Source organism: Jiella sp. M17.18 (assembly GCF_041027365.1).
Taxonomy (GTDB): Bacteria; Pseudomonadota; Alphaproteobacteria; order Rhizobiales; family Rhizobiaceae; genus VKMB-3413.
The window spans coordinates 169,274-224,844 of the sequence record NZ_JBFTEH010000008.1 but is presented as its reverse complement, the minus strand read 5'-3'; the positions used below and the strand labels follow the sequence as shown (position 1 = coordinate 224,844).

Genomic DNA, 55,571 nt, shown 5'->3' with positions numbered 1-55,571 from the left:
ACACGGCCTTCGCCGCGGTCGTCGACGGTTGCGCGGAGCCCGCGCCGGGCCGGTCGCAGACCTGGATCAACGGCGAGATTCGGACGCTCTATCTCCAGCTCTTTCACGCCGGGCATGCGCATTCGGTCGAAGCGTGGGAGGACGGGCAACTGGTCGGAGGCCTGTACGGCGTGTCGCTGGGCGCCGCCTTCTTCGGCGAGAGCATGTTCTCGCGGCGCACCGACGCCTCGAAGGTGTCACTCGCCTATCTGTGCGAGCGGCTGGTCCGCGGCGGCTACAGGCTCCTCGACACGCAGTTCCTGACCACCCACCTCGCCCGGTTCGGCGCCGTCGAGATCTTCCGGGACGACTATCAGGCGCTGCTCGCCGATGCGGTGGAAGCCGATGCCACCTTCTATCCCTTGGGCGCGGGAACGTCCGATTCGGTCTTACAGCTCTTCAGCCAGACATCGTAGACCGGGTGCTCGACGGCGTTGAGGCCGGGAGAATCGGCGAACATCCAGCCGGAGAAGATCCGCTGGATCTTGCGGTCGAGGGTGATCTCGTCGACCTGCACGAAGGCATCGGTGCGCTCGGGCGATCCCTTGGGGCTGGTCATACAGACCCGCGGCGTCACCCGGAGCGTCCCGAACTGCACGGTCTCGTCGATATAGACGTCGAAGACGGTGATGCGGCCGGTGATCTTGTCGAGCCCGCTGAAGGTAGCGACCGGGTTCTTCACGCGGGCGGCCGGCGCGGGCGGCGGTGCCGGGGGCTGTCCGTCGCTCGGCATGTTCGGCGTGTCCAGGGACTGGGCCGACGCCGGCGCAGCGGCGATCCCCGACGCGATCAATCCGAAGACGAGCACCGAGGCTGGAATCCATTTCATGCGCATCAATCCCGGGATCGCTTCTTCCGAATCACGAAGGCGTGTCGTGTCTCTTCGCCTAGCCCGCGATTAAGGCGCCGGTCGGTCACAACGCCAGGCAGCGGCTCTCGGGACGACAGCGCCGCGGGCCCGGCATTGCGAAGCGTCAGGGCGTCCAGGCGTCGTATTCGCCGGTGACGCGCGGGCGCTCATGCTCGGGCCGCAGCAGCGAGCCCGAGGGGCGATAGGCCTTGGCCGTTCCCGTCAGGTTCGGCTGGAACGGCTTCTCCCAGTCGTGCCGCTTGTAGTTCTCCTGCGAGGGCGGCGTGTCGACGCGGTGATGCATCCAGCCGTGCCAGCCCGTCGGGATGGCGGTCGCCTCGACGACGCCGTTGAAGATCATCCACCGGCGCGTGCCGTCGGCATTGGTGTAGTAGACGTTGCCGAACTCGTCCTCACCGACCTTCTTGCCGAAGCGCCAGGTGTAGAAGCGGGTGCCGATGGTCTGGCCGTTCCACCAGGTGAAGATCTGCAGAAGCCACTGTTTCATGGAAGTCTCGATCCGTACGAATTGCGGCTCGTTATGCTGCGCCGCCGGTAAAATGTCCACCCGCCGGGCCGGCGGCTCCTGTGCCCTCTGCCGTGACCGCCCGCGTCAGTTCGCCCAGTTCAGCCGCTTTTCGTAGACGGTGGCCGGAATGGCGAAACGCTGATCGCCGCCTGCGGCGACCGCCGTGCCGACGGGCCCGAATCCGGCACCGCGGTAGAAGGCGATCGCGGCCTCGTTGGCCTCCTCGACTTCGAGGCGAATGCGTTCGGCGCCGGGGAAGGCGCTCTCGATCTCGCCGAGAAGCTCCGCCCCGATTCCCTGTCGCTGTTGCTCCGGATGCACGTACAGCTGATGCAGGACGACGAGCTTCCGCTCCGCCTCGAAGGCGGCGAAGGCGACGCCGCCCAGCCGCTCGCCATCGTCGGCGACGAGGAACTCCGTGTTCAGCCGCGACACGCGCGGGCGCAGGGCCTCGACCGAGTGCCAGGACCCGGTGATTTCGGACACGCGCTCCGAGCCGAAGATCGGGTCGTAGGTCGCGTGCCAGGTCTCGGCGAGCAGGTCGCTGATCGCCTTCAGGTCCCTGGTGCCGGCCGTGCGGACGAAGAAGGTCATTCCACCCCGAGCTTCTCTTTGACCAGCGCGTTGACCGCCTGCGGATTGGCCTTGCCGCCGGTCGCCTTCATCACTTGGCCGACGAACCAGCCGGCGAGCGAGGGCTTCGCCTTGGCCTGCTCGACCTTCTCCGGATTGGCGGCGATCACCTCGTCCACCGCCTTCTCGATCGCGCCGGTGTCGGTGACCTGCTTCATGCCGCGTTCTTCGACGACGACCTTCGGGTCGCCGCCTTCCGACCAGACGATCTCGAACAGGTCCTTGGCGATCTTGCCGGAGATCGTGCCCTCGCGGATGAGGTCGAGGATCGCGCCCAGCTGGTCGGCCGAGACCGGCGTCACCTCGATGCCCTTGCCGGATTTGTTCAGCGCGCCGAGGAGGTCGTTGATCACCCAGTTCGCTGCCTGCTTCGCATCACGCCCTTTCGCCACATTCTCGAAGAAGTCGGCGATCGCCTTGTCGGAGACGAGGATCGACGCGTCATAGGCCGACAGGCCGGCGTCCTTGATCAGTCGCGCCTTCTTGTCGTCCGGTAGCTCGGGCAGTTCCTTCAGCAGCGCGTCGACATAGGCCTGGTCGAACTCGAGCGGCAGGAGATCCGGGTCGGGGAAGTAGCGGTAGTCGTGCGCGTCTTCCTTGGTGCGCATCGCGCGGGTCTCGCCCTTCACCGGGTCGAACAGCCGCGTCTCCTGATCGATGATGCCGCCGTCCTCGATCACCGCGATCTGGCGCCGCGCCTCCGATTCGATCGCCTGGCCGACGAAGCGGATCGAGTTGACGTTCTTGATCTCGCAGCGCGTGCCGAACGGGCCGCCCGGCCGCCGCACCGAGACGTTGACGTCGGCCCGCATCGAGCCCTCGTCCATGTTGCCGTCGCAGGTGCCGAGATAGCGCAGGATGGTCCGGAGCTTGGTGAGATAGGCCTTGGCCTCGTCCGCCGAGCGCATGTCCGGCTTCGAGACGATCTCCATCAGCGCGACGCCGGACCGGTTGAGGTCGACATAGGACATGGTCGGATGCTGGTCGTGCATCGACTTACCGGCGTCCTGCTCGAGATGCAGGCGCTCGATGCCCACTTCGATATCCTGGAACTCGCCCTTCGAGTCCGGTCCGACGGAGACGATCACGGTCCCCTCGCCGACAATCGGATCCTTGTACTGCGAGATCTGATAGCCCTGCGGCAGGTCGGGATAGAAGTAGTTCTTGCGATCGAAGACCGAGCGGTGGTTGATCTGCGCCTTCAGGCCGAGCCCCGTGCGGATCGCCTGCTTCACGCACTCCTCGTTGATCACCGGCAGCATGCCGGGCATGGCCGCATCGACGAGGCTCACATGCTCGTTCGGCGCGGCGCCGAAGTCGGTGGCGGCGCCGGAAAACAGCTTCGCCTTCGACTTCACCTGCGCATGCACCTCCATGCCGATGATGATCTCCCAGTCGCCGGTCGCGCCGGAGATGAAGGTCTTCGGGTCGGGCGTGCGGGTGTCGACGATGGTCATGGGCGGATCCGGATGCTTCTCGGGTTGCGCGTGTGGATTTTGGCTAGAGCAAAGCCGGCGGGGGTTCAAGCGCGGGCGGGCGCTGGCGGCGCCGTCCGCAGCCGGCCGAGGCCGCGGCTGGATGCTCCCGGAACTGCGACCATGTGGTAGAGTGCGTCAGTTGTTCCAAGGAGCGGCACATGAGCGCCCTCGCCGATACCCGTCAGCCCCTCGACCTGCCGAGCGACCTCAGCGTCGAGGATTTCTTCGACTGGCTGGAGCAGCAGGATCGGCGTTTCGAACTGGTGGAGGGGACGCCGCTGATGCTGCCGAACGTCAGACGATCACATGCCCGCATCGTCAGCAACATCGACCGCATGCTGCAACGGGCCCTCGATCCTGACCGGTTCCTCGTCACGCAGGGCGATTTCGCCATTCGCACCGGCCCGCGCTCGCTCCGCTACGCCGACATCCTGGTCGACGAGGCTTCCGACGATCTGGCTGCGCGCAGTACGGACCGCGCCATTCTCATCGTCGAGGTTCTCTCGGACTCGACAGCCCCGAACGATTTCGGCCCGAAGCGGCTGGAATATCAGAGACTGCCGAAGCTTCAGACTTATCTGATCGTCGATCAGGACAAGCCGTGTGTCTGGGAATGGTCTCGGAGAGGCGAAGGATGGAACGACGCCCCGGCCATCGTATCCAGCGGCGAAGTTCGGGTCGATGCGCTGCAGCTGACCTTGCCGCTCGAGGAAATCTACAGGAACATCCTGATGGTGTCGGGAGACCGCTGAGCCGTTGCCTGCGAGCAGCCTGCACCTCAGGCCACGCTCTCATAGGAAACGCTGCCGCTGTCGAGCAGCCCCTTGAGGATCTGCAGCGCCCCCGCGAGGATGTCCCGGTCGGGGACGACCGAGAGCCCGATCCGCACGCTGTGGGTCATCCGTTCGCTGCGCACCGAGCGGTACTCGTCCTCCCCGTCGATGCGGATCCTGTGGTTGCGGGCGGCGAGCTGGAAGGACGGCGAGGTCCACGGCTCCGGCAGGTTCACCCAGCGGAACGGCATCGCCGCGGCCGGTCCGCTCGTCGTCACCCCGAAGATCGCGTCGAACAGCGCGCTCCGCACTGAAATCTCCGCCTTGACGTCCTGGCGGATCGTATCGGCCTCGCCGGAGAGGACAAGCCGGGCGGCGGTCTCCATGCCGAGGAAGGAGCGGCTCCCGGACAGCATGGAGTGCGCGACATTGGTGCGCACCACCTGGCCGCGCGGACAGGCGACCCAGCCTGCTCGAAGCCCCGCAGCGACGCTCTTCGACAACCCGCCGACGCAGAAGGTGCGCTCCGGCGCCAGCGCCGCGAAGGGTGGCGTCGGGTCTCCGGTCAGCGCACCGTAGACGTGGTCCTCGACGATCGTCAGATTGTGCCGCCGCGCGACAGCGACGATCGCCTCGCGCCGCTGAAGCGACATCTGGCATGCCGTCGGATTGTTCGCCGACGGCATCAGGAAGAGCAGCCGCGGGTGCTGGCGCGCGGCGCAGCGATCCAGCTCGTCGGGCAGCATCCCCTCGCCGTCCATCGGTACCGTCAGCGGCAGCCGGCCGATCATCGACGCCGCGCGCGCCACCGCCGAGTAGGACAATTCCTCCAGCACGATCCGGTCGCCGGGATGCGTGACCGCCCCGAGGATCGCCTGGATGCCGGCATCGACGCCGGTGGTCGGAACCACGTCCTCCGACCGCGGGCGCCAGCCACCGGCCGAGAGCCACGTCGCGCCCGCCTCTCGGACATGCTCCGGCACGTCGCGGACATAGTCGATGACCCGCTGCGGCTCGTCCGCGACGACGCCGGCGATGACGGCCGCGATCGCGCCGGCCTGGCCGACATCCGGCGCCGACGTCGAATCGAGCCGCAGGAAGGGCTCCTCTGCCTGCCTCCCCGGTAGCTTCTCCGGTGCGCGCCCGCGTATCGGCATGTCGCGCAGAGCCGCAGCACCATCGCGGACATAGGTGCCGCGACCGACCTCGCCGGCGGTGAGGCCCCGCTCGCGCGCGACCTGGTAGGCGCGGCTTATCGTGCCGAGCGTGACGCCGAGATCGTAGGCAATGTCGCGCTGCGGCGGCAGCTTGTCCCCCGGTTTCAGCACGCCTTCGACGATCGCGCGTTCGATCGCGTCGGCGAGGCGGAGGTAGAAGGGCGCGTCGCCGTTCTCCGGAACGTCGAACCTGATTGTCACCCTGACACCTCTCTTTGTCTCCATGACGTCTTTTGGATTGTACCCACCCGATCCGGCGATACAAGAGCACGCAGACAAATTGTTCTGGTAAAGAGAGGATTGTTCCTATGACATTCGGATCCCCGAGACCCGGCGCAGCATCCGAGCGTCCGGATGATGTCGTGGATGTGCTGGCGCGGTTCCTCGGCCAGACGCTGGCGCGCGCCGTTGCGCGGCTCCTCTGGCTCGACCGGCGCTACCGGGCCCGGCTGGAGCTCCTGGAGCTCAGCGACACGCAGCTGCGCGACGTCGGCATCACGCGGGATCAGGCGCTGCGGGAGGCGGAGCGGCTCGGCTGGCGCGGCGACTGGACCTGACCCGGACGCCTCAGCCGCGCGTCATGGGCGACCGCGACAGTTCCCGCATGATCGCGGCGCGTTCGTCGTCGAGATCGTCCGACGGCATGCTACGGCCGGCGCGCCGGTACCAGTAGGCGGCGTTGCCGAGATCGCCTTCGATGCGGTGCAGATGCGCGTGGATCCAGGCGGCTTCCTCCGAAGGATCGTCCTGGACGATCGCATGTGCGCCGTCCCAGTCGCCGGCGGCGAGCCGGTCCAGCGCCCGGCTCAGATCGCCTTCCATGGCTCGCCTCCCTTGCCCGCCATGCTCCGGCCTCAGGCGCCCCCGCACATGTGCTGGGAGTCCGGCAGGATCCAGCTGTCGCCGGTCCGCTTGTTGGTGCCGATGTAGAAGCGGCCGCGATCGTCGCCCGGCGGGCAGTCGTGGGGGACCGAGACGAGGCACATGACCACCGGGTCCCCCGGCTTCGAGTGGATCAGCGCAGGAATCCGGTCGTAGGACACGCCATAGCCGCCGTTCTTGTACTCGACGCCGGTGCCGGAATCGTAGTCCTCGTCCTTGATCGGCCCGCCGTCGCCGAGGCGGGGATGGACCGCGTCGATCTCCGTCGCCACACACTGCCCGATCTTCTGCGGCAGCTTTCCGGTCGCGCGGGCGTCGCCGCCGGCGATCGTCATCGCCGTCACGCCGGCGGGACGGCCGACGGGCGCACCCAGCGCCTTGTACTGGTCGAGAACCGCGAGATAGGTCGACAGGATGCAGGCCTTGTCCGAGCCGCAGGAGGCGCGGTCGGCGAGGAAGCTCCGAGAAATGTCCTTCACCGCGCTGGCGAGATCGCTCTTCTTCTTCAGAGCGGTGTAGTCCTTGCCGAGGCGGCTATCGAGATCGGACAACAGGAGATCGCCGCAGACCGCCTTCTCGTCGGGCGTTGCGGCCTTGGCGCAGTTGAAGCTCGCGGCATGGGCGCTGCCGGCAACGACGAGGCCGGCGGCAAAAAGCGACACCTGAACCAATGAGCGCATGCAACGACTCTACCCTCGCCCGGCTCTGCCGGCCAGGCGGGGATCATAGCCGCATACGGATCGTAAGCCGAGTCTACCACCACTTCTTCGGCGTGAACCGGCCCGCGGCCTTCTCCAGCACCGAACCGAGGGCGAACAGCGTCTCCTCGTCGAACGGGCGGCCGATCAGCTGCAGGCCGAGCGGCAGCCCGCCGCCGTCGAGACCCGCGGGCACGGCGATGCCCGGAAGCCCCGCCATGTTCACCGTCACCGTGAAGATGTCGTTGAGATACATCTTCACCGGATCGGCGGCCATGTCCTGGTCGCCGATGCCGAAGGCGGCCGACGGCGTCGCCGGCGTCAGCAGCGCGTCGATGCCGTCGGCATAGACCGTCTCGAAGTCGCGCTTGATCAGCGTGCGGACCTTCTGCGCCTGCAGGTAATAGGCGTCGTAGTAGCCGGCCGACAGCACATAGGTGCCGATCATGATGCGGCGCTTGACCTCGCGGCCAAAGCCCTCGGCGCGGGTCTTCTCGTACATGTCGGCAATGTCCTTGCCGGGCACGCGCAGGCCGTAGCGCACGCCGTCGTAGCGCGCGAGATTGGACGAAGCCTCTGCGGGCGCGACGATGTAATAGGCCGGCAGGGCATATTTCGTATGCGGCAGCGAGACGTCGACGATCTCGGCGCCCGCCTCCTTCAGCCAGGCGATGCCCTTCTGCCAGAGCGTCTCGATCTCGCTCGGCATCCCGTCCATGCGGTACTCCTTCGGAATCCCGATGCGGAGGCCCTTCACCGAGCGGCCGACCGCCGCCTCGTAGTCCGGCACGTCGCGGTCGACCGAGGTCGTGTCCTTCGGATCGACCGAGGCCATCGACTTCAGGAGGATCGCCGCGTCGCGAACGTCGCGGGCGATCGGACCGGCCTGGTCGAGCGAGGAGGCGAAGGCGGCGATGCCCCAGCGCGAGCAGCGCCCGTAGGTCGGCTTGATGCCGACGGTTCCGGTGAGGGCCGCCGGCTGGCGGATCGAGCCGCCGGTATCGGTCGCCGTCGCGCCGGCACACAGGTGCGCCGCGACCGAGGCGGCCGAGCCGCCGGACGAGCCGCCCGGCACGAGGTCCATGTTGGAGCCGTCGCGGCGCCAGGGGTTCTTCACCGGCCCGTAATAGGACGTCTCGTTCGACGAGCCCATGGCGAACTCGTCCATGTTGAGCTTGCCGAGCATGACCGCGCCGTCGGCCCACAGATTGGCCGTGACGGTCGATTCGTAGCGCGGCTTGAAGCCGTCGAGGATGTGGGACGCCGCCTGGGTGTGGACGCCCTCGGTCGCGAACAGGTCCTTGATGCCGAGCGGGATGCCTTCCAGCGCCCCGACCTCGCCTTTCGCGCGGCGCGCGTCGGAAGCCTTCGCCATCTCCCGCGCCCTGTCGTGCGTGACGGCGACATAGGCGTTCAGCGTCTCGTTGGCCGCGTCGATCGCCCCGAGATAGGCGTCCGTCAGTTCGACCGCGCTCGTCTCTTTCGTCGCGAGCTTTTCGCGGGCCTCGGCGATGGTGAGGGCGGTAAGGTCGCTCATCAGGACAGAGTCTTCTCGTAAAAGCGGTTGTAGTCTGAGGCGGGATAGTCGAGCACGGCGCCGCAGGGGGTAAAGCCGGATGTCTCGTAGAGGCTCCAGGCCGGCTCGAAGCCTTCGGTCGATCCGGTTTCCAGCACCAGGCGGGAAAGGCCGGCCTCGCGCGCCTTCGTCTCGATGGCGGTGAGGATCAGCCGGCCGAGCCCGCTGCCGCGCACCGCCGGCTCGGTGAACATGCGTTTGACCTCGCCGACGCCGCCGGGATGGGCCTTCAAGGCGCCCATGCCGACCGCCGTTCCGGCGCCGTCACGCACGACGAAGACGGTGGTGTCGGCTCCGGCCATCTGCTCGGCGGTCATCTGGAACTGGAATTCCGGCGGCGACAGCGGCGTCAGATGCGCGTTGAGGCGCGCCACCAGGGCCCGGACTTCATCCGACAGGGGCGTCTCGACGGCGATCGCTGGCATGGCCGCTTACTCCACCACCTTCGGCACGGCGAAGAAATGATCCTCCGCGGCGGGCGCGTTGGCGACGATGTCGTCGGCCTTCTCGCCGTCGGTGACGACGTCGGCGCGCTTCTTCATCGCCATGGGCGTCACCGACGTCATCGGCTCGACGCCGGAGACGTCCACCTCGGAGAGCTGCTCGACGAAGCCGAGGATGGCATTGAGCTCGCCTTCCATCGCGGCGACGTCGGCGTCGCTGACGGCGATCCGGGCAAGCTTGGCGACGCGGCGGACGGTGGTGGCATCGACGGACATCGACGGTTCCGTTTCTCTGTCTCGGGGTTCGGCCGTGCTATAACGAGGCGGCCGGCGTCAGGCAACGCCGGCCGCACCCCCTGTTCGCACGTGCCGGCCGCAGGAGCGGCGCAGCGTCAGACCTCGAAGGCCTCGCCGACGGTCGGGTTGAACACCTTGCCGGAGTCGCCCTCCATCGCCTGCGAGAACTTGTCGGGCGTCTGATCGAGGATCGGCAGCGTGCCCCAGTGGATCGGGATGATGCGGTCGAAGTTGAAATAGCGCCGGCAGGCAAGCGCGGCGACGGCGGCGCCCATGGTCAACCGGTCGCCGACCGGCACCATCGCGATCTTCGGCTGGTGCAGTTCCTCGATCAGCGCCATGTCGCCGAAGATGTCGGTGTCGCCCATGTGGTAGACGGTGGGGCCGTCATTGCAGTGGAAGACGAGGCCGTTCGGCATGCCGAGATAGGTGACGGTGCCATCCTCCTCGACCGTGCCGGAGGAATGGAACGCCTGCGTCAGCGTCACCGAGAAATCGTCGAAGGAGATCGTGCCGCCGGTATTGCCGGGCTCGATGGTCTCGACGCCCTTCTTCGACAGCCACTGGACGAGCTCGAACGTGCCGATGACCTTCGCGCCGGTGCGCTTGGCGATGTCGACCGTGTCGCCGACATGGTCGAAATGGCCGTGGCTGAGCGCGATATGGGTCACGCCCGCGGTCGCCGCCGCGACGTCGCCCTTGAAGTGCGGGTTGCCCGACAGGAACGGGTCGATCAGGATGACCGAGGAACCGGTCTCGATGCGGAAGGCGGAATGTCCGAAATAGGTGATCTTCATGGGGCAACTCCTTGCGGGTATCGGGGCGAGTGTCGGGTCGGCGATTGCGCGGGGGAGCTGCGCAGCGCCTTCGGCCCGGTAAGTGCGCGGGATCGCCGGCCGGTCAAGGCGGCACGATGAGCGTTCTCGACATCGACCAATTTGCCGCGGCGGTACCTGAGGGCTCGGTCATCGCCGGCCTGGATCTCGGCACCAAGACGATCGGCCTCGCCGTCTCCGACCTCGGCCAGCGCTTCGCCACGCCCCGCAGCGTGATCCGCCGCGTCAAGTTCACGATCGACGCGGGCGTGTTGCGGAAAGCGCTCGATGCCGACCGCGTGGCCGCGATCGTCATCGGCCTGCCGCTGAACATGGACGGCTCGTCCGGCCCGCGGGCGCAGGCGACCCGCGCCTTCATCCGCAACTACGGGCCGCTCGACCAGCGGCCGGTTCTGTTCTGGGACGAACGGCTGTCGACGGTCGCGGCCGAGCGGGGCCTGCTGGAAGCCGACGTCTCCCGCAAGAAGCGCGCCGAGCGCATCGATTCGGCTGCGGCCGCCTTCATCCTGCAGGGCGCGCTCGACCGGCTGGCCTTGCTGCGCTGACGGGCAAAGCCGCTATTGCGGGCCGACAGCCTTCGTCCGCAGCCCCGCCACCAGGCGGCGATGGCATGGCGGCGCCGAACGGCGATGAAGGAGAACAGGATGGCGCTGTCGAGCTTGATCGCGTCTGCGATCATGCCGGGGATCGCGTCCGGATCGACATGCAGGATCGCGCCGTAGATCAGGTAGACCCGGTCGTGCAGTTCCCGCGAGAAGATGACGCCGCCGACATCGGCGAGCGAGAGATAGTGCCAGCTCCAGAAGACCACGATCGGCGCGAGCCACAGGGTCAGAAGCGTCCGCATCAGCGGAAGTCCTTCTCGTCCCGGTGCTGGGCGACCCGGTGGGGCGCGGAACCCCTTCGCCGGGCGATCGCGTCCTCCTCCGCCTCCCGAATCGCGCGCAGGACCGCCCGGAAAGACGCCTCGTCCTCCGGATCGTCCTCGTCCGACATCAGGTGATCGAAGAGCAGCGCCCCGAAGCTGACCGCTATCCACAGCGTAAAGCTCGCCCCGTCGCCGAAGAAGGCGGCGATCGGCGAGCCCGCGAGCGAGGCGGCGGCGAAGAAGGCGAAGAGCGCGCTGAGCGCGGCCGCGGCGTAGGGCTCTCCGGCCCGCGCCCGTCCCGGCGGCTGCGCCTGGATCTTCACGATGGCCTGGCCGAGTGCGATCGCGAGCGCTGCGAGAATGGCGGCGAAGGCGATCGCCTGCGGGCGGTCGAGACCGATCGCCGGCATCTGCAGCCGGTCGAGCAGATGACCGGCCCCCTGCCCCAGAAGCTCCGTCGTCAGGCCGCCCTCATGCAGCAGCCTCAAACTGCCGAAGCCGCAGAACCCGGCCCAGATGCCGAGTGCAACCGTCGTCGCCAGCCGGTTCATCCGCGTCTCCCGCCCAAAATGGTTACCAATCCGTTAACGCCAGTCTCCGGCGTTCGTTCGGCACCTGCAAACGAATCCCTCCCGCGTGGTTAATGCCGCAGCGCCGGCAGGGACTTCGACGGTCGGGGCTTCGACGGCGGGTCGAAGCGGAGGGCGCCAGCGCCAGGTTCTTTGGGATTCGGTGGCGAGCGGGCGCCTCAGCGCAGCGGCGGGTAAAGGTCGTCGACAATGCCCCGGCAGTCGTGCCTGAGGTCCATCATCCCATAGGTGTGGCGGAAGACGCCGCCGAGCCGGGTCTCGGCGAAGGCGGCGGCGATCCGGGAGAGCCCGTGCCGCTTCAAGGATGCAGCGGTTGCGGCGAGCGCCATCTGCTCGGCGAGGAGCCGGCACGCGCCCTCGTCCGACAACGCCATGGCGACGGCGGCCCGCAGGACGCCGGGCGTACCGCCGGCGAGGTCGCCGAGGTCGCGCTCGATCGCGGCAATCACCGTCTCGACCGCGTCCGGGTCGCGCCTGAGGATGCGGGCGAGGTCGAGCGCCATGACGTTGCCCGAGCCCTCCCAGATGGCATTGACGGGCGCCTCGCGATAGGCCCGCGCGAGCCGTCCCTCCTCGACGTAACCGTTGCCGCCGAGGCACTCCATCGCCTCATAGGTCAGCGCCGGCGCCAGCTTGCACACCCAGTACTTCGTCACCGGCGTCATGACCCGCGCCCAGGCCGCCTGCTCGGCATCGCCCGCCTCGGCGTCCGTGCTCCCGTTCTTCGGTGCGGTTCCGGCCCGCTTGTCGAAGCTCTCGGCCAGGCGGAAGGCGAGAACGCTGGCGCCGGCGACGTCCAGCGCCATGTCGGCGAGAACCCGCTCCATCTGCGGCTGCTCGATCAGGAACTTGCCGAACACCCGGCGCTCGCGGCAGTGATGCACGGCCTCGGACAGTGCTCCGCGCATCAGCCCGGCGGAGGCGAGCGCGCAGTCGAGCCGGGTCAGCGTCACCATCTCGATGATCGTCTGGATGCCGCGGCCGGGTTCGCCGACCAGCACCGCCTCGGCTTCGAGAAACTCCACCTCCGAAGAGGCATTGGAGCGGTTGCCGAGCTTGTCCTTGAGGCGCTGGACGTGGATGCCGTTCATCGAGCCGTCGTCGCGGCGCCGCGGCATCAGGAAGCAGGTCGGCCCCTCGTCCAGCGTGGCGAGCACCAGGAAGGCGTCCGACATCGGCGCGGACATGAACCACTTGTGCCCGGTGATGCGGTAACGCCCGTCGTCCGACGCCGCGGCACGCGTGGTGTTGGCCCGCACGTCCGTGCCGCCCTGCTTCTCGGTCATGCCCATGCCGAGCGTGACGCCGGCCTTGCGGAAATACGGCTTCACGCCGGGATCGTACTGCCGCGTCGCGATCAACGGCAACCAGGCCTCCTTCACCTCCGGCGAAGCGGCGAGCGCGGCGACCGACGCGCTGGTCATGGTGATCGGGCACAAATGCCCGCATTCCAGCCCCGCCGTCATGTAGAAGCGCGCGGCCCGCGCCCGATGGCGCCGGCCCGCCTCCTCCTCGGGACCGGACCAGATCGAGGCGTGCAGGCCGTCGGCGACAGCCCGGCGCATCAGCGCGTGATAGGCAGGATGGTAGTCGACCATCTCCAGCCGCCGGCCCTTTTCGTCGAATCGGCGAAGCTTCGGCAGCTCGGTGTTGGCGAGGCGCGCGAGATCGTGCGCCTCGTAGGAGCCGCAGAACCGCCCATGCTTTTCGAGGCCGGCGATCGTCTCTTCGGCGAGGTCGGCAGTGAGGACGCGCAGGAGCGGATCGCAGCGATAGGCGTTGAAGCCCGGATAGTCCGACGACTGGTTGAAGACGCTGTGGGTCTCGAACTCGGTTTCCGCCACTGGTCTCTCCGATCCGCGTGTTCCGGGCTGCGACGATCCTTGCCGCATTCGCACCGATTGCCTATAGGCGTCGTTCTTGATGAGCGCCTTTGACGTAAGCCCTTTCTTTAGCCAGCGACACCTTCTCTCGATCGCCGGCCTGAAGCCGCGGGAGATCGAGTATCTGCTCGATCTCGCCGAGGCGGAAGTGGCCGTCTCCCGCCGCACCGACAAGAAGAAGTCGGTGCTGAAGGGCCGCACGCAGATAAACCTCTTCTTCGAGGCGTCCACCCGCACACAGGCCTCCTTCGAGATCGCCGGCAAGCGCCTCGGCGCCGACGTGATGAACATGTCCGTCGCGACCTCCTCGGTGAAGAAGGGCGAGACGCTGATCGACACGGCGATGACGCTGAACGCCATGCAGCCGGACATCCTCGTCGTGCGCCACCATTCGGCCGGCGCCGTCGCGCTGCTTGCCCAGAAGGTCGCGTGCTCCGTCGTCAATGCCGGCGACGGCGCGCATGAGCATCCGACGCAGGCGCTGCTCGACGCGCTCACCATCCGTCGCCACAAGGGGCGAATTGCCGGCCTCAGGGTCGCGATCTGCGGCGACGTCCTGCACAGCCGCGTCGCGCGTTCCAACATCCTGCTGCTCAATGCCCTCGGCGCGGAGGTACGGGTGGTCGCCCCGTCGACGCTGTTGCCGTCCGGGATCGAGCAGATGGGGGTCACCGTCCACCGCCGCATGGTGGACGGGCTGAAGAACGCCGACGTCGTCATGATGCTCCGCCTGCAGCGCGAGCGCATGGCCGGCTCCTTCGTCCCCTCGGTGCGCGAGTATTTCCGCTATTTCGGGCTCGACGCCGCGAAGCTGTCGCACGCCAAGCCGGACGCGCTGGTCATGCATCCGGGCCCCATGAACCGCGGCGTCGAGATCGCGTCCGAGATCGCCGACGGGCCGCAGAGCGTCATCGAGGAACAGGTCGAGATGGGCGTCGCCGTGCGCATGGCCGTGCTGGAAGCGCTGGTCGGGCAGACGGGAGCATCGAATGAGTGAGGCGCCGCGTCCGCTGGTGATCGAAGGCGCCCGGATCCTCGATCCCTCCCGCGGGATCGACGAGACCGGCACTGCGATCGTCGAGAAGAGCGCCATCCGGGCCTGCGGCGCGGACGCGCTGAACCAGGGCCGGCCGGACGGTGCCGAGGTGGTGGACGCGCGCGGGCTGGTGCTGCTGCCCGGCCTCGTCGACGCCCGCGTCTTCATCGGCGAGCCCGGCGGCGAGCACCGCGAGACGATCGCCTCGGCTTCGCGGGCGGCAGCCGCCGGCGGCGTCACCTCGATCCTCACCATGCCGGACACCGACCCGGTGGTCGACGACGTCGCCATCGCCGAATTCGTCATGCGGACCGCGCGCGAGACCGCGCTCGTCAACGTCTTTCCCGCCGCCGCCCTGACCAAGGGCCTCGCCGGCGCGGAGATGACCGAGATCGGCCTTCTCTGCGACGCGGGCGTAAAGGCCTTCACCGACGGCCGCCACACCGTCGCCGACCCGGGCCTTCTGCGCCGGATCATGACCTATGCGCGCGATTTCGACGCGCTGGTGATGCACGAGACGCAGGATGCCGCGCTCGCCGGCAACGGCGTGATGAACGAGGGGCTCCTCGCCTCCTGGCTCGGCCTGCCCGGGATACCGGCCGAGGCGGAGGTCATCCCGCTGGAACGCGACCTGCGCCTCGCGGCGCTGACCGGCTGCCGCTATCACGCGGCCAAGATCTCGCTCGCCGAATCGGCCGAGGTCGTGCGGGCGTGGAAGCGGCGTCTGCCGTCGCTGTCGGCGGGCGTCTCAATCGACCACCTGTCGCTCAACGAGAACGACATCGGCGAATACCGCACCTTCTTCCGGCTCTCGCCGCCCTTGCGGCGCGAGGACGACCGCCAGGCGATGATCGCGGCGCTCGCCGACGGGACGATCGACATCATCGTCTCGTCGCACGACCCGCACGACGCCGACGAGAAGCGGCGCCCCTTCGCCGAAGCCGAGACCGGCGCCATCGGACTGGAGACCTTGCTGCCGGCAGCGCTGCGCCTCTATCACTCGGACGCCGTGGGCCTGTCCCGCATCGTCGAGACGCTGACGATCGGGCCGTCGCGCCTCCTCGGACTCGACCGCGGAACGCTGAAGCCGGGCGCCGCCGCCGACATGATCCTCGTCGATCTCGACGCGCCGCACGTCTTCAGCGAGGACGCCATCCGCTCGCGCTCGAAGAACACCGCCTTCGAGAACGCCCGCTTCCAGGGCCGGGTCTTGCGGACGATCGTTGCCGGCAGCACAGTCTTCGCGGCGGATGCGGACGAAGGCTGATTCATGGGCGGCGACGCAGCGATCTGGTTCATCACTCTCGCCTGCCTCCTCGGCGGCTATCTCTGCGGCTCGATCCCCTTCGGGCTCGTCTTCGGCCATCTCTTCGGCCTCGGCGACATCCGCAAGATCGGTTCCGGCAATATCGGCGCGACCAATGCGCTGCGGACCGGCAACAAGGCCATGGCGGCGCTGACGCTTCTCGGCGACGTCCTCAAGGGCACCATCCCCGTCCTGATCGCCTGGCACTTCGGCCCGGTCGCGGCGGCGGCGGCCGGCTTCGGCGCCTTCCTCGGCCATCTCTTCCCGGTCTGGCTGGGCTTCAAGGGCGGCAAGGGCGTCGCCACCTATCTCGGCGTCCTCCTCGGCATGGCGCCGGTCGGCGTTCTCGTCTTCGCCGTGGTCTGGCTCTCCGTCGCCTGGGCCAGCCGCTATTCCTCGCTGGCCGCGCTCTGCGCGACGCTGGTCGTGCCGATCGCCTATGCCCTGCTCGGCCTCGAGGCCTCCGCGATCCTGACGGCGATCCTGACCGTGCTCGTCTATCTCAAGCACCATCAGAACATCCGCCGCCTCCTCGCCGGCACCGAGGGCAAGATCGGAGCCAAGGGGTGAGCGTCGCGGGCGGGCCGCCGCGCGGTGTTCGCCTGCCGGAAGAAACCCGCCTCGCCTGGCTGCGGCTGATTCGCAGCGACAATGTCGGGCCCGTCACCTTCAAGACGCTGATCAACCGCTTCGGCGGCGCCGAAGCCGCCCTCGAAGCCCTGCCGAGCCTTGCCGAACGCGGCGGCCGGCGCATCAGCGTGACGAGCCGCGCGGCCGCCGAGGCGGAGATGAAGCGCGCGGGCGATCTCGGCGCGCGCTTCGTCTGTCTCGGCGAGCCGGACTATCCGCCGCTGCTGCGCCAGGTCGAGGGCGCGCCGCCGGTGCTGGCGATCATGGGCGAGGCGGCCGTGTTCGCCCGACCCGCCCTCGCAGTGGTCGGCGCGCGCAATGCCTCGCTCTCTGGCATCAAGCTCGCCCGGATGCTCGCCTCCGAGACCGGCAGCGCCGGCTATGTCGTCGTGTCCGGCCTTGCCCGCGGCATCGATGCCGCGGCCCACGAGGCGGCGCTTTCGACCGGCACCGTCGGCGTCTTCGCCGGCGGCCTCGACCGTCCCTATCCGAAGGAAAACCGCGGCCTGATGCGCCAGATCGTCGACGGCCGGGGGTGCCTGGTCTCCGAGATGCCATTCGGCTGGGAGCCGCGGGCGATCGACTTCCCGCGCCGCAACCGCCTCGTTGCCGGCCTCTGTCTCGGCCTGCTTGTCGTCGAGGCGGCGATGCGCTCGGGATCCCTGATCAGCGCCCGGCTGGCGGGTGAACTCGGCCGGCTGGTCTTCGCCGTGCCCGGCTCGCCGCTCGATCCGCGGGCCGCCGGCACCAATCGGCTGATCAAGGACGGGGCGATCCTCGTGACATCGAGCGAGGACCTGATCTCGGCGCTGCGGCCGCTGGACGCGCGGATGGGCGACGCCGGTACCGGGGAGATCGAAGAACCGGAGGGTGCCGAGCCGGTCGAGGAACCGGCCGAGGGCGAGCGCGAGCGGATCGTCGAGGCGCTGGGACCGACGCCGGTCTCGGTCGACGACATCATCGCCCACACCGGCGCCTCGCCGGGCGCGGTGCAGCTGGTGCTCCTGGAACTGGACCTGGCCGGCCGGCTGGAACGCCACCGCAACGGCCACGTCTCGCTAATCCTGTGAGGCCGCCTTCAGACGCTCCAGCTGGTGCTCGGTCTCCAGCCGCGCCATGTCCATGAGGTAGAAGAGCATCGACCCTTCGCGCGCGCCGGATACAACCTTCAGTTGCTCAAGCATGTCGCGGACATATTGCAGATTCTTCTGTCGTTCCGGCGAACTGAGGCTCATCGACGCTTGAACTCCTGAGGAATAGCGGTAACAGTCGAACTGCAGTCGCCGACGGCGCATGCGTCGACCGCGTGCACTATACAGAATTTCTTCCTAAAGTTGCAACAGGTGCTACGTCGCGGGCCGCTCGGGGTTGACCGCCGCTGCCGGACTGTCCATCTGACGAAACGTTCGACGCCGGGCTCCCGCGCGGCATTCGGACCGCCGCCCAGCCTCGCCTTCCCTTTCAGGACTGTTCGCTCATGGATGTCGTCATCGTCGAATCGCCGGCCAAAGCGAAGACGATCAACAAATATCTGGGCGGCAACTATAAGGTCATCGCCTCCTACGGACACGTGCGCGACCTGCCGCCGAAGGACGGTTCCGTGCGGCCGGACGAAGACTTCGAGATGAGCTGGGAGGTGCAGAAGCCCTCGCAGAAGCGGCTGAACGAGATCGCCCAGGCGGTGAAGAGCGCCGACGGCCTCGTGCTCGCCACCGACCCCGACCGCGAGGGCGAGGCGATCTCCTGGCACGTGCTCGAAGTGCTGCGCCAGAAGAAGGCGATCGGCACGAAGCCGGTCAGCCGCGTCGTCTTCAACGCCATCACCAAGAAGGCGGTGCTCGACGCGATGGCGAATCCCCGCCAGATCGACGAGCCGCTGGTCGACGCCTATCTCGCCCGCCGCGCCCTCGACTATCTCGTCGGCTTCACCCTGTCTCCGGTCCTGTGGCGCAAGCTGCCGGGCGCCCGCTCGGCCGGCCGCGTCCAGTCGGTGGCGCTGCGCCTCGTCTGCGACCGCGAATCGGAGATCGAGCGGTTCAAGCCGGAGGAATACTGGTCGATCGTCGCGCATCTGGCGACGCAGCGCGGCGAGGCCTTCGACGCGCGGCTGACCGCCTTCGACGGCGAGAAGATCCAGCGCCTCACGATCGGCAACGGCGACATCGCCGGCACGATCAAGCGCATGCTCGACAGCGCGGCGTTCCAGGTCGAGAGCGTCGAGGCGAAGCCGACACGGCGCAATCCCGGCCCGCCCTTCACCACCTCGACGCTGCAGCAGGCGGCCTCCGCCAAGATGGGCTTCTCGGCTTCGCGCACCATGCAGGTCGCGCAGCGGCTCTATGAAGGCATCGACCTCGGCGGCGAGACCGTCGGCCTCATCACCTACATGCGAACCGATGGCGTGCAGATGGCGCCGGAGGCGATCGAGGGCGCCCGCAAGGCGATCGGCGGCAGCTTCGGCGACCGCTACGTGCCGGACAAGCCGCGCTTCTACTCGACCAAGGCGAAGAACGCCCAGGAAGCCCACGAGGCGATCCGCCCGACCGACTTCACCCGCACGCCGCAGGACGTGAAGCGCTTCCTCGATCCGGACCAGTTCCGGCTCTACGATCTCGTCTGGAAGCGCGGCATTGCCAGCCAGATGGCCTCGGCCGAGATCGAGCGCACCACGGTCGAGATCGACGCGAAGGGCGACGGCAAGACGGCCAGGCTGCGGGCGAGCGGCCAGGTGATCAAGTTCGACGGCTTCCTCGCCGCCTATGTCGACCATCGCGACGATTCCAAGTCCGACAGCGACGAGGAGGGCGACGATGCGCGGCTGCCCGAGATGGCGGCGAAGGAGAGCGTCGAGCGCCGGAGCATCGACGCCGACCAGCATTTCACCGAGCCGCCGCCGCGCTTCTCCGAGGCATCGCTGATCAAGCGCATGGAAGAGCTCGGCATCGGCCGGCCGTCGACCTATGCCGCGACGCTGCAGACGCTGCAGGACCGCGAATACATCGTCCAGGACAAGCGCAAGCTCCTGCCGGAGGCGAAGGGGCGTCTCGTCACCGCCTTCCTGCACAATTTCTTCGAGCGCTACGTCGAATACGACTTCACCGCCGACCTCGAGGAGAAGCTCGACCGCATCTCGGCGGGCGAGCTCTCATGGAAGGACGTCCTGCGCGAGTTCTGGCGCGACTTCTCCTCCCATGTCGACGGAACCAAGGAGCTGCGCGTCTCCGACGTTCTCGACGCGCTCAACGAGGAGCTCGCGCCGCTGGTCTTCCCGGCGCGCGAAGACGGGTCCGACCCGCGGATCTGTCCGCGTTGCGGCACCGGGCATCTGTCGCTGAAGCTCGGCAAGTTCGGCGCCTTCGTCGGCTGCTCGAACTATCCCGAATGCGGCTTCACCAAGCAGCTCGGCACCAGTCCGTCGGCGGACGGCGCCGGCGATGGTGGCGACGACGGGCCGAAGGACCTCGGCACCGACCCCGAGACCGGCGAACCCGTCACGCTCAGGAACGGCCGCTTCGGCCCCTACGTCCAGCGCGGCGAGGGCAAGGAGGCGGCGCGCACCTCGGTTCCGAAGGGCTGGGAAGTTTCGTCGATCGACCTGGAAAAGGCGCTGAAGCTCCTGACCCTGCCGCGCACGGTCGGCGCGCATCCGGAGGACGGCGAGCCGATCGTCGTCAACCTCGGCCGCTACGGGCCGTACGTCCAGCACCAGAAGACCTATGCCAATGTCGAGAGCGTCGACGACCTCTTCGAGATGGGCCTCAACCGCGCCGTGTCGCTGATCGCGGAAAAGCGCGAGAAGGGTGGCCGGGGGCGCGGCACGCCGGCGGCGATCGCGACGCTCGGCGAGCATCCGACCTTCGGCGGCGAGATCACCGTGCGCGAGGGCCGCTTCGGGCCCTATGTCAACGTCGCCAAGATCAACGCCACCCTGCCGAAGGGCAAGGACCCGGCGTCGGTGACGCTTGAGGAGGCAATCCAGCTTCTCAACGAGCGGGCCGAGAAGACAGGCAAGAAGCCGGCGGCCAAGAAGGCGCCCGCGGCGAAGAAGGCGAGCGCGAAGACGAAGGCGAACGGCGCCGACGACGGCAAGAAAAAAGCGCCGGCCAAGGGCAAGACGACGGCGGCGAAGAAGCCGGCGAAGGCGAAGTCCGGCTCCGCGACGCCTGTGCCGGCAGCCGCCGGAGCCGAAACCGTGCCCTGGGACGCGGACTGAGCCCATGGCCGGACGACAGCCCCGGAATGCGGACAGGCCGGAGCTCAGTCGCGAGGCCGTGCTGCGTTTCATCGCCGACAATCCCGGCCGATCCTCCAAGCGCGACATCGCCAAGGCCTTCGCGGTCAAGGGCGACGATCGGGTCGCGCTGAAGGACCTCCTCGCCGACCTGCAGGCCGAAGGCGTCATCGCCGGCAGCCGCAAGCGCTTTTCGACGCCGGGCGCGCTCCCGCCGGTCGGCGTCTTCGAGATCCGCGGCCGCGACGACGACGGCCAGCTCCTCGTCGAGCCGACGACGTGGGACGAGGCGGAGGACGGCGAGCGCCCGCGCCTGCCGGTCGTGCAGAACCGCAAGAGCCAGGTCGCAGGCATCGGCGAGCGCATCCTCGCCCGCGTCGTCGAGGCGGATGACGGCAACCGCACCGCCGAGGTGATCCGGGTCCTGGAGAAGAAGCGCACGCTGCAGCTCGGCGTCTTCCGGACGATGCCGGGCGGCGGCGGACGGGTCGAGCCGGTCGAACGCAAGCAGCTGGAATACGCCATCCGGCCGGGCGACACGAAGGACGCCAGGGACGGCGACCTCGTCGAGGTCGAGGCCGGCCCGCGCAGCCGCATCGGCCTGCCGGTCGGGCGCATCGTCGACGTCGTCGGCACGCTGAACTCCGAGCGCGCCATCTCGGCGATCGCCCTTCACGCGCACGGGATCCCGCATGTCTTCCCGAAGGCAGTGCTCGACGAGGCCGAGCGCGCCGGCCCGGCGACGATGGCGTACCGCGAGGACTGGCGCGACCTGCCGCTCGTCACCATCGACCCAGCCGACGCCAAGGACCACGACGACGCGGTCCACGCGGCCGACGACTCGGACCCGTCCAATCCCGGCGGCATGATCGTCACCGTGGCGATCGCCGACGTCACCTGGTACGTGCGGCCGGGCACGAAGCTCGATGCGGAAGCGCGCATGCGCGGCAACTCGGTCTACTTTCCCGATCGGGTTGTGCCGATGCTGCCCGAGCGGATCTCCAACGACCTCTGCTCGCTGCGGGAAGGCGTCGATCGCCCTGCCCTCGCCGTGCGCCTGGTGATCGACGGGCGCGGCGACAAGCGCAGCCACAGCTTCCACCGCGTGATGATGAAAAGCCATGCCAAGCTCGCCTACGAACAGGCGCAGGCGGCGATCGACGGCGCGCCTGGCGATGTGCCGCCGGCGATCGTGGACGAGGTGCTGAAGCCGCTCTGGAAGGCCTACCGCCTCGTCGGACAGTCGCGCGAGCGGCGCCAGCCGCTGGACCTCGACCTGCCGGAAAAGAAGATCAAGCTCGGCGCGGACGGCCGGGTGGAAAAGGTCGTCGTGCCGCAGCGCCTCGACGCGCACCGGCTGATCGAGGAGTTCATGATCCTCGCCAATGTCGCGGCGGCCGAGACGCTGGAGAGCCGCCGCCAGGCGCTGATCTACCGCGCCCACGATTCGCCGTCCCTCTCCAAGCTCGATTCGCTCCGCGACTTCCTGCGCACGCTCGACATCAAGCTCGCCAAGGACGGCATGCTGCGCCCGTCGCACTTCAACGGCATCCTCAGGCAGGTGAAGGCCGGCGAGCACGAGAATCTCGTCAACGAGGTCGTGCTGCGCTCGCAGTCGCAGGCCGTCTATACGCCCGAGAATATCGGCCATTTCGGCCTGAACCTGATGCGCTATGCGCATTTCACCTCGCCAATCCGGCGCTATGCCGACCTCATCGTCCACCGCGCGCTGGTGACGGCGCTCTCGCTCGGCGATGGTGGGCTCAGCCGCGAGGACGAGGAGAATCTCGAACAGACCGCCGAGGAGATCTCCCGCGCCGAGCGCCGCGCCATGGCGGCCGAGCGCGACACGGTCGACCGGCTGATCGCCCATCATCTGGCAGAGCGGATCGGCGAGACCTTCGAGGGGCGCATCGCGGGCGTCACCAAGGCGGGGCTTTTCGTGCAGCTGCCGACCTACGGCGCCGACGGCTTCGTGCCGATCGGGACGCTCGGGGTCGAATACTTCCACTATGACGAGGTCGGGCACGCGCTGGTCGGCGAACGCAGCGGCCATGGCTATCGCCTCGGCGATTCGGTAGAGGTGCGTCTCAAGGAGGCGCTGCCGCTCGCCGGCTCGATGCAGTTCGAGATGCTGACCGAGCCGCGCAAGCTGCCGATGGCGACCGGTTCGTTCCACAAGAGCGCCCGCAAGAGGCGCGACGGACGGCGCGACAAGAACGTCGCCTCGAAGGTGAGGAAGAAGCGATGAGCGACGACACGCTCGCCCCCACGGCGACTGTGACATTCGGCGGCGAAGCCTCCCGGCCGCTCGCACCGGCGCTCGCGCGCGGCTTTCGCTGCCGCTGCCCGAACTGCGGCGAGGGCCGCCTCTTCCGCGCCTATCTGAAGAGCGTCGAAGCCTGCGCCGTCTGTGGCGAGGAGATGCATCACCACCGCGCCGACGACCTGCCGCCCTACCTCACCGTCTTCATCGTCGGCCATCTCGTGGTGGCGCTGTTCCTGATGATGGACGAGACCTTCGCCCTGTCGATGTGGGCGCATCTGGCGATCCTCGTCCCCCTGACGATCGTCCTGTCGCTGGCGCTGCTGCAGCCGCTGAAGGGCGCCACCATCGCGCTGCAGTGGGCGCTGCGCCTCGGGGGCTTCGGCGGCCGAGCGGATGTGATCGGGTGAGCCAGGAGAGCGCTCTGGCGGCGCTCGACGGCGAGCGGAGGCGGTTTGCCGCAGCACGCCGGAGCGGCGCCCCGGCGCGCAGGCCGCGGGATGCCGGCACCCTTCTGGTCGTGGACACGTCCGGCGCCGTCCCGAAGCTCTTGATGGGCCGGCGCGCCGCCGGACACGTCTTCATGCCCGGCCACTACGTCTTTCCCGGCGGCCGCGTCGACCGCTCCGACCTCTCCCTGGCCAAGGACTTTTCGCTGGAGGCCGGCGCGCTGGATCGGCTCACGAACGGTTCCCCCGCCCGCTTCGGCGCGCGGCAGGCGGTCGCGACCGCGCTCGCCGCGATCCGCGAGACCTATGAGGAGGTCGGCGCGATGATCGGGCGCCCCGGTTCCTTCACGGGCGGCCCCGGCTTCTGGTCGGCCTTCGCCGAGGCGGAGATTCGGCCGGCGCCCGAGCGTCTCGTACCGCTCGCCCGCGCGATCACGCCGCCCGGTGCGCCGCGCCGCTTCGACGCGCGCTTCTTCGCCATCGATGCGTCCGACATCGATGCTGCCATGCCGGAGCGGCCGCCGACCGACGAATTCGACGCCGTCGAATGGGTGGCCCTCGACCGAACCGGCGACCTTCATCTTGCTGCGATCACCGTCCGCGTACTGGAAGAGCTGGGCGCCAGGCTGGCGGACGGATCCTGGCGTGATCCGTCGCGGCCGATCCCGTTCTATCGTGTCGTGAACGGCCGCTTCACGTGTGAGTATCTCTAAAGGATTGGACCTGGAGGCGGGATGGACAGATCGACCCCGGATGACATCGTCGCCGAAGCCGAGGCCGAACTCCAATCCGTCGACTGGGTGTCGGCCAGCGCAGCGATCGCCTCGATCAGCGCGGTCGGCATCGCGCTCGGGCTCGGCCTGCCGCTGCTCAGCGTGATTCTGGAGCGGCGCGGTGTCCCCGCGACGCTGATCGGCGCCAATACGGCCGTGGCCGGCATCGCGTCGCTGATCGCCGCGCCGATGGTGACGCCGATCGCCCGGCGGCTCGGCGTGCGCCTGTCGATGCTCCTGGCGATTCTGTTCAGCGGGATCTCGGCGATCGGCTTCTACCTGCTCGTCCCGTTCTGGACGTGGTTTCCGCTTCGCCTCGTCTTCCACTTCTCGATCACCGCGCTCTTCGTCCTGTCGGAGTTCTGGATCAATGCCGCGGCGCCACCCGGCAAGCGCGGCCTGGTGCTCGGCATCTACGCCACGGTTCTCTCCCTCGGCTTCGCGGTCGGCCCGTGGATCTTCTCACAGGTCGGCTCGAGCGGCTTCACGCCCTTCGGCATCGGCGCCGGCGTCATCTTCTTCTCGGCGATCCCGCTGTTCCTCGCCTGGAACCGGCAACCGTCGATCGGCGAGGACCGCCGCAAGGGATCGTTCTGGCGCTATATCTTCGCCGTGCCGACGGCGACCGGCGCGGTGCTGATCTTCGGCGCCGTCGAATCGGGCGGTTTCGCCCTCTTCCCGGTCTATGGCGAGCGCGTCGGCTTTTCGGAAGCCGCATCGGCGCAGTTGCTAATCGCCATCGGCATCGGCAACATGCTGATGCAGATCCCGATCGGCATCCTGTCCGATCGTGTTGCCGACCGGCGGCGGCTGCTGTCTTTCTTCGCGCTCGTCGGCCTGGTCGGCACGCTGTTCCTGCCGCTGCTCGTCAAGGACTGGACGCTGATGGCGTGCCTCCTGTTCTTCTGGGGCGGCGTCGTCGCCGGCCTCTACACGGTCGGCCTCGCCCATCTCGGCTCGCGTCTTTCCGGCTCGGAACTCGCCTCCGCCAACGCCGCCTTCATCTTCTGCTATTCCGCTGGCATGCTGATCGGACCGCAGACGATCGGCACGGCGATGGACATGTTCGGACCGGACGGCTTCGCCTGGTCGCTGGCGCTGTTCTTCGCCCTGTATCTCGTGCTCGCGCTCGGCCGCCTGCTCTTCGCCAGGAGCCGCTCTTGACAGTGCCCCGCGGATGGCTAATGTCCGCAGCGAATTTGCCGCCGCCCCGCGTCGGCTGATTGGCACGTGCTGCGCTGGCCGAAGCTTCGCCTCGCTGATCGTGCCGAACGAAGCTTCAACCGCAGAGCTGCATGCGAAGCCGGTGCTCGATCGGCCGGCGCATTCGTTCCGCGGAGGATCGAACGGACAGAGCGATGGCCAAGGCGACCACTATCAAGATCAAGCTCCTCTCGACCGCGGACACCGGTTTCTTCTATGTCACGCGCAAGAACTCGCGCACGATGACCGACAAGATGGTCAAGACCAAGTACGACCCGATCGCGCGCAAGCACGTCGAGTTCCGCGAGGCGAAGATCAAGTAAACGAGCCTCACGAGGTTCGACCGACAGAACGCCGCCTCCGATCGGGGCGGCGTTTTTCGTTCGTGCGGCTTCCGCGACGAATCGAGGCGGCGTTTCGCGGTAAACGACAGCGGTCGCGACAGCCCGGCGGACGGCTGGGACGGCATCGGTCGGACTCTGCGGGGACAGGCTTTTGCGGCGCTACTGCGGGCCGGCGGGAGCACGGGGAGGCTCGGGCTGCTTCCAGCAAGCGACCGCCTGCGCATCGTCGCCTTGAGCGACGCCGTCCAAACGAAAGTGGCCGGCCGACGCACGCGCGACGGTACGAGGAAACCGTCATTGCGCGGCGCCGACCGACCCCCCACGGGACCCAGGAGATGCGGCGGACCTGAGCATTCCATGGGGTAACTCGCGAAGGTCGCGTAAACGCTCTTGACCTCCGGAAACCTGAACTGAGACTTACGCAGAACAGATTCGATTGCAACGATGCGGACCGTTATCACCGCATGAAGATTTTAGAAATGGTTAAGGATTTCGTGAAAATGACGAATTCCCTCCCGTTTCCGGCGTCGATCGCCCGTCAGGCGGCGGCGGCTCCCTCCACCCGGTTCCGCCCGCCGCGCTTGGCGGCATAGAGCGCGGCATCGGCGCTGCGGAACGTTGCCGCGGCGTCCTGCTTGCTGTCGGCCGAAAAACTCGCCACACCCTGGCTGATTGTCACCGCAATCTGCTGGCCGGCGATGTCGAAGGGCTCGTCGCAGACGCTGCGGCGGATCCTCTCGGCGAGCGCCATCGCCGCCTCGCGGTCCGCCCCCTGCATCAGCACCGCGAACTCCTCGCCGCCGAAGCGGCAGGCGAGATCGCTGGCGCGGATGGTCTGGGTCAGCCGGACCGCGAACTGCTTCAGCACGTGATCGCCGGCCTCGTGGCCGAAGCCGTCGTTGATCCGCTTGAAATGGTCGATGTCGGCGATGAGCAGCGCGAACCCGGTATCGGTCTCGCGGGCGAGGTCGACCGCCCGGCCGAGATGCGTCTCGAAGAAGCGGCGGTTGTGGAGACCGGTCAGCGGATCGGAGACGGCGAGCTCGATCGTCTGCTGGACGGAATTCCTGAGGCTTTCGTCGTAGCGCTTGCGGCGGACCTGAATATTGATGCGGGCGGCGAGCTCGTTGCGGTCGATCGGGCGCTGGACATAGTCGTTGGCGCCGAGCTCCAGAGCCTTCGCCGCACGCACGTCGTCTCCGAGCGCCGTGATCACCAGGATCGGCAGCTGCCGCGTCGCGACGGTGGAGCGAAGCTGCGAGACGAGGCGCAGGGGGTCGATCGCTTCGGCGCCGAGATCCACCATGGCGACGTCGAATCCGCCGCCGGCGCATTCGGCGATGAATTCCGCGGGATCGGTGGCGACCGCGAGGGTCGCACTGGCGCCGACGTGGCGCCTGAGGCGCCGCGCTTCCTCCGCGCCTTCGACGAAGGCGACGATCCGGGCCCCGGCGACCGGCGGGCTGTTCCAGGAGGCGGGTGCATCGGCGACGAGCCGCATCGCCGTCTCGGCGCGCCGGCGCAACTCGTCGGTGACGAGCTTCAACCGCGCGAGGCTGCGGACACGGGCGAGCAGCGGCAGGTCGCGCACCGGCTTGGTCAGGAAGTCGTCCGCTCCGGCTTCCAGCCCGGCCACCCTGTCCGCCGGCTGATCGAGCGCGGTGATCAGAACCACCGGCAGGTGCATCAGCTGAGGGTCCGCCTTGATCGCCCGGCAGACGGCAAAGCCGTCCATGTCGGGCATCATGACGTCGAGCAGCACGAGATCGATCGGCTGCGACCGGCAGATGTCAAGCGCCTCCGGCCCGCTTTGGGCGGAGACGACCTCGTAATATTCCGCGGTCAGCTTGGCTTCGAGGACGCGCAGATTGATCTCGACATCGTCGACGATGAGGATCCGGGCGGTCATCGGGGGATCCGCCTCTCGCTCATGCCTCGCCGAGGAAGGAGCGGACGACCTCCATGAAGCGGTTCACCGAGATCGGCTTCGAGATATAGGCCTCGCAGCCGCCCTGTCGGATCCGCTCCTCGTCGCCCTTCATGGCGAAGGCGGTCACCGCGACGACCGGGATCTTGTAGAGTTCCGGGTCCGCCTTCAGCTGCCGCGTGACATCGAGACCCGAAATCTCCGGCAGTTGGATGTCCATGAGGATCAGGTCGGGCCGGTGCTCGCGCGCGAGATCGACGGCCGTCAGGCCGCTGCGCGTCTGGACGGTCGCATATCCATGGGCCTCGAGGAGGTCACGGAAGAGCTTCATGTTCAGCTCGTTGTCCTCGACGATCATGACGGTCTTTGCCATCGCCGATACTCTCCTTGCCTCGACCGGCTCGCGATCTTGCGCTACTCCCCTCAAGGTCTAGCGACATTTGATTTAAGAAATGGGAATCCGCTAGTTGCAAAGAGTTAAGGATAACGCCGGGCGGCGCGACCGCGGTCACGTTTCGGCGATCAGCCGCGATGCGGCCGCATCTCTGGCCGTCGATGCCCTCACCTTTATCGCAAACGACTCCGTGCTGATGGAGCGATTCTTGTCGCTGACGGGAATCAAGGTGGCTGATCTTCGCCATGCCGCGACGAAGCCCGGCTTCTTTGTCGCCGTGCTCGATTTTCTTCTCGGCCACGAGCCGACGCTCTTGGCTTTCGCGACCGGTGCGGGAATCGATCCGGCGAATGTCCCTGCGGCGCGTCAGGTTCTTGCGCGGCCCATGGAAAGCCGGCGTCCGTGAGCCGCGAGATCGTCACCGCCGGTCCGTCCGTCGCCGACATCGAGAAGCGATACGAAGCGCTGCTGATTCTCGACGTCGACGAGGTGGTGCTGGAGTTCATCACGCCCTTCGGCGAGCTTCTGGCGGAATACGGTGCGCGCCTGCATCCGGAAAGCTTCCGCCTCACCGGCAATGTCCGCTCGATGTCCACCGGCGTCGCCCTCACCGGCAACGAACTCGACCGGATCACCGCCCGCGTCTTCGCCGAGCAGGACCGCCGCCAGAAGCCGGTTCCCGGCGTCGCCGAGGCGCTCCACCGGCTGTCGGGGCAGGCCGACATCGTCTTCCTGACGGCGATGACGCCCGGCTACTATCCGATGCGCCGCGACCTCCTCAACCGGATGGGACTCAAATTCCCGATGATCGCGACGGAGCGCTCGAAGGGCGCCGTGGTCGCCGAACTCGGCGAGCGCTGGTCCGGGCCGCTGCTCTTCGCTGACGACCTGCCGCCCAACCTCGAATCCGTCCGCCGCAGCGCACCGGATGTGCACCTGCTGCACCTGATGGCGAACGACGCCTTCCGTCCGCATCTGCCGCCTTTGCCGCCGGGCGCATTGTCCGCGAAGGACTGGGTGGAGGCCGAGGCGATCATCGCGCGATTGCTGGACGCTGCCCCGGACGGTTCGGGACGCGGCTGACGGCCACCCTGCCCTGGATCGCCCCCGCGATCGCCGACAGAGTTTGCCGCCGCCCCGGACTCGGCTAGGATGGCTCGCCGCCTCCCCGGATCGCCATGACCGCCGCCCCGCCCCTTGTCTTCTGCCGTGACTGCCTTTCGCGCCAGGACCTGGCGCGCCGGCGCTGCAACGTCTGCGGCAGCCCGCGTATCCTTGCGCATCCCGAACTCGACGCGCTGTCGATCGCCCATATCGACTGCGACGCCTTCTATGCCTCGATCGAGAAGCGCGACAGGCCGGAGCTCGCCGACCGCCCGGTGATCATCGGCGGCGGCCATCGCGGCGTCGTCTCGACGGCCTGCTACATCGCCCGCATCCGCGGCGTGCGCTCGGCGATGCCGATGTTCAAGGCGCTGAAACTCTGCCCGGACGCCGTCGTTCTGAAGCCCGACATGGCGAAATATTCCGCCGTCGGCAAAGCCGTCCGGGCGCTGATGAACGAAGTGACCCCGCTGGTCGAGCCGCTGTCGATCGACGAGGCCTTCATGGACCTGTCGGGCACCGAGGCGCTCCATCGTCAGCCCGCTGCGATGACGCTGGCGAGGATCGCGGCGAGGATCGAGCGCGAACTCGGCATCACCGTCTCGGTCGGGCTGTCGCACAACAAGTTCCTCGCCAAGGTGGCGAGCGATCTCGACAAGCCGCGCGGCTTTTCCGTCATCGGCCGGGCGGAGACGATCGGCTTTCTCGCGGACAAGCCGATCGCGCTGATCTGGGGCGTCGGCGCGGCGATGGATCGGACGCTCGCGAGCGACGGCCTGCGAACCATCGGCCAGCTCCAGACGATGGAGGAGACCGACCTGATGAAGCGCTACGGCGAGATGGGCCGCCGGCTCTTCTGCCTGTCGCGCGGCATCGACAGCCGCGCGGTCAATCCTCGCGGCGAGGCCAAGAGCATCTCGGCGGAGACGACGTTCAACAGCGATCTCGCCCGGGCCGAGGACCTCCTGCCGGTGCTGCGGCATCTCAGCGAGACGGTGGCGCGGCGGCTGAAGGCGACGGACCTCTCCGCGGCGACGATCGTCCTGAAGCTGAAGACGGCCGACTTCCAGATCCGCACCCGCAACCGCAAGCTCGCCGCCCCGACCCGCCTCGCCGATCGCATCTTCGCCGCGGCACGGACGCTGCTTCAGAAGGAACTCGACGGCACGCGCTTCCGGCTGATCGGCATCGGCTGCGCCGATTTCGCGCCCGCGGCGCTCGCCGATCCGGCGGATCTCGTCGACACCGGCGCCGGCAAGCGGGCGCAGGCGGAAGCCGCGCTCGACCGGCTGCGCGACAAGTTCGGACAGGCGGCGATCGAGACCGGCATCACCTTCGGCCATCGCGGCCGCGGCGGCCCCGACCGACCGGCGCAGGACGGCGAAGACCCGCGTCCCCGCCCGCGCTGACCGGCCAGGCCCGCGCCCGTCCGTCTTCCTTCAAGCGGTCCGGCGCTCCTGCGGCGCTACGAGAGTTCGACCTCGAGCACGCCCGGGGCCGCCTTCACCGCACTCGCCATCTGCGGCGAGACCCGGTACCTGCCCGGCAGCGTGATCTCCACCTCGCGCTCCCCGTCGTCGCGCACCAGCACCAGCGACACCTCGCTGTCGCCGTCCGCGGACAGCTGGCTGCGGAAGGCCTTCAGCGGCGAGGCGTCGCGCATGAAGACCCGCAGCGCCTTCTGCATGCGCACCGCCTCGTCCTCCAGCGACTGCACCGCCTGCACCCGGAACGAGATGCCTTCCGGCCGTTCCTCCGCCGAAACCGACACGATCACCGACGCGCCCGGCTCCAGCATGTCGCGGCAGGCATAGAGCGTCTCCGAGAACAGGACGACCTCGTACTGGCCGGACGGGTCGGACAGCTGCACGATGCCGATCTTGCCGCCGGTGCGCGTCTTGCGCTCCTGCCGCGCCGTGACCGTGCCCGCCAGCTTGGCGGCGCTGGCGCCGCTCTTCACGCTGGCGACGACCTCGGCATGCGTCCTGACGTTCAGCCGCTTCAGCGTCGCCTTGTACTCGTCGAGCGGATGCGCCGAGAGATAGAAGCCCACCGCCTGGAACTCGCGCAGCAGCTTCTCGGACGCGGTCCAGAGCGGCGCCGGGTTGAGCTTCAGCGGCTCCGGCGCCCCGCCGGCGCTCGAGAACATGTCGTCCTGCCCGGACGTGCGCCCCTCGTGGATCCGCAGCGCGTAGCCGGACAGGCGCTCGATATTGGCAAGCAGCAGCGCCCGGTCGTGGCCGAAGCAGTCGAGTGCGCCCGAGGTGATGAGGAATTCCAGCGTGCGCTTGTTGACGATCTTCGGATCGATGCGGGCGCAGAAATCCTCGAGCGAGGCGAACGGCTTGTCGCCGCGCCGCTCGACGATGTGCTCGACCGCCTGCTCCCCGACGCCTTTGATGGCGGCGAGCGCGTAGTAGATGCGGTTCTCGCCGACCTCGAAGGCCTTGTAGGAGGTCTGCACCGAGGGCGGGACGACCTCGATGCCGAGGCGCAGGGCGTCGGTGCGGAAGTCGTTGAGCTTGTCGGTGTTGCCGGCGTCGAGCGTCATCGACGCGGCGAGGAATTCGACCGGGTGGTTCGCCTTGAGATAGGCCGTCTGGTAAGCGACCAGCGCGTAGCAGGCGGCGTGCGACTTGTTGAAGCCGTAGTCGGCGAACTTGGCGAGCAGATCGAAGATCATGTTCGCCTGCGCCTTGTCGAGGCCGTTCTTCAGGGCGCCGTCGACGAAGCGGACCCGCTGCTTGTCCATCTCGGCGCGGATCTTCTTGCCCATCGCACGGCGGAGCATGTCGGCCTCGCCGAGCGAATAGCCCGACAGGACCTGGGCGATCTGCATCACCTGCTCCTGATAGATGATGACGCCCTGCGTCTCCTTCAGGATCGGCGCGATCATCGGATGGATGAAGTCCGGCTCCTCCTCGCCGTGCTTGCGGGCGTTGTAGGTCGGGATGTTCTCCATCGGACCGGGGCGATAGAGGGCCACCAGCGCGATGATGTCCTCCAGGCAGTCCGGCCGCATGCCGATCAGCGCCTTGCGCATGCCGACCGATTCCACCTGGAACACGCCGACGGTCTCGCCGCGGGTCAGCATGTCGTAGGTCTTCTTGTCGTCGAGCGGCAGCGCCGAGAGGTCGATATCGACGCCCTTGCGGGCGATGAGGTCGACCGCGGTCTTGAGGGTCGTCAGCGTCTTCAGGCCGAGGAAGTCAAACTTGACGAGGCCCGCCGGCTCGACCCACTTCATGTTGAACTGGGTGACCGGCATGTCGGAGCGCGGATCGCGATACATCGGCACGAGCTGCGACAACGGCCGGTCGCCGATGACGATGCCGGCGGCATGGGTCGAGGCGTGGCGATAAAGGCCTTCGAGCTTCAGCGCGATCGAGATCAGCCGGTCGACGACCTCCTCCGACTGCCGCGCCTCCGCGAGCCGCGGCTCCTCCTCCAGCGCCTTGGCGAGCGTCACCGGGTTCGCCGGGTTCTGCGGCACCAGCTTGCAGAGCTTGTCCACCTGGCCATAGGACATTTCGAGGACCCGGCCGACGTCGCGCAGCACGGCCCGTGCCTGCAGCGTTCCGAAGGTGATGATCTGGCCGACCTGCTCGCGCCCGTATTTGCCCTGGACGTAGCGGATCACCTCCTCGCGCCGGTCCTGGCAGAAGTCGATGTCGAAGTCCGGCATCGAGACGCGCTCGGGATTGAGGAAGCGCTCGAACAGTAGCGAGAAGCGCAAGGGATCGAGGTCGGTGATCGTCAGCGAGTAGGCGACCAGCGAGCCGGCGCCCGAGCCGCGGCCGGGGCCGACCGGAATTCCTTGCGCCTTGGCCCATTTGATGAAGTCCGAGACGATCAGGAAGTAGCCCGGAAATTTCATCCGCTCGATGATGCCGAGCTCGAAGTCGAGGCGCTCGCGATATTCCTCCTCGGTCCGCCCCGGCGCCATGCCGAGCCTCTGCAGCCTTAGCTCCAGACCCTCGATCGCCTGGCGCCGCAGCTCCGCCGCCTCCGCCCGCTCGGCTTCGACCGGATCGGCGTCGGCGCCGGCGAAGCGCGGCAGGATCGGCGCCCGGGTCCGCGGCCGATAGGAACAGCGCCGGGCGATCTCGACGGTGTTCCCCAGCGCCTCCGGCAGGTCGGCGAAGAGCGCCGCCATCTCGTCCTGCGACTTCAGGCAGTGGTCGCGCGACAGGCGCCGGCGGTCCTCCTGGCTGACCAGCCGGTTGCCGGCGACGGCGAGCAGCGCGTCATGCGCCTCGAAATCGTCCGGACAGAAGAAGAACGGCTCGTTCGTCGCGACCAGCGGCAGCCCCATGTCGTAGGCGAGGCCGACGGTCTCCGCCTCGACCCGCAGGCTGTGCCCCTCCTGCCGCTGCAGTTCGACATAGAGCCGGTCGCCGAAGATCTCCTGCAGCGTTTCCAGCCGGGCGCGCGCGATCGCCGGCCGGTCGGCCGCGATCGCCAGCCCGATCGGCCCGAGCGGCCCGCCGCTGAGGGCGATGATGCCCTCGGCGTGGCGGCGGAGCCAGTCCACCGGAGCGTGCGGGCGCGGATTGTCGGGATGGCCGAGATAGGACAGCGAGACGATCTCGACGAGATTGGCATAGCCGGCGTCGCTGGCCGCGATCAGAACGACCGGCGCGGAACCCGGCAGGCCGCCGCGCCCGCCCCGCCCCGACGATTCGCCGTCGCCGAACTCCACCTCGACCTGGCAGCCGATGATCGGCTGGATGCCGGCCTTCGCTGCCTTCTCGGAGAACTCGAGTGCCCCGAAGAGGTTGTTGGTATCGGCGATGCCGATCGCCGGAGCGCCGTCGGAGGCCGCGAACTTGATGATCTGGTCGAGCCGCAGCGCGCCCTCGAGGAGCGAGAAGGCGCTGTGAACCCTCAGATGAACGAACTTCGGCTCATTCGTCACCGGCGCATCCATCACATCACTCCTCGCCTGCTCCAGTGGGCGAGGATGCCGAAGCATCCGCCCGCTGAATCCGTCCCGATCGTTCTGCGCCGAGCAAAGCCCGACGGCATCAGACCTGGAGACCGGGGCGAACCGTCACGGCCCCGGCATCAGCCTGCCGGAATAGCTTCCCCGCCCGCCCTTCGTAAGGCCGCAGCGGTGTGCTCCCCAGGTTTTTCCAAGGAGGCGGCGCCGCGTCAGATCACGCAGACGATCAGGCTGAAGGCGTAGACGAAGCCGGAGACGGCGATCAGCGAGAGGCAGTCCTTGGCGAATTCGGACATCTGTCGTTCTCCAAATGTTCTCTGTTCTCTATCTGTTCCTATCGCCGCGTCATTGTCAAGCGGGTCGACGTCGTCGAGTGATGCGCCACGAGCACGGCAACGCAGCGGCGCGCACGGGCGATGTGGCACGGTTCCCGGGCTGGGACCGGCCGGAGAAGCCGAGCCGGATGCGCCGCCTGTCCGCGAATCGCTTGTCGACGGGAAAGCCCCGCCGCGAGGGCGACGGCCTGACGGCGAGAGAGAGCCACGTCCCGGCGTGGCGTACCGCTGGGCTTCCTCATGATCGGCGGAGGATGCCCCTGCACGTCCTCTGCGGGCTGCCGCGGCACTTTTTCCGGTGCGTCGCCAGAAGCGGGTTGCGATAGCGGCGGAAGCACCCTATACAGCCCGGGCGCTGCGCCCATCGTCTATCGGTTAGGACGCCACCCTTTCACGGTGGAGAGAGGGGTTCGATTCCCCTTGGGCGTACCATTCGCCCGGGATCGCACGTCTGCATTTGCACTCCACGCTTCTCCAACGCTCCTGAACATATCACTGATCAGTGAAGCGCGAGCCGGACGAGAGCCGCGCTCGCGAGCATGTGGTTCGGTGCCTCAGCAGGCTGCCGTAGGATTGCGGTGTCGGAGAGCCGCAGGAGCCGCAATGCTTCGGCGACCTGAAATCCGGAGGAACGTCCTGCATTGCCCGACGCGAACCCGAGAGATGAAATTATGCATGAGATCGACGAGGGCCTGCCGGACTATGAGGCCTCTGCTCTGCAGCACACGCCCTGAACGCGCGTACTTGCACTCTTTCTGCCGCACCGAAAGGCTCAGCCTGTCCTGCAACCGGACAGACGTCCGACAGCGGGGGCCGGCGGTGACGCTGGCGGTCATCGCCAATCTCCGAGAAGGTCCGGGTCGCCGCCAAGGGGAAAAACGCTACCCATGTATGCGGTCCGCAGAGTTACCTACGTCCCGGGACGATCAGAAATCTCTGGGTCGGTGAACAATCGCGCGCCGCGGTCATTTGATCGGAGGCTGTGCCCGGCCCGTGGCATGACAACCTCACGTTCCGAACCGCAGTTTCTCCGCTGCACGGCTGCCTGCCAGGCGGCTTAGCTCTCATGCCTCGCCCTGTTCCGCCTGCACGAAGTCGGCCGTCCGGGCGGATCGGCTTCTTCAGCGCAGCTGTCTGGCCAGCGCGAAGCCCGACCCGCCGGCGAGGCCGGGACCTGGATGGGTCGAGGCGCCGATGTGGTAGAGGCCCTTGACGCCGGTCGCGTGATTGCGCGAATGGGCGAACGGCCGCCAGACGAAGAACTGGTCGAGCGCGGCCGAGCCGCCATAGGGATCGCCGCCGACGAGATTGATGTTCATCGCTTCGAGATCGGCCGGCGAATAGGCCTTCCGGGCGATGACGCTTTCCGCGAAGCCGTCGATGTGGTTCGCCAGGATCGCCTCGATCCGGTCGGCATAGGCTTCGCGCAGGTCGGCCGTCCAGCGCCCGTCGGCCGGCACCGCGATCGCTCCGGCGGCATCGCCCCTGACCTGCCGCGGCGCCTCCGGGAGCTGCAGCCACAGGATGGCCGCGCCCTCCGGGCAGCGCGACGGATCGAGCGCATGCGGCTGGCCGACGCAGATCGTCGGCGTCTCCGGCAGCATGCCGCGCTCGCACTCGTTGACCGCCTTCGAGACGCCGTCGAGACCGGGCGTCAGATGGATCAGGGCGACATGGCCGAGACCCTCGGCCTTCCATCGCGGCGGATGCTTCAGGGCGTAGTGGATCTGCATGTCGCCCTTGCCGTATCGGAATGCGGCGGCGGCGTCCCGCGTGGCGGCATCCGCCGCCCCCGCCGGCAGCAGTCTCTCGTAGAGCTGGGTGGGGGTCACCGAGCAGACGACGCCCTCCCGCGCCTCAACGATGGTGCCGTCGGTCAGCCTCACGCCGGTGGCGCGCCGCCCGGAGATGCAGATTTCGGCGACGTCGGTGCCCGTCCTGATGACGCCGCCATGTTCGCGGATCAGTCCTTCGAAGGCCTCGACTGCGCGGCCAGCACCGCCCACCACCACCGGCGCGCCGGCGGCTTCGAGCGCAAAGGCGATGATCCGCGCCATCTCGCCGGAAAAGGCGCTTTCCGGCCCGAGACCGGCGTGCAGAACCCAGGGCGCCAGAAGCGCGCGGGTCAGCTCCGACTCGAAGCGGTTCTCCAGCCAGGCCCGGCCGGGCCGCAGCGCCTCGCCCAGCCGGGCAAGAAGCGCGCGCGGGCCGCGGCGCCGCGCCTCGCCGAGGAGAAGGCTCGCGGTCGGCAGAGTCCACAGCGCGCTGCCGAGCAGGCCGAACAGGAGGCCGGCGTCCCGCTCGACGGCTTCCATCTCGCGGCGATAGCGATCGCCCTCACCGGGTGCGAGATGGTCGAGGCGCGCGACGTTCTCCTCCCGGTCGGTCGCCAGCGCGAGGCTGCGGCCATCCGGGAGGAGCACGGCGGTCGGGTGCGAGCTATTGGCGAAGTCCAGCCCGTGGCGGGCGAGATCGGAGCCGAGTTCGGCGAAGGCCGGCGATGTGACGAAGAGCACGAAGGTCGCCGCCATCACGTCGTGGCGGAAGCCGGGGACGGTGATCTCCTCGGTGCGCATGCAGCCGCCGGCGACGGCCTCGCGCTCGAGCACGACAACGCTCTTGCCCTTCTTGGCGAGAAGGGCCGCGCAGGTCAGCCCGTTGATCCCCGACCCAACGATCACGTAGTCGACGGCCATGACGTTCGCTCCCGTCCGAATGCCCGCGGCGGCGGCGCGAACTGTCCGGCCGCGCGCCCCGGAAGCAGCCTATGGGCGGCGGATGCGATTGCAAATGTCTAAGCTTAAAATAATCTGGCAGGAGCGGGCGCGCTGGAGCGCCGCGCCAGCGTGCCGGGAGACGCCGATGGCTGAGGAATACGACGCGGTCTTCGTGGGAGCGGGCCATAATGCGCTCGCCGCTGCCGTCCATCTCGCCTCCAGGGGCTGGTCCGTCGGCGTCTTCGAGAAGAACGAGACCGCCGGCGGCGCCTGCCGCACCGAGGAGGCGACGCTTCCCGGCTTCCGCCACGATCTCTACGCGACCAATCTCGGCCTCTTCGCCGGCTCGCCCTTTTTTGCCGAGCACGGAGCCGCGCTCGCCGGCCACGGCCTCGCCCTGGTTCCCGCCGAGGACTGCTTCGCCTCGCCGACCCCGTCCGGCCGCTGGTTCGGCGTCTCGAAGGACATCGAGAAGACCGCCGCGCGCGCCGCCGCTCTGTCGGCCGCCGACGGCGAGCGCTGGCGCGCGATGTTCGCGACGTTTCCGGCCGAGGCGCCGCATCTCTTCGGCCTGCTCGGATCGCCGATGTCCTGGCGCTCGCTGGGGCGCCTCGGGTGGACGGCCTGGCGGGCGAAGGGGGCTCGCGGCAGCCTCGACCTCGCGCGGCTGCTCACCGCCTCGCCGCGCGAGTTCCTCGAGCGCGAATTCGAGGCGCCGGAGATTCGCGCCGCGCTCGCCGCCTGGGGCATGCATCTCGACTTCGCGCCGGACATCGCCGGCGGCGCCCTCTTTCCCTATCTCGAAGGCATGGCCGACCAGGCGAACGGCATGGTCATCGGCAAGGGCGGCGCCGACACGATCATCCGGGCGATGGTCGCGCGGATCGCGGAACTGGGGGGGCGGGTCGCGACCGGCGCCGAGGTGACCGCCATCCGCCACCGCTTCGGCAAGGCCGACGGAATCCGGCTCGCCGACGGCACCGAGGTTGCGGCGAAGCGCGCAGTCGTCGCCGGGGTGGCACCGGGTGCGCTGGTCGACCGGCTGCTGGGGGATTCCAATGGCAGCGGCGACGCCGGCTTCGACAGCGGCGCGCGGAAATTTCGGCACGGGCCGGGCACGATGATGATCCACCTCGCGCTGTCCGCCCTCCCCGACTGGTCGGCGGGCGAAGGGCTGAAGCGCTTCCTCTATGTTCACCTCGCGCCGGACCTCGACATGATGGCGGTCGCCTATGCGCAGGCGATGGCGGGGCTGTTGCCGACGGCGCCGCTCATCGTCGTCGGCCAGCAGACCGCCGTCGATCCGTCGCGCGCACCGGCAGGGCAGCACACGCTCTGGGTCCAGGTGCGCATGGTGCCGGGGATTATCCGGGGCGATGCGGCGGGCACGATCGCGGCGACAGATTGGGCCGAGGCGGGCGAGGCCTATGCCGACCGGGTGATCGACATCATCGAGGCCTATGCTCCGGGCACCCGGACGAAGATCCTCGGGCGATATGTCGAGACGCCGGCCGATCTGGAACGGCGCAACCCCAACCTCGTCGGCGGCGACAGCATCGCCGGCAGCCATCACCTGTCGCAGAACTTCCTGTTTCGGCCGATGCCGGGCTGGGCGCGCTGGCGCACGCCGGTCGAAAGGCTCTACCTCATCGGCGCCTCGACCTGGCCCGGCGGCGGGCTCGGCGCCGGCTCGGGATACATGCTCGCCCGGGAACTCGCAGGCCGATGAGGCAGGCGCGCCCGGAGCGGCGGTTCCGTCCGGAAGCGCTCCCGGCCTTCCGCCGCCCGCCGCAGCGACGACGGGGCAGGATGCCTCGTCCGCCCGCTGGTCCGGACGGTCCTCGTCTATCCCAGAACCTTGCCCGGGTTGAGGATGCCCCTCGGATCGAGCGCCGTCTTCATCCGCCGCATCAGGTCGAGTTCGGCGGATGAGCGCGAATAGGGAAGGTAATCGCGCTTCAGCGTCCCGATCCCGTGCTCGGCCGAGATCGTGCCACCGGCCGCCCGCACCGTGCCGTAGACGAGCGCAGAGATCTCGGCGCTCGGCTGCACGGCGCCGGCCGAAGGGACGTGCGCGACGAAGTGCAGGTTGCTGTCGCCGACATGGCCGTATGACAGCGCGATCGCGTCCGGCCACCGCTCCGCCATGGCGGCTTCCAGGCGTTCGACGACGGACCCCGTGACATGCGAGGGCAGGCCGACGTCGAAGGCCGCCACGGGCCCGAGCACCTTCGAATATTCCGACACGCTCTCGCGGATCGCCCACAGCGCGGCGACGTCCTTGCCGGAGGCCGCCAGCACAGCGTCCTCCACCTCGCCCGCCTCCAGCCTCTCGCCGAGCAGCGTCTCCAGACGCTCGGCATCGCGTTCGGCGTCGAAGCCGCTGACCTCGATCAGCACATAGAGACCGTGGCGGCCGCGCAGCGGCTGCGGCAGCGATGGCAGGCTGTCGCCCATGAAGTGATAGAAGCTCGGCCACATCACCTCGAACGACGTCAGCGACGGGCCGAGGCAGGCGCGCGCCGCTTTCAGGAGCGACAGCGCGGCGGCGAAGTCGCGGCAGCCGCACAGGGCGCTGGTCGAGAAGGTCGGCCGCGGCTGCAGGCGCAGGACCGCGCGCGTGATCACGCCGAGCGTACCCTCTGAGCCGATGAACAGCTGCTTGGAGTCGTAGCCGGCATTGTCCTTCAGCATCTTGTTCAGCGAGGTGACGACCGTGCCGTCCGCCAGGACGACTTCGAGACCGAGCACATGCTCGCGCGCCATCCCGTAGCGGATGACCCGGTTTCCGCCGGCATTGGTCGACAGGACGCCGCCGACGGTGCAGGAGCCGCGCGCGCCGAGATCGAGGGCGAGGAACAGGCCCGCCTCCTCCGCCGCGGCCTGCGCGGTCTGCAGCACCACGCCGGCCCCGGCGGTCATCGTCGCCATGGCGGGATCGACCTCCTCGATCCGGTTCAGCCGCTCCAGCGACAGGGCGACGCAGCCCTCGACCGGATGCGCACCGCCGGCAAGCCCGGTCAGCCCGCCCTGCGGCACGACGCCGATCCCGGCCTCATGACACAGCGCCAGCGTCGCCGAAACTTCCTCGGTGCTGCGCGGCCGGATGAGGGCGAGCGGGCGCACCGGCTTCTGGCCGCTCCAGTCGTGCCGGAAGCGCTCCGGAATCGCTTCTCCCGACACGACGATCGCGGGGTCGAGCCGATCGCTCAAAAGATCTTCCACCGGCATGTCCACGGCCCTGTCCTTCCGATGCGGCGGCGCCCCAGCAGGCGGCGCCCCCTCAAACTATATCCATCTGCATACGATAGCCGACCGACACCGTCGCGAGAAGCAGCGATGACGCGAGGTCGGATAGAAAACCACCCGATGCTGCACTTGCGCAGATCTTGCTGCACTGCAGTCGTTTTCGCCGCAAATTTCGACAGAGGGCGCTCATTTGATGATCATTCTGCGCAGGGGCGGTGCAGCATCGAAAGACTCTGCCGGAATACTTGCATCTGCATATTTGGCGCGATAGCGTGCAGGTAACTCAGGCGCCCTCGTATGGGGCAGTTGACGGGAGGCCGGGATGGCGGGTTCGCAGGGTCTAGCAGGGTTGGCGGAGATGCTCTTGTCGGGCGGGGTCGAGATCGTCGACCTCAGCGCGGTGCTCGGGCCGGATACACCGCTTCTGAAGCTGCCGCCGGAGCTCGCCGTCGACACGCCGAAGATCGAGATCCACAAGATCTCTGAATACGACAAGAACGGCCCGTGGTGGGCGTGGAACTGGCTGAAGGTCGGCGAGCACTCCGGCACGCATTTCGACGCCCCGCACCACTGGATCACCGGCAAGGACTATCCGGACGGCGCCACCGACTCGATCCCGGTCAAGAACTTCGTCGCTCCGGTCAACGTCATCGACTGCTCCGCCAAGTCGGCCGAGAACCCCGACTACCTCCTGACGGCTGAGGACGTAAAAGCCTGGGAGGCCGAGCACGGCGAGATCAAGCCGGGCGAATGGGTGGTCATGCGCACCGACTGGGATCGGCGCAACGGCTCGGAGGAGACCTTCCTCAACGCCGACGCTACCGGGCCGCATTCGCCCGGCCCGACGGTCGACTGCATCCAGTACATCATCGACAAGGATGCGATCGGCTGGGGCACGCAGTGCATCGGCACCGACGCCGGCCAGGCGGCGGGCATGGAGATCCCCTTCCCGGCCCACAACCTGATGCACAAGAACAACCGCTACGGCCTCGCGAGCCTCTGCAACCTCGACAAGCTGCCGCCGAAGGGGGCGATCCTGATCGCGGCGCCGCTGAAGATCGAGCACGGCACCGGCAGCCCCATCCGCGCGCTGGCGCTCGTGCCGAAGCAGTGACGCGGACAGGAAACGGATGCGCCGCGCGAGACGGGGTGCCGCGCGGCGGGAAGGCGCCGGCGGCGGTGCCCGCCGCAGGTTCGCGAAGGTGGTGAGGTGATGGACGACGTCCCGCGGGCGGCGGACGGCAGATCCTACGCGCTCGGCGAGATCGGCCTGCAGCAGTTCGCGCCGTATCTGATGAACCGCATCATGGGGCGGTACAACGCGACGCTGCGCGACGATCTGAAGGCACACGGGCTGACGACGCCGCAGATGCGCACGCTCGCCATTCTCTCCGCCATCGACGGACTGACGATCAACGAGGTCGCCGTCTACGCGGTGATCGAGCAGTCGACCATGAGCCGGACGCTCGACGCGATGGAAGGGCAAGGGCTGCTGCGACGCGAGACGGAGACCTCCGACAACCGCGTCCGGCGGATCTACCTGACCGAGAAGGGCCGCGCGCTGTTCGAGACGGTCTGGCCGGTGATGCGCTCGGCCTTCGAGCGGATGTTCGGAGGCGTCGACGAGGCGGAATACGCAGCCTTCGTGGCCGTGCTGCAGAAGGTGTTGCGCAACGTCCGGCAGCACGATTTCTGAGAGGATTCTTCGAAATGCTCGATCGGATCATCCGCCACGCCGCCGCCGGCTTCCTCGCTGCCGGCACCGCGGCCTGCGCCTTCGCCGGTCAGGCCGCCGCGGCCGACACGCTGCCCGGCATGCGCGGCATCGACCATGTCGGCATCACGGTGCCGGACATCGCCGAGGCCGAGGCTTTCTTCACCGGCGTTCTCGGCTGCCAGAAGGCGATGTCCTTCGGGCCCTTCCGCGACGACAAGGGCACGTTCATGCACGACCTCGTCAACGTCGATCCGCGGGCCGTCATCGAGAAGATCACGCTGGTGCGCTGCGGCCACGGCAGCAACATCGAACTGTTCCAGTACACCGCGCCGGACCAGGCGAAGAGCGAACCGAAGAACAGCGACATCGGCGGGCACCACCTCGCCTTCTATGTCGACGACATCCAGGCGGCGAAGGCTTTCTTCGACGCCCACAAGGTGAAGACGATGATGGGCCCGGTGCCGATCGAAGAGGGTCCGGCGGCCGGACAGTCGATCCTCTACTTCTTCGCGCCTTGGGGCCTGCAGCTGGAGGCGATCAGCTACCCGCACGGCATGGCCTACGAGAAGGGCGCCGAGACGGTGCTCTGGTCGACGCGCGACCCGGCCAAATGACTTTTCTTCCGAGACCGAGATGATGAAGGAGCGGCGGCATGGCTGAGCGATCGTTCGCCAAGGAAGTGCAGAAGCTTCGGCTCGGCGCAGGCGAGGAATTCTCCGGCGAAGGCATCCTCGCCATCACCAAGGCGCTGCTCCAGTGCGGTGTCGGCTATGTCGGCGGCTATCAGGGCGCGCCGATCAGCCATCTGATGGACGTCCTCGCCGACGCGCAGGACATCCTCGGCGAACTCGGCGTGCATTTCGAAGCCTCCGCCTCGGAGGCGACGGCAACGGCGATGCTTGCCGCTTCCGTGCACTATCCGATCCGCGGCGCCTGCACCTACAAGTCCACCGTCGGCACCAACGTCGCCTCGGATGCGCTCGCGAACCTTGCCTCCGGCGGCGTCACCGGCGGCGCGCTGATCATCGTCGGCGAGGACTATGGCGAGGGCTCCTCGATCATGCAGGAGCGCAGCCACGCGTTTGCGATGAAGAGCCAGGTGTGGCTGCTCGACCCACGGCCGAACCTGCCGTCGATCGTCAAGGCGGTCGAAGACGGCTTCGAGCTGTCGGAGGCCTCGAACACGCCGGTGATGCTGCAGGTGCGCATCAAGTGCTGCCATGTCCACGGCAAGTTCGTCGCCAAGGACAATGTGCGCCCACCGATGACCGTCGCCGACGCGCTGGAGAACCCGCGCCGCGACACCGGCCGCATCGTCCTGCCGCCGGCCTCCTTCAACCATGAGAAGGAGAAGGTCGAGAAGCGCTGGCCGGCGGCCGTCGACTTCATCAAGTCGCGCCAGATCAACGAGATCTTCGGCGCCAGCACCGGCAAGATCGGCCTCGTGATGCAGGGCGGCATGTACAACGGCGTCATCCGTGCGCTGCAGCGGCTCGGCCTTGCCGACATCTACGGCGACACCGAGGTGCCGCTCTACGTCCTCAACGCCGTCTACCCGCTGATCGACGACGAGTTCCTGGAGTTCTGCGAGGGCAAGGACGCCGTCCTCGTCATCGAGGAAGGCCAGCCGAACTATATCGAGCAAGCCTTCGGCGCCCTCCTCTACAAGAACGGCGGCACGACGCGTCTGCTCGGCAAGGGCTATCTGCCGGTCGCCGGCGAATATACCGGTCAGGTCATGCTCGACGGGATCGGCGGCTTCCTGCGCGACCACGCGCCGGAGATGCTGCCCGACGCGATCCGCGCGCCGAACCGGCCGGAGGAGAGCCCGGTCGATCTGCCGGAGCTCGCCAAGGTCGTCCCGGGCCGCCCGCCCGGCTTCTGCACCGGCTGCCCCGAGCGGCCGATCTTCGCCGCGACCAAGCTCGTCGAGAACGAACTCGGCCCGCACCACATCGCTTCCGACATCGGCTGCCACCTGTTCTCGATCATGCCGCCCTTCGAGCTCGGCGCGACGACCATGGGCTACGGCCTCGGCCCCGCCTCCGCTTCCGCCTTCAACTCGCCGGACGCCAAGCGCCGCTCGATCTCCTTCGTCGGCGACGGCGGCTTCTGGCACAATGGCCTGACCTCCTCGGTCGGCAACGCCGTGTTCAACCAGAACGACAGCGTCATCGTCATCGTCGACAACTATTATTCGGCGGCGACCGGGGGACAGGACATCCTCTCGTCCCGCGCCACCAACAAGTCGAAGTCGACCAAGCATCCGATCACCGAAGCGGTGAAGGGCATGGGCGTCAAATGGGTCCGGCATCTCGATCGGACCTACGACGTGACGAAGATGCAGGCGACGCTGAAGGAGGCGCTGACGACCGAGGAAAAGGGGCCGAAGGTCATCGTCGCCTCGTCGGAATGCATGCTGAACCGCCAGCGCCGCGAGAAGCCTCTCCTCGCCAAGGCGGTGAAGGACGGCGCGCGCGTGGTGAAGCCCCGCTTCGGCGTCGACGAGGACGTGTGCACGGGCGATCACGCCTGCATGCGCCTCTCCGGCTGTCCGTCGCTGTCGGTGAAGACGCTCGACGATCCGCTGCGCGACGATCCGGTTGCCCATATCGATCACACCTGCGTCGGTTGCGGCAATTGCGGCGAGGTGGCGGACGCCGCCGTCCTCTGCCCGTCCTTCTACCGCGCCGACACCGTCCACAATCCGACATCGGCCGAGCGCTTTTCCGCAAGGATGAGCCGGCGGGTGATCGACTGGCTGCAGCAGCGCCGCGAGAAGAAGCGCCTGACCTTTTCGGGAGCCGCCGCATGACCGTCGCCCTCGACCACCGCCCGGGCTCGGAGCTGTCCGACAGTATCCTCAGCGTCGCGATCCTCGCAGTCGGCGGCCAGGGCGGCGGCGTCCTCACCGACTGGGTCGTCGCGGTCGCCGAGCGGAACGGCTACCGCGCCCAGTCGACCTCGGTGGCGGGCGTCGCCCAGCGCACCGGCGCGACGATCTACTACATCGAGATGTGCCCGGACCGCGGCCGCCAGCCGGTGTTCTCGCTGTCGCCCTCGCCCGGCGACGTCGACGTGTTGATCGCCGCCGAGCTGATGGAGGCGGGGCGCGCCATCCTGCGCGGCTTCGTGACGCCGAACCGCACGACGCTGATCGCCTCGGCGCATCGCATCGCGGCGGTGTCGGAGAAGATCGTGCCCGGCGACGGGCGCGCCTCGGCACCGGACGTCGAGACCGCGGCGCTGAAGGCCGCCAAGGCCTTCGTCTGCTTCGACATGGAGAAGATGGCGGTCGAGGCCGGCTCGGTCATCTCGGCGAGCCTCTTCGGCGCGCTCGCCGGCTCCGGCGTGCTGCCGTTCCCACGCGACAGCTTCGAGGCGACGATCAGGGCCTCGGGGCGCGGCGTCGAGGCGAGCCTGCGGGCCTTTTCCGCGGCCTGCGACGAGGCGGCGCGGCGTCAGGGCTCTTCGGGGAGCGGCGCGTCCGCCGGCGCGCCCGAAACGCCGGCGGTGGAACGCACCCCCGACGCGCCGCTGCCGCTCGGCGGCCAGCCGGAGAGCGAGGACAGCGACGCAGGCGCAGTGGCCGCGGCCGCGGCCGCGGCGGGCCCGGTCGGCGATGACGAACTCCTCGCCGAATGGCGGCGGCTGGAAGCGCGGGTGGACGCCCTGCCCACGCCGGTCCGGTCGATGGCGCATGCGGGCCTGCGCAAGGTCGTCGACTACCAGGATCTCGCCTATGGCGGCGAATACCTGGATCGCCTGGGCGAGGCGCTGGCGAAGGACGACGCCGCGCACGGCTTTGCCCTCTCGCAGGCCGCGGCCAAGTATCTCGCCAACGCCTTCGCCTATGACGACATCATCCGCGTCGCCGACCTGAAGACCCGCTCCAGCCGCTCGGCGCGCGTGCGCCGCGAAGTCGGCGTCGACGACGAAGCCGTCCTGCATGTGACCGAATACTTCCATCCGCGGATCGAAGAGTTCTGCGGGACGATGCCGGCTGGCATGGGACGCTGGATCGAAGCCCGGCCCGACGTCGCGGGATGGCTCGACCGGCGGCTGAACAGGGGCCGGCATATCCGCACCGATTCAATGGTCGGCTTCGGCCTGCTCTGGGCGATCGGCGGCCTGCGCCGTTTCCGTCGCAGCCTGCTGCGTCATCAGGTCGAGATGGCGCATGTCGACGACTGGTACCGCCTGGCACTGACGACGGCCGCGCGGGACTACGCGCTCGCCGTCGAGATCCTGGCCTGCCGACGGCTGATCAAGGGCTACAGCGACACCCACGCACGGGGGCTGTCGAAATTCGACCGCGTGCTCTCCGCTTTGCCGATGCTTCAGGGGCGCGCCGACGCGGCCGACTGGCTGCGGCGGCTCCGCGAGGCGGCGCTGAAGGACGAGAAGGGCGTCGTGCTGGACGGCGCGCTGAAGACGGTCGCGTCCTTCGCCGGCGACGGCGAGGCCAGGCCGGCGGCTGCGGAGTAGTCGGGAAGGCTGACCCGCGTCCAGCGGGAGCGGCGGCCGGAAGCCCGGCCGCGCTGAGGCAACAAGAACGGCCTGCAGTCTCGTTTTCCGTGCGGGAGCGACTGCGGCGGAGCGGCCGAGAACTGCCGCGAGGGGGAAGAATGAAGCGGACGATGCTGCAGCCGGGGAGCGCCCTGGCGCATGTGCGCGGACAGGTCGCGGACCTCGAGACGGAGAACATCGCGCTCCTCGCCGAGCGGGCGCGGGCGCTGGAGGGCGTCATCACGCTCTGGTACGGCGAGAGCGACCTCGTCACGCCGCAGTTCATCCGCGACGCCGCCAAGGCGAGCCTCGATGCCGGCGAGACCTTCTACGTGCCGGAAATGGGCGGCCGGCCGGACCTCGCGCAGGCGCTCGCCCGCTACCAGTCGTCGCTGCACGGCCGCGAGATCGCCACCACCCGCTCGACGGTCGCGCCCGGCGGCATGCATTCGCTCTTCCTCGGGCTGGAACTGATCCTTCAGACCGGCGACAACGCCGTTTACATAGAGCCGCAGTGGCCGAACATCCGCCACGCCATCCATCTCCACGGCGCCGAGGCACGGCCCTATTCGCTGGAGCATCGGGATGGCGCCTGGCGGCTGGACCTCGACGCCCTGTTCGACCGCTGCGACGCCCGCACCCGCGCCATCGTCTTCTCGACGCCCGCCAATCCCACCGGCTGGACCGCCAGCACCGACGAGCTCGCCGCGCTCCTCGACTTCAGCCGGCGCACGGGCGTCTGGATCGTCTCCGACGAGATGTACAACCGGCTCTATTTCGACGGTGCCTGCGCGCCCTCGATAATGGCGATCGCCGAGGACGAAGACCTCGTCCTCTGCGTCAACGGCTTCTCGAAGTCGTGGGCGATGACCGGCTGGCGCATCGGCTGGCTGAATCATCCTGCGAGCGTCGCGCCGGCCGTACGCGCGATGACGCAGTACATGAATTCGGGCACCGCCCCCTTTGTGCAGGCGGGAGCGCTGGCGGCGCTCGAGGGCGGCGAGGACTTCGTCCGCACGGTGGTGGGGCGCTGCCGCACCGGGCTCGATATCGCCCACGACATCCTTGGCCGGTCCAACCGCGTCGTCCTCTCCGAGCCGCCGAAGGGCGGCATGTACGCCTTCTTCTCCGTCGACGGCGAAGCGAGCGCCGGCGAGCTCTGCATGAAGATCCTGAACGAGGCCCGCGTCGGCCTGGCGCCGGGCCACATGTTCGGCGAAGCCTCTCGTCAATTCATCCGCATGTGCGTCTGCAACGACGAATCCCGCATCAGGACGGCTTGCGAACGGATCGCACAAGCCTTCTGAATGGCGGCGGAGGACGATCGCACTCCGCAACCGTCGCCACCGTGCCAACCGCGACAAGGGAAGAGAGAAGCTGACATGAAGACATTGAAGACGGCCGTTCTGGCGCTCGGGTTCGCCGTCGCCGGTCTCGCCGCCGCCCCGCGTCTGGCGGCGGCCGACACGCTGACGGTGGGCGCCTATCCCGCGAACCCGCCCTGGGAGGTGAAGAAGGAGGACGGCACCTTCGAGGGCTTTGAGGTCGATCTCGTCAAGGAGATCGCCAAGCGCCTCGGCGACGACGTGAACTTCCAGGATCTCGGCTTCCAGGCGCTGTTCGCCGCGACCGCCTCGCACCGGATCGACATGGCGATCTCGACCGTCTCGATCACCAACGACCGGCTGAAGAACCAGGACTTCACGCAGGGCTATTACGACTCCGATCTCGCCCTCGTCACCCAGGTCGGCTCCAACGTGAAGTCGCTCGACGACATGAAGGGCAAGCCTGTCGGCGCGCTCTCCACCTCGACCGGCGAGACCTGGATCAAGCAGAACCAGGCCAAGTACCAGTTCGGCGACTACAAGGGCTACGACACCTTCCAGAACCTCCTGCTCGACGTGCAGAACGGGCGCGTCGCCGGCGGCATCAGCGACATCGGCGGCTTCCAGTACGCCATGAAGCAGCTGCCGCAGCTGCAGATCGCCCAGCGCATCCAGACCGGCGACCGCTTCGCCATCATGATGCCGAAGGGCTCGCCGCTGCTCCAGAAGGTCAATGACGCGATCAGCGCCATCAAGAAGGACGGCACCATGGCGAAGCTGCATGAGAAGTGGCTCGGCGTGAAGCCGGACAAGGGCACGTCGACCGTCGACGTCCTGCCGATCCCGAAGGCCCAGTGAGGGGCAGGAGCCGCAGGCTCCCGGTCCGCACCGACAAGGGGCGCGGCGATGCCGCGCCCGCATTCGCCTGACACGCAAGTCCGCCGCCGCCCGGCGCGATCCTCGGAGCTTCCATGGGCTTCATTGACACCTTCTTCAACACCGACGTGATGCTCCGGGTCCTGCCGATGCTGATCGCCGGGCTGAAGAACACCCTGCTCCTCGCGGTGACGACGCTCTGCCTCGGCACGATCGGCGGCATCGTGCTCTGCATCCTGCGGCTCTACGCGCCGAAGCCGATCGCCTATCTCGCGGTCGGCATCGTCGACATCTTCCGGGCGCTGCCGATCCTCGTCGTCCTGGTGCTGGTCTATTACGCCCTGCCCTTCGTCGGCGTGCGCCTCTCCTCCTTCGCCTCCGCCGTCTTCGCCCTCGCGCTGGTGCTCTCGGCCTTCACGGCCGAGGTGTTCCGCGCCGGCATTCAGGCGATTCCCCCGGGCCAGACGGAGGCGGCGCGGGCGCTCGGCATGCATTTCCCGATCGTGCTGTGGAAGGTGATCCTGCCGCAGGCCCTCAAGATCGCGACGCCGCCCCACACCTCCAACTGCGTCGCCATCGCCAAGGACACCTCGCTCGCCTCGGTCGTCGCGATGCCGGACCTGTTGAAGCAGGCGACCGACGCCCAGGCGCTGACGGCAAACCCCTCGCCCCTGATCGCCGCGGCGCTGATGTATCTGATCATCCTGTGGCCCGCGGTCCGCATGGTCTCGCTGCTGGAGAAGCGTTTCTCCCACGCGCGCTGAGCTTCGCCTCGCCTGCCCCGGCCGCCCCCGTCAACGACGCTGAAGGAGCGCTCGCTCCGCAAGTGCCGCCTGCGCGGTGACAGCCCGGCCATCCGTTTCCGACTTGCATTTGCGGTTGTGCGAGGTGACAGGTTGCCGAGCCGCCGAAAAATAGTTTAAGATTAAAAGAACTCGTCACGGATGCCGCCATTGCCCTCGTCGCCCGCCCCACGCCACGTTCTCGTCACCGGTTCCTCCCGCGGGATCGGGCAGGCGATCGCGGCCGCCTTCGTCGCCGCCGGCGAGCGCGTGACCGTGCACGGCCGCAGCGAGGCGAGCGCGAGCCGCGCGATGGCCGAACTCGGCGCGGCGGGCGCGATCGCGGCCGACGTGACCGACGCCGCATCGCTCCACGCCGCCATCGCATCGGCGATCGAGACGAACGGCCCGGTCGACGTCCTCGTCAACAATGCCGGCGGCGTCGAGACCGCCCCGCTCTCGCGCCTCGACGTCGACGCGCTGCGCCGGATGATGGCGCTGAACGTCGAGCCGGTGCTCACCGCCATTCGCGCGGTCGTACCGGGCATGAAGGCGAAGGGCGGCGGCCGGATCGTCACGGTCGCCTCGACGGCGGGGCTGAAGGGCTATGCCTATGTCGGCGCCTATACCGCCGCCAAGCATGCTGTCGTCGGCCTGACGCGGGCCTTCGCGCTGGAGCTGGCGGCGGCGGAGATCACCGTCAACGCCGTCTGTCCCGGCTATACGGACACGGCGCTGATGGCGGATTCGCTCGACCGGCTGGAGGAGAAGACCGGCCGCAGCCGCGACGACCTCCTCAAGGACTTCACCAGGGTCAATCCGCTCGGACGGCTGATCCGGCCGGAGGAAGTCGCCGACTGCGTCCGCTGGCTGGCAGGTACGGAAGCCGGCGCGATCACCGGGCAGGCGATCGCGGTCGCGGGAGGCGAGATATGAGTTCCACCCGCCCCGTGCCGCGCGAGCACGAGCATATCGACGCCGAGTCCAAGGTTGGCGAGAGCCCGCAGCACCACCGTGCCGAGCTGCGGCTCTGGCTGCGGCTGCTGACCGTCGCGAACCTGATCGAGGCGGAGATCCGCAAGCGGCTGCGCGAGACCTTCGACACGACGCTGCCCCGCTTCGACCTGATGGCGCAGCTGGAGCGTGCGCCCGACGGCATCCTGCTCGGCGAGCTGTCGCGGCGCATGATGGTCTCCAACGGCAACGTCACCGGCCTCGTCGAGCGCCTCGTCCAGGAGGGGCTGATCGAGCGTCAGGTGTCGGAACGCGACCGCCGCGCCGCGCTGGTGCGCCTCACCGAGCACGGCCGCACCGTCTTCGCCGACATGGCCCGCGCGCACAGCGACTGGGTGGCCGAACTCCTCGGCCAGCTGCCCGCCGAGGAGCAGAAGGCGCTGTGGCAGCGGCTCGGCGACCTGAAGCTGTCGGTGCACGCGGCGACCCGTTCCGCGCCCGACGAGACGAAGCCGGAGAAGACATGATGAAGCGCCAGAACGCCATCGCCGCACCGCTCGACGCGTTTTCGCCGGAGCACTTCCAGCTCTCGATCGAGGCCGGCATCGCGACCGTGACGCTGAACCGGCCGCAGAAAAAGAACCCGCTCACCTTCGAAAGCTATGCCGAGCTGCGCGACACCTTTCACGCGCTGCGCTTCGACGACGCGGTCAAGGCGGTGGTGATCACCGGCGCCGGCGGCAATTTCTCCTCCGGCGGCGACGTCTTCGAGATCATCGAGCCGCTGACGATGATGGAGGCGGCCGAGCTGCATGCCTTCACGACGATGACCGGCGACCTCGTCAAGGAGATGCGCGCCTGCCCGCAGCCGATCGTCGCCGCCGTCGAGGGCGTCTGCGCCGGTGCCGGCGCGATCGTCGCCATGGCGTCGGACATGCGGGTCGGCGCGGCCGGCGCGAAGGTCGCCTTCCTGTTCAACCGCGTCGGCCTTGCCGGCTGCGACATGGGCGCCTGCGCGATCCTGCCGCGCATCATCGGCCAGGGCCGGGCGTCAGAACTCCTCTACACCGGCCGCTTCATGAGCGCCGAAGAGGGCGAACGCTGGGGCTTCTTCAACCGGCTGACCGAGGCCGGCGGCGCGCTCGCCGCCGCGAGCGAGCTGGCGAAGGCGCTGACCGAGGGTCCGACCTACGCCAACTCCGTCACAAAGAAGATGCTGCAGATGGAATGGGCGATGGGCGTCGAGGAGGCGATCGACGCCGAGGCGATCGCCCAGGCGCTGTGCATGAAGACCGGCGACTTCCGCCGCGCCTTCGAGGCTTTCGCGGCAAAGCAGAAGCCGGTCTTCGAGGGGAACTGAGGCGGTGGCAGACAAGAGCTTCCTCGACTGGCCGTTCTTCGAGCCGCGCCACCGCGACCTCGCCGACAGGGCCGACGCCTGGGCCCGCGAGCACGTCCCCGGTCTCGTCGACCATCACGACGTCGACGGCAGCTGCCGGCGGCTGGTCGCGGCGATGGGCGCCGCCGGTTTTCTCGATCATGCCGCGCCGGAGGACGGGCGCTTCGACGTGCGCAGCCTCTGCATCCTGCGCGAGACCTTCGCCCGGCACGACGGGCTCGCCGACTTCGCCTTCGCCATGCAGGGCCTCGGCACCGGCGCGATCACCCTGTCCGGTAGCGAGGCGCTGAAGCAGGCGGTGCTGCCCGGCGTGCGTTCGGGCAATACGATCGCCGCCTTCGCGCTGACGGAGCCCGAGGCCGGCTCGGACGTCGCCGAGATCACGCTCTCCGCCAAGCCCGCCGGCAACGACATGATCCGGCTGGACGGCGAGAAGACCTGGATCTCCAACGGCGGCATCGCCGGCCACTACGTCGTCTTTGCCCGCACCGGCGAGGCGCCGGGCGGGCGCGGCCTCAGCGCGTTTTCGGTGCCCGCCGACACGCCGGGTCTCTCGATCGCCGAGCGGCTGGAGACGATCGCGCCGCATCCCCTCGCCCGGCTGACATTCGAGAACTGCCGCATCCCGGCCGCGAACCGGATCGGCGCGGCCGGCGGCGGTTTCAAGATCGCCATGGCGACGCTCGACGTCTTCCGCTCGACCGTCGGCGCGGCGGCGCTCGGCTTTGCCCGGCGGGCGCTCGACGTCACGCTGGAGCGCGCCCGCACCCGCAGGCTGTTCGGCGCCCCCCTCGCGGACATGCAGCTGACCCAGACGGCACTCGCCGAGATGGCGACGGCGATCGACACCTCGGCCCTCCTCGTCTACCGCGCCGCCTGGACGCGCGACGCCGGCGCTGCGCGCATCACCCGCGAGGCGGCGATGGCCAAGATGGTCGCGACCGAAAGCGCGCAGGAGGTCATCGACCGCGCGGTGCAGCTCCACGGCGGCGAGGGCGTGCGTTCGGGCTCGGTGCCGGAGACGCTCTACCGCGAGATCCGCGCGCTGCGGATCTACGAGGGCGCGACCGAGGTGCAGAAGCTGATCATCGCCCGCCAACTCCTGTCGCAGCCGGCCTGAGGAGCCCCGTCATGTCCGGGACCTGCCACATCGACACCTTCGTCCTCGACAACATGCCGCCGGCGCATCTGATGCCGGACTTCATCAACCTCGACCGGCTCGGCTATCCGGAGCAGCTGAACGCGACCGTCGAGCTGGTGGACCGGCATGTCGCGGAAGGGCGGGGCGACCGGCCGGCCCTCCTCGCGCCGGGCGGCGTGCGCTGGACTTATGCCGACCTCGCGCGGACGATCGACCGGATGGCGAACGTCCTGACCGGCACGCTCGGCCTCGTCCCCGGCAACAGGGTCCTGCTGCGCTCGGCAAACAACCCGACCAAGGTCGCGCTCTACATGGCGGTCATCAAGGCCGGCGGCATCGTCGTCGCGACCATGCCGCTGCTCAGGGCACGCGAACTCGTCCAGGTCCTCGACAAGGCGAAGATCGGCCTTGCCCTCTGCGACGCCTCCCTCGCGGAGGAGATGGAGAAGGCCGCGGGCGCAGCCGCCGAGCGGCCGCGCATCGTCACCTGGTCGGGCACGGCGGGCGGCGAGCTCGGCGCGCTGCTCGACGGCGTCTCCGACCGGTTCGACGCCGCCCCGTCCCGCGCCGAGGATCCCTGCCTCCTCGGCTTCACCTCCGGTACGACCGGCCTGCCGAAGGCGACAATCCACACTCACCGCGACCTCCTCGTCATCTGCGACTGCTACGCCCGGGAGGTGCTGCAGACGAACGCGGACGACGTCTTCATCGGCTCGCCGCCCCTCGCCTTCACCTTCGGCCTCGGCGGCCTCGTGCTCTTCCCCTTCCGCGTCGGTGCCTCGGCCGTGCTCCTGGAAAGGGCCGGTCCGCCCGACCTCGCCAAGGCCATCGGCGAGTACAAGGCAACCATCTCTTTCACCGCGCCGACGGCCTACCGCGCGATCCTCGCCAAGGCCGGGGAATACGACCTCGCCTCACTGCGGAAATGCGTCTCGGCCGGCGAGACGCTGCCGAAGCCGACCTTCGACGCCTGGTACGAAGAGACCGGCATCAAGCTGATGGACGGCATCGGCGCGACCGAGATGCTGCATATCTTCATCGCCGCGCGGGAGGACGAGATCCGGCCCGGCGCGACCGGCAAGCCGGTGCCGGGCTACGAGGCGAGGATCGTCGATCTCGACGGCAACGAGCTGCCGCGCGGCACGCCCGGACGGCTCGCGGTGCGCGGCCCGATCGGCTGCCGCTACCTCGCCGACGAACGACAGGCGGTCTATGTCGAGAACGGCTGGAACGTCACCGGCGACACCTATGTCGAGGACGAGGACGGCTATTTCTGGTTCCAGGCGCGCAATGACGACATGATCGTCTCCTCCGGCTACAACATCGCCGGGCCCGAGGTGGAGGCGGCGCTGCTCGCCCATCCCGCGGTCATGGAGACCGGCGTCGTCGGGGCGCCGGATCCCGAGCGCGGCCGGATCGTCAAGGCCTATATCGTCCTTGGCGAAGGCTTCGCGGAGACTCCCGAACTCGCCAAGGAGTTGCAGGAGCATGTCAAGCGCGAGCTCGCGCCTTATAAGTACCCCCGATCCATCGTCTTCGTGGATGCCCTCCCGAAGACCGAATCGGGCAAGCTGCAACGCTTCGCGCTGCGCCGACAGGCGGAAGACGAAGCGGCGAAAGAGGGAGAGAACGCGTGAACCTGTCTCGGCCGATCGTCGGCGAGGACGCGGCGTCCGCCGGACGCATGGAAGATGACGGCCTGACCGTGCTGCAGCCGGCTGGCTGGAAGAAGCCGAAGGGCTATGCCAACGGCATGATGGGACGCGGCCGCCTGGTGCTGACCGGCGGGCTGATCGGCTGGGACGAGACCGAGACGGTCGCCGACGGCTTCGTGCCGCAGGTCGAGCAGACGCTGAAGAACGTCCTTGCCGTGATCGCCGAGGCGGGCGGCGGCCCCGAGCACATCGCGCGGCTGACCTGGTACGTGAAGAGCATCGCGACCTACCGCGCCTCGCTCGCCGAACTCGGCGGTGTCTACCGCCGCGTGATCGGCCGCCACTATCCGGCGATGGCGCTGGTCGAGGTCTCCGACCTCGTGGAGCCCGGCGCGCTGGTCGAGATCGAAGCGACGGCCATCCTGCCGGACTGACGGCCTACGCCAGCCAGCGGCGGTCTGCCGGGTCCATGCCCGGGACACGCCCGCACGGCCCGCGCCGGCTCAACGATGCGAAGAAAGACGAGAGGATCGACGCCATGTCCACCGCCCCGGCCAACACGCCAGCGCAAGCCGCGCCGAGCGCCGAATTCGACTGGGCCGACCCGTTCCGGCTGGAGGACCAGCTTACCGAGGACGAGCGGCTGATCTACGAGACGGCGCATTCCTTCGCCGAGGAGAAGCTGCGGCCGCGGGTGATCGAGGCCTATCAG

Annotated in this window: 52 protein-coding genes, 1 tRNA gene and 1 pseudogene (2 of these 54 running past the window's edge); 34 read left to right on the top strand and 20 right to left on the bottom strand. The window is 68.5% G+C overall.

Features of this window, described 5'->3' with window-relative positions:
- A protein-coding gene (gene aat, locus AB5S17_RS16320) for a leucyl/phenylalanyl-tRNA--protein transferase (protein WP_369241242.1) crosses the window boundary here: on the top strand, positions 1-455 show its 3' portion. 211 nt of this gene lie to the left of the window's left edge; the window shows 455 of its 666 coding nt (coding positions 212-666); its start codon lies off the left edge, out of view; it ends in the stop codon at positions 453-455.
- Here the strand turns inward: aat and AB5S17_RS16315 are convergent.
- The 4 genes from AB5S17_RS16315 to gatB form a co-directional block, all read right to left on the bottom strand.
- Complete coding sequence (locus tag AB5S17_RS16315; RefSeq protein ID WP_369241240.1) at positions 395-868, bottom strand: DUF2155 domain-containing protein; 474 nt, start codon at positions 866-868, stop codon at positions 395-397. The genes aat and AB5S17_RS16315 overlap by 61 nt on opposite strands.
- A gap of 145 nt (positions 869-1,013) precedes the next feature.
- Positions 1,014-1,397, bottom strand: a complete 384-nt coding sequence (locus AB5S17_RS16310; protein WP_369241238.1) for an NADH:ubiquinone oxidoreductase subunit NDUFA12 — start codon at positions 1,395-1,397, stop codon at positions 1,014-1,016.
- Between the two features lie 105 nt (positions 1,398-1,502).
- On the bottom strand, positions 1,503-2,012 hold the full coding sequence (locus tag AB5S17_RS16305; protein WP_369241236.1) for an N-acetyltransferase family protein: 510 nt from the start codon (positions 2,010-2,012) through the stop codon (positions 1,503-1,505).
- Positions 2,009-3,508, bottom strand: coding sequence for an Asp-tRNA(Asn)/Glu-tRNA(Gln) amidotransferase subunit GatB (gene gatB / locus AB5S17_RS16300; RefSeq protein WP_369241234.1), 1,500 nt, complete (start codon positions 3,506-3,508; stop codon positions 2,009-2,011). Before gatB ends, AB5S17_RS16305 begins: the two co-directional genes overlap by 4 nt.
- A gap of 179 nt (positions 3,509-3,687) precedes the next feature.
- Between gatB and AB5S17_RS16295 the strand changes: the two genes are divergently transcribed.
- Positions 3,688-4,281 carry a Uma2 family endonuclease gene (locus AB5S17_RS16295; RefSeq protein ID WP_369241232.1) on the top strand — a complete coding sequence of 198 codons (594 nt, stop codon included), beginning with the start codon at positions 3,688-3,690 and terminating at the stop codon, positions 4,279-4,281.
- Positions 4,282-4,307: 26 nt separating this feature from the next.
- On the opposite strand, the gene AB5S17_RS16290 is transcribed toward AB5S17_RS16295, so the two are convergent.
- Complete coding sequence (locus AB5S17_RS16290; RefSeq protein WP_369241230.1) at positions 4,308-5,720, bottom strand: PLP-dependent aminotransferase family protein; 1,413 nt, start codon at positions 5,718-5,720, stop codon at positions 4,308-4,310.
- A gap of 161 nt (positions 5,721-5,881) precedes the next feature.
- Between AB5S17_RS16290 and AB5S17_RS16285 the strand changes: the two genes are divergently transcribed.
- On the top strand, positions 5,882-6,076 hold the full coding sequence (locus tag AB5S17_RS16285) for a DUF1127 domain-containing protein (RefSeq protein WP_369241228.1): 195 nt from the start codon (positions 5,882-5,884) through the stop codon (positions 6,074-6,076).
- 10 nt (positions 6,077-6,086) lie between these two features.
- Here the strand turns inward: AB5S17_RS16285 and AB5S17_RS16280 are convergent, their stop codons facing one another.
- From AB5S17_RS16280 to AB5S17_RS16255, 6 genes are all read right to left on the bottom strand, one after another.
- Entirely contained in the window at positions 6,087-6,341 is a 255-nt protein-coding gene (locus AB5S17_RS16280; RefSeq protein ID WP_369241226.1) for a hypothetical protein, read from the bottom strand.
- Between the two features lie 32 nt (positions 6,342-6,373).
- On the bottom strand, positions 6,374-7,081 hold the full coding sequence (locus AB5S17_RS16275; protein WP_369241224.1) for a lysozyme inhibitor LprI family protein: 708 nt from the start codon (positions 7,079-7,081) through the stop codon (positions 6,374-6,376).
- A 73-nt stretch (positions 7,082-7,154) separates the two neighbouring features.
- Positions 7,155-8,636: an Asp-tRNA(Asn)/Glu-tRNA(Gln) amidotransferase subunit GatA gene (gene gatA, locus AB5S17_RS16270; RefSeq protein WP_369241222.1), complete on the bottom strand. Its 1,482-nt coding sequence runs from the start codon at positions 8,634-8,636 to the stop codon at positions 7,155-7,157.
- Positions 8,636-9,100 (bottom strand): GNAT family N-acetyltransferase, encoded by a 465-nt coding sequence (locus tag AB5S17_RS16265; RefSeq protein ID WP_369241220.1) that lies wholly within the window; start codon positions 9,098-9,100, stop codon positions 8,636-8,638. Before AB5S17_RS16265 ends, gatA begins: the two co-directional genes overlap by 1 nt.
- 6 nt (positions 9,101-9,106) lie before the next feature.
- Entirely contained in the window at positions 9,107-9,394 is a 288-nt protein-coding gene (gatC, locus tag AB5S17_RS16260; RefSeq protein WP_369241218.1) for an Asp-tRNA(Asn)/Glu-tRNA(Gln) amidotransferase subunit GatC, read from the bottom strand.
- A 116-nt stretch (positions 9,395-9,510) separates the two neighbouring features.
- Entirely contained in the window at positions 9,511-10,212 is a 702-nt protein-coding gene (locus AB5S17_RS16255; protein WP_369241216.1) for a metal-dependent hydrolase, read from the bottom strand.
- Between the two features lie 116 nt (positions 10,213-10,328).
- Between AB5S17_RS16255 and ruvX the strand changes: the two genes are divergently transcribed.
- Complete coding sequence (gene ruvX, locus AB5S17_RS16250) at positions 10,329-10,796, top strand: Holliday junction resolvase RuvX (protein WP_369241214.1); 468 nt, start codon at positions 10,329-10,331, stop codon at positions 10,794-10,796.
- Positions 10,797-10,822: 26 nt separating this feature from the next.
- Here the strand turns inward: ruvX and AB5S17_RS16245 are convergent.
- From AB5S17_RS16245 to AB5S17_RS16235, 3 genes and pseudogenes are all read right to left on the bottom strand, one after another.
- Positions 10,823-11,098 (bottom strand): annotated as a pseudogene (locus tag AB5S17_RS16245) (DUF6105 family protein); the annotation flags it as partial.
- Complete coding sequence (locus AB5S17_RS16240; protein ID WP_369241212.1) at positions 11,098-11,670, bottom strand: hypothetical protein; 573 nt, start codon at positions 11,668-11,670, stop codon at positions 11,098-11,100. The gene AB5S17_RS16240 and the pseudogene AB5S17_RS16245, both read right to left, overlap by 1 nt.
- A gap of 197 nt (positions 11,671-11,867) precedes the next feature.
- On the bottom strand, positions 11,868-13,601 hold the full coding sequence (locus AB5S17_RS16235) for an acyl-CoA dehydrogenase family protein (protein WP_369241210.1): 1,734 nt from the start codon (positions 13,599-13,601) through the stop codon (positions 11,868-11,870).
- Between the two features lie 31 nt (positions 13,602-13,632).
- On the opposite strand from AB5S17_RS16235, the gene AB5S17_RS16230 reads away from it, so the two are divergent.
- Genes AB5S17_RS16230 through dprA form a run of 4 tightly spaced genes read left to right on the top strand, consistent with a single transcriptional unit; the run spans position 13,633 to position 17,634 of the window.
- Positions 13,633-14,589, top strand: a complete 957-nt coding sequence (locus AB5S17_RS16230) for an aspartate carbamoyltransferase catalytic subunit (protein WP_369241208.1) — start codon at positions 13,633-13,635, stop codon at positions 14,587-14,589.
- Positions 14,582-15,895: a dihydroorotase gene (locus tag AB5S17_RS16225; protein ID WP_369241206.1), complete on the top strand. Its 1,314-nt coding sequence runs from the start codon at positions 14,582-14,584 to the stop codon at positions 15,893-15,895. The genes AB5S17_RS16230 and AB5S17_RS16225 overlap by 8 nt, the downstream gene beginning before the upstream one ends.
- Before the next feature lie 3 nt (positions 15,896-15,898).
- On the top strand, positions 15,899-16,504 hold the full coding sequence (plsY, locus tag AB5S17_RS16220) for a glycerol-3-phosphate 1-O-acyltransferase PlsY (RefSeq protein ID WP_369241204.1): 606 nt from the start codon (positions 15,899-15,901) through the stop codon (positions 16,502-16,504).
- Complete coding sequence (gene dprA / locus AB5S17_RS16215) at positions 16,501-17,634, top strand: DNA-processing protein DprA (protein ID WP_369241202.1); 1,134 nt, start codon at positions 16,501-16,503, stop codon at positions 17,632-17,634. The genes plsY and dprA overlap by 4 nt, the downstream gene beginning before the upstream one ends.
- Here dprA and AB5S17_RS16210 read toward each other — a convergent pair.
- Positions 17,623-17,799: a hypothetical protein gene (locus AB5S17_RS16210; protein WP_369241200.1), complete on the bottom strand. Its 177-nt coding sequence runs from the start codon at positions 17,797-17,799 to the stop codon at positions 17,623-17,625. The genes dprA and AB5S17_RS16210 overlap by 12 nt on opposite strands.
- A gap of 242 nt (positions 17,800-18,041) precedes the next feature.
- Between AB5S17_RS16210 and topA the strand changes: the two genes are divergently transcribed.
- The 6 genes from topA to rpmG all read left to right on the top strand — a co-directional run bounded on the left by topA (position 18,042) and on the right by rpmG (position 25,809).
- Positions 18,042-20,777 (top strand): type I DNA topoisomerase, encoded by a 2,736-nt coding sequence (gene topA / locus AB5S17_RS16205; RefSeq protein WP_369241198.1) that lies wholly within the window; start codon positions 18,042-18,044, stop codon positions 20,775-20,777.
- Positions 20,778-20,781: 4 nt separating this feature from the next.
- Positions 20,782-23,046 carry a ribonuclease R gene (rnr, locus tag AB5S17_RS16200; protein WP_369241196.1) on the top strand — a complete coding sequence of 755 codons (2,265 nt, stop codon included), beginning with the start codon at positions 20,782-20,784 and terminating at the stop codon, positions 23,044-23,046.
- On the top strand, positions 23,043-23,471 hold the full coding sequence (locus AB5S17_RS16195; RefSeq protein WP_369241194.1) for a DUF983 domain-containing protein: 429 nt from the start codon (positions 23,043-23,045) through the stop codon (positions 23,469-23,471). The genes rnr and AB5S17_RS16195 overlap by 4 nt, the downstream gene beginning before the upstream one ends.
- The gene (locus tag AB5S17_RS16190; RefSeq protein ID WP_369241192.1) at positions 23,468-24,223 is read left to right on the top strand and encodes an NUDIX hydrolase; all 756 of its coding nucleotides are present in this window, start codon (positions 23,468-23,470) and stop codon (positions 24,221-24,223) included. Before AB5S17_RS16195 ends, AB5S17_RS16190 begins: the two co-directional genes overlap by 4 nt.
- Positions 24,224-24,244: 21 nt before the next feature.
- A complete protein-coding gene (locus AB5S17_RS16185; RefSeq protein WP_369241190.1) occupies positions 24,245-25,447 on the top strand; it encodes an MFS transporter in 1,203 nt (400 codons plus the stop codon).
- A gap of 194 nt (positions 25,448-25,641) precedes the next feature.
- Positions 25,642-25,809 (top strand): 50S ribosomal protein L33, encoded by a 168-nt coding sequence (rpmG, locus tag AB5S17_RS16180; RefSeq protein WP_369241188.1) that lies wholly within the window; start codon positions 25,642-25,644, stop codon positions 25,807-25,809.
- Positions 25,810-26,368: 559 nt separating this feature from the next.
- Here the strand turns inward: rpmG and AB5S17_RS16175 are convergent.
- Together AB5S17_RS16175 and AB5S17_RS16170 are read right to left on the bottom strand one after the other, a co-directional pair.
- Entirely contained in the window at positions 26,369-27,739 is a 1,371-nt protein-coding gene (locus AB5S17_RS16175; protein ID WP_369241186.1) for a PleD family two-component system response regulator, read from the bottom strand.
- A gap of 19 nt (positions 27,740-27,758) precedes the next feature.
- On the bottom strand, positions 27,759-28,130 hold the full coding sequence (locus AB5S17_RS16170; protein WP_369241184.1) for a response regulator: 372 nt from the start codon (positions 28,128-28,130) through the stop codon (positions 27,759-27,761).
- Between the two features lie 94 nt (positions 28,131-28,224).
- Here AB5S17_RS16170 and AB5S17_RS16165 point away from each other — a divergent pair, with 94 nt between their 5' ends.
- The 3 genes from AB5S17_RS16165 (at position 28,225) to AB5S17_RS16155 (ending at position 30,664) form a co-directional block, all read left to right on the top strand.
- Positions 28,225-28,557, top strand: coding sequence for a DUF3572 domain-containing protein (locus AB5S17_RS16165; RefSeq protein WP_369241182.1), 333 nt, complete (start codon positions 28,225-28,227; stop codon positions 28,555-28,557).
- Positions 28,554-29,234, top strand: a complete 681-nt coding sequence (locus AB5S17_RS16160; RefSeq protein ID WP_369241180.1) for a hypothetical protein — start codon at positions 28,554-28,556, stop codon at positions 29,232-29,234. Before AB5S17_RS16165 ends, AB5S17_RS16160 begins: the two co-directional genes overlap by 4 nt.
- 95 nt (positions 29,235-29,329) lie before the next feature.
- A complete protein-coding gene (locus AB5S17_RS16155; protein WP_369241178.1) occupies positions 29,330-30,664 on the top strand; it encodes a DNA polymerase IV in 1,335 nt (444 codons plus the stop codon).
- A 56-nt stretch (positions 30,665-30,720) separates the two neighbouring features.
- Here AB5S17_RS16155 and dnaE read toward each other — a convergent pair whose 3' ends face one another.
- On the bottom strand, positions 30,721-34,185 hold the full coding sequence (gene dnaE, locus AB5S17_RS16150) for a DNA polymerase III subunit alpha (RefSeq protein WP_369241176.1): 3,465 nt from the start codon (positions 34,183-34,185) through the stop codon (positions 30,721-30,723).
- A 707-nt stretch (positions 34,186-34,892) separates the two neighbouring features.
- Here dnaE and AB5S17_RS16145 point away from each other — a divergent pair.
- A tRNA-Glu gene (locus AB5S17_RS16145) sits at positions 34,893-34,967 on the top strand.
- Positions 34,968-35,656: 689 nt separating this feature from the next.
- Here AB5S17_RS16145 and AB5S17_RS16140 read toward each other — a convergent pair.
- The gene (locus tag AB5S17_RS16140) at positions 35,657-37,231 is read right to left on the bottom strand and encodes a phytoene desaturase family protein (protein WP_369241174.1); all 1,575 of its coding nucleotides are present in this window, start codon (positions 37,229-37,231) and stop codon (positions 35,657-35,659) included.
- A 166-nt stretch (positions 37,232-37,397) separates the two neighbouring features.
- Between AB5S17_RS16140 and AB5S17_RS16135 the strand changes: the two genes are divergently transcribed.
- Entirely contained in the window at positions 37,398-38,981 is a 1,584-nt protein-coding gene (locus tag AB5S17_RS16135; RefSeq protein WP_369241172.1) for a phytoene desaturase family protein, read from the top strand.
- A 116-nt stretch (positions 38,982-39,097) separates the two neighbouring features.
- Here AB5S17_RS16135 and AB5S17_RS16130 read toward each other — a convergent pair whose 3' ends face one another.
- Positions 39,098-40,483: an FAD-binding oxidoreductase gene (locus AB5S17_RS16130; protein ID WP_369241170.1), complete on the bottom strand. Its 1,386-nt coding sequence runs from the start codon at positions 40,481-40,483 to the stop codon at positions 39,098-39,100.
- Positions 40,484-40,823: 340 nt separating this feature from the next.
- Here AB5S17_RS16130 and AB5S17_RS16125 point away from each other — a divergent pair, with 340 nt between their 5' ends.
- The 15 genes from AB5S17_RS16125 to AB5S17_RS16055 all read left to right on the top strand — a co-directional run.
- Positions 40,824-41,615, top strand: a complete 792-nt coding sequence (locus AB5S17_RS16125) for a cyclase family protein (RefSeq protein WP_369241168.1) — start codon at positions 40,824-40,826, stop codon at positions 41,613-41,615.
- Positions 41,616-41,714: 99 nt separating this feature from the next.
- The gene (locus AB5S17_RS16120) at positions 41,715-42,197 is read left to right on the top strand and encodes a MarR family winged helix-turn-helix transcriptional regulator (protein ID WP_369241166.1); all 483 of its coding nucleotides are present in this window, start codon (positions 41,715-41,717) and stop codon (positions 42,195-42,197) included.
- A gap of 119 nt (positions 42,198-42,316) precedes the next feature.
- On the top strand, positions 42,317-42,832 hold the full coding sequence (locus AB5S17_RS16115; protein ID WP_369241339.1) for a VOC family protein: 516 nt from the start codon (positions 42,317-42,319) through the stop codon (positions 42,830-42,832).
- Positions 42,833-42,870: 38 nt separating this feature from the next.
- A complete protein-coding gene (locus AB5S17_RS16110) occupies positions 42,871-45,033 on the top strand; it encodes a thiamine pyrophosphate-dependent enzyme (RefSeq protein ID WP_369241164.1) in 2,163 nt (720 codons plus the stop codon).
- Positions 45,030-46,706 (top strand): indolepyruvate oxidoreductase subunit beta family protein, encoded by a 1,677-nt coding sequence (locus AB5S17_RS16105; protein ID WP_369241162.1) that lies wholly within the window; start codon positions 45,030-45,032, stop codon positions 46,704-46,706. Before AB5S17_RS16110 ends, AB5S17_RS16105 begins: the two co-directional genes overlap by 4 nt.
- Before the next feature lie 140 nt (positions 46,707-46,846).
- Positions 46,847-48,034, top strand: a complete 1,188-nt coding sequence (locus tag AB5S17_RS16100; protein WP_369241160.1) for a pyridoxal phosphate-dependent aminotransferase — start codon at positions 46,847-46,849, stop codon at positions 48,032-48,034.
- 75 nt (positions 48,035-48,109) lie between these two features.
- Positions 48,110-48,910 carry an ABC transporter substrate-binding protein gene (locus AB5S17_RS16095; RefSeq protein ID WP_369241158.1) on the top strand — a complete coding sequence of 267 codons (801 nt, stop codon included), beginning with the start codon at positions 48,110-48,112 and terminating at the stop codon, positions 48,908-48,910.
- Positions 48,911-49,023: 113 nt separating this feature from the next.
- Complete coding sequence (locus tag AB5S17_RS16090) at positions 49,024-49,692, top strand: amino acid ABC transporter permease (RefSeq protein WP_369241156.1); 669 nt, start codon at positions 49,024-49,026, stop codon at positions 49,690-49,692.
- 180 nt (positions 49,693-49,872) lie between these two features.
- Positions 49,873-50,646: an SDR family NAD(P)-dependent oxidoreductase gene (locus tag AB5S17_RS16085; RefSeq protein WP_369241154.1), complete on the top strand. Its 774-nt coding sequence runs from the start codon at positions 49,873-49,875 to the stop codon at positions 50,644-50,646.
- Positions 50,643-51,191, top strand: a complete 549-nt coding sequence (locus tag AB5S17_RS16080) for a MarR family winged helix-turn-helix transcriptional regulator (RefSeq protein WP_369241152.1) — start codon at positions 50,643-50,645, stop codon at positions 51,189-51,191. The genes AB5S17_RS16085 and AB5S17_RS16080 overlap by 4 nt, the downstream gene beginning before the upstream one ends.
- Positions 51,188-52,024 carry an enoyl-CoA hydratase family protein gene (locus AB5S17_RS16075; RefSeq protein WP_369241150.1) on the top strand — a complete coding sequence of 279 codons (837 nt, stop codon included), beginning with the start codon at positions 51,188-51,190 and terminating at the stop codon, positions 52,022-52,024. The genes AB5S17_RS16080 and AB5S17_RS16075 overlap by 4 nt, the downstream gene beginning before the upstream one ends.
- A gap of 4 nt (positions 52,025-52,028) precedes the next feature.
- Entirely contained in the window at positions 52,029-53,183 is a 1,155-nt protein-coding gene (locus AB5S17_RS16070; RefSeq protein ID WP_369241148.1) for an acyl-CoA dehydrogenase family protein, read from the top strand.
- Positions 53,184-53,194: 11 nt separating this feature from the next.
- Positions 53,195-54,841, top strand: a complete 1,647-nt coding sequence (locus AB5S17_RS16065) for an AMP-binding protein (RefSeq protein WP_369241146.1) — start codon at positions 53,195-53,197, stop codon at positions 54,839-54,841.
- 47 nt (positions 54,842-54,888) lie between these two features.
- A complete protein-coding gene (locus AB5S17_RS16060) occupies positions 54,889-55,293 on the top strand; it encodes a RidA family protein (protein WP_369241337.1) in 405 nt (134 codons plus the stop codon).
- 104 nt (positions 55,294-55,397) lie between these two features.
- A protein-coding gene (locus AB5S17_RS16055) for an acyl-CoA dehydrogenase (RefSeq protein WP_369241144.1) crosses the window boundary here: on the top strand, positions 55,398-55,571 show its beginning. 1,047 nt of this gene lie beyond the right edge of the window; the window shows 174 of its 1,221 coding nt (coding positions 1-174); the start codon lies at positions 55,398-55,400; the stop codon falls past the right edge of the window.

Bases quoted from the DNA above. Each gene is read 5' to 3' on its own strand.
- AB5S17_RS16110 (WP_369241164.1), top strand. From the start codon at position 42,871: ATGGCTGAGCGATCGTTCGCCAAGGAAGTGCAGAAGCTTCGGCTCGGC.
- gatB (WP_369241234.1), bottom strand. From the start codon at position 3,508: ATGACCATCGTCGACACCCGCACGCCCGACCCGAAGACCTTCATCTCC.
- AB5S17_RS16295 (WP_369241232.1), top strand. From the start codon at position 3,688: ATGAGCGCCCTCGCCGATACCCGTCAGCCCCTCGACCTGCCGAGCGAC.
- AB5S17_RS16305 (WP_369241236.1), bottom strand. From the start codon at position 2,012: ATGACCTTCTTCGTCCGCACGGCCGGCACCAGGGACCTGAAGGCGATC.
- AB5S17_RS16310 (WP_369241238.1), bottom strand. From the start codon at position 1,397: ATGAAACAGTGGCTTCTGCAGATCTTCACCTGGTGGAACGGCCAGACC.
- AB5S17_RS16265 (WP_369241220.1), bottom strand. From the start codon at position 9,100: ATGCCAGCGATCGCCGTCGAGACGCCCCTGTCGGATGAAGTCCGGGCC.
- AB5S17_RS16095 (WP_369241158.1), top strand. From the start codon at position 48,110: ATGAAGACATTGAAGACGGCCGTTCTGGCGCTCGGGTTCGCCGTCGCC.
- plsY (WP_369241204.1), top strand. From the start codon at position 15,899: ATGGGCGGCGACGCAGCGATCTGGTTCATCACTCTCGCCTGCCTCCTC.
- ruvX (WP_369241214.1), top strand. From the start codon at position 10,329: ATGAGCGTTCTCGACATCGACCAATTTGCCGCGGCGGTACCTGAGGGC.
- AB5S17_RS16090 (WP_369241156.1), top strand. From the start codon at position 49,024: ATGGGCTTCATTGACACCTTCTTCAACACCGACGTGATGCTCCGGGTC.
- AB5S17_RS16280 (WP_369241226.1), bottom strand. From the start codon at position 6,341: ATGGAAGGCGATCTGAGCCGGGCGCTGGACCGGCTCGCCGCCGGCGAC.
- AB5S17_RS16080 (WP_369241152.1), top strand. From the start codon at position 50,643: ATGAGTTCCACCCGCCCCGTGCCGCGCGAGCACGAGCATATCGACGCC.
- AB5S17_RS16060 (WP_369241337.1), top strand. From the start codon at position 54,889: ATGGAAGATGACGGCCTGACCGTGCTGCAGCCGGCTGGCTGGAAGAAG.
- AB5S17_RS16275 (WP_369241224.1), bottom strand. From the start codon at position 7,081: ATGCGCTCATTGGTTCAGGTGTCGCTTTTTGCCGCCGGCCTCGTCGTT.
- AB5S17_RS16315 (WP_369241240.1), bottom strand. From the start codon at position 868: ATGAAATGGATTCCAGCCTCGGTGCTCGTCTTCGGATTGATCGCGTCG.
- AB5S17_RS16195 (WP_369241194.1), top strand. From the start codon at position 23,043: ATGAGCGACGACACGCTCGCCCCCACGGCGACTGTGACATTCGGCGGC.
- gatC (WP_369241218.1), bottom strand. From the start codon at position 9,394: ATGTCCGTCGATGCCACCACCGTCCGCCGCGTCGCCAAGCTTGCCCGG.
- AB5S17_RS16130 (WP_369241170.1), bottom strand. From the start codon at position 40,483: ATGCCGGTGGAAGATCTTTTGAGCGATCGGCTCGACCCCGCGATCGTC.
- topA (WP_369241198.1), top strand. From the start codon at position 18,042: ATGGATGTCGTCATCGTCGAATCGCCGGCCAAAGCGAAGACGATCAAC.
- AB5S17_RS16100 (WP_369241160.1), top strand. From the start codon at position 46,847: ATGAAGCGGACGATGCTGCAGCCGGGGAGCGCCCTGGCGCATGTGCGC.
- AB5S17_RS16175 (WP_369241186.1), bottom strand. From the start codon at position 27,739: ATGACCGCCCGGATCCTCATCGTCGACGATGTCGAGATCAATCTGCGC.
- AB5S17_RS16085 (WP_369241154.1), top strand. From the start codon at position 49,873: ATGCCGCCATTGCCCTCGTCGCCCGCCCCACGCCACGTTCTCGTCACC.
- AB5S17_RS16105 (WP_369241162.1), top strand. From the start codon at position 45,030: ATGACCGTCGCCCTCGACCACCGCCCGGGCTCGGAGCTGTCCGACAGT.
- AB5S17_RS16185 (WP_369241190.1), top strand. From the start codon at position 24,245: ATGGACAGATCGACCCCGGATGACATCGTCGCCGAAGCCGAGGCCGAA.
- dnaE (WP_369241176.1), bottom strand. From the start codon at position 34,185: ATGGATGCGCCGGTGACGAATGAGCCGAAGTTCGTTCATCTGAGGGTT.
- AB5S17_RS16210 (WP_369241200.1), bottom strand. From the start codon at position 17,799: ATGAGCCTCAGTTCGCCGGAACGACAGAAGAATCTGCAATATGTCCGC.
- AB5S17_RS16235 (WP_369241210.1), bottom strand. From the start codon at position 13,601: ATGCGGCAAGGATCGTCGCAGCCCGGAACACGCGGATCGGAGAGACCA.
- AB5S17_RS16140 (WP_369241174.1), bottom strand. From the start codon at position 37,231: ATGGCCGTCGACTACGTGATCGTTGGGTCGGGGATCAACGGGCTGACC.
- AB5S17_RS16155 (WP_369241178.1), top strand. From the start codon at position 29,330: ATGACCGCCGCCCCGCCCCTTGTCTTCTGCCGTGACTGCCTTTCGCGC.
- AB5S17_RS16135 (WP_369241172.1), top strand. From the start codon at position 37,398: ATGGCTGAGGAATACGACGCGGTCTTCGTGGGAGCGGGCCATAATGCG.
- AB5S17_RS16225 (WP_369241206.1), top strand. From the start codon at position 14,582: ATGAGTGAGGCGCCGCGTCCGCTGGTGATCGAAGGCGCCCGGATCCTC.
- AB5S17_RS16120 (WP_369241166.1), top strand. From the start codon at position 41,715: ATGGACGACGTCCCGCGGGCGGCGGACGGCAGATCCTACGCGCTCGGC.
- AB5S17_RS16240 (WP_369241212.1), bottom strand. From the start codon at position 11,670: ATGAACCGGCTGGCGACGACGGTTGCACTCGGCATCTGGGCCGGGTTC.
- rnr (WP_369241196.1), top strand. From the start codon at position 20,782: ATGGCCGGACGACAGCCCCGGAATGCGGACAGGCCGGAGCTCAGTCGC.
- rpmG (WP_369241188.1), top strand. From the start codon at position 25,642: ATGGCCAAGGCGACCACTATCAAGATCAAGCTCCTCTCGACCGCGGAC.
- AB5S17_RS16075 (WP_369241150.1), top strand. From the start codon at position 51,188: ATGATGAAGCGCCAGAACGCCATCGCCGCACCGCTCGACGCGTTTTCG.
- AB5S17_RS16065 (WP_369241146.1), top strand. From the start codon at position 53,195: ATGTCCGGGACCTGCCACATCGACACCTTCGTCCTCGACAACATGCCG.
- AB5S17_RS16125 (WP_369241168.1), top strand. From the start codon at position 40,824: ATGGCGGGTTCGCAGGGTCTAGCAGGGTTGGCGGAGATGCTCTTGTCG.
- gatA (WP_369241222.1), bottom strand. From the start codon at position 8,636: ATGAGCGACCTTACCGCCCTCACCATCGCCGAGGCCCGCGAAAAGCTC.
- AB5S17_RS16170 (WP_369241184.1), bottom strand. From the start codon at position 28,130: ATGGCAAAGACCGTCATGATCGTCGAGGACAACGAGCTGAACATGAAG.
- AB5S17_RS16115 (WP_369241339.1), top strand. From the start codon at position 42,317: ATGCGCGGCATCGACCATGTCGGCATCACGGTGCCGGACATCGCCGAG.
- AB5S17_RS16230 (WP_369241208.1), top strand. From the start codon at position 13,633: ATGAGCGCCTTTGACGTAAGCCCTTTCTTTAGCCAGCGACACCTTCTC.
- AB5S17_RS16255 (WP_369241216.1), bottom strand. From the start codon at position 10,212: ATGAAGATCACCTATTTCGGACATTCCGCCTTCCGCATCGAGACCGGT.